The sequence below is a fragment of the Dorea sp. ICN-14282 genome (assembly GCF_037890115.1).
Classification (GTDB): Bacteria; Bacillota; Clostridia; order Lachnospirales; family Lachnospiraceae; genus Dorea_B; species Dorea_B phocaeensis.
On sequence record NZ_JBBKBH010000006.1, the window covers coordinates 1 to 55,541 of the forward strand.

The 55,541-nt window shown below is 44.6% G+C and carries 31 protein-coding genes, 7 tRNA genes and 1 pseudogene; 7 read left to right on the forward strand and 32 right to left on the reverse strand.

Annotation, left to right across the window (positions count from 1 at the left end):
- Positions 1-34: 34 nt before the first annotated feature.
- From WKT00_RS11350 to metG, 3 genes are all read right to left on the reverse strand, one after another.
- Complete coding sequence (locus tag WKT00_RS11350) at positions 35-799, reverse strand: TatD family hydrolase (protein ID WP_101696084.1); 765 nt, start codon at positions 797-799, stop codon at positions 35-37.
- 84 nt (positions 800-883) lie between these two features.
- The gene (locus tag WKT00_RS11355; RefSeq protein ID WP_101696085.1) at positions 884-1,870 is read right to left on the reverse strand and encodes a diaminopimelate dehydrogenase; all 987 of its coding nucleotides are present in this window, start codon (positions 1,868-1,870) and stop codon (positions 884-886) included.
- A 138-nt stretch (positions 1,871-2,008) separates the two neighbouring features.
- Positions 2,009-3,979: a methionine--tRNA ligase gene (gene metG, locus WKT00_RS11360; protein ID WP_101696113.1), complete on the reverse strand. Its 1,971-nt coding sequence runs from the start codon at positions 3,977-3,979 to the stop codon at positions 2,009-2,011.
- 478 nt (positions 3,980-4,457) lie between these two features.
- Between metG and WKT00_RS11365 the strand changes: the two genes are divergently transcribed.
- Entirely contained in the window at positions 4,458-6,338 is a 1,881-nt protein-coding gene (locus WKT00_RS11365) for a DUF885 domain-containing protein (protein ID WP_340263718.1), read from the forward strand.
- Here WKT00_RS11365 and WKT00_RS11370 read toward each other — a convergent pair.
- The gene (locus WKT00_RS11370) at positions 6,247-6,774 is read right to left on the reverse strand and encodes a spore maturation protein (protein WP_101696114.1); all 528 of its coding nucleotides are present in this window, start codon (positions 6,772-6,774) and stop codon (positions 6,247-6,249) included. The two genes, WKT00_RS11365 and WKT00_RS11370, sit on opposite strands and share 92 nt — an antisense overlap.
- A 192-nt stretch (positions 6,775-6,966) precedes the next feature.
- Between WKT00_RS11370 and WKT00_RS11375 the strand changes: the two genes are divergently transcribed.
- Both WKT00_RS11375 and WKT00_RS11380 read left to right on the forward strand, forming a co-directional pair.
- Entirely contained in the window at positions 6,967-8,328 is a 1,362-nt protein-coding gene (locus WKT00_RS11375) for an MATE family efflux transporter (RefSeq protein WP_340263721.1), read from the forward strand.
- A gap of 184 nt (positions 8,329-8,512) precedes the next feature.
- On the forward strand, positions 8,513-9,118 hold the full coding sequence (locus WKT00_RS11380) for a nucleoside recognition protein (protein ID WP_101696088.1): 606 nt from the start codon (positions 8,513-8,515) through the stop codon (positions 9,116-9,118).
- A gap of 27 nt (positions 9,119-9,145) precedes the next feature.
- On the opposite strand, the gene WKT00_RS11385 is transcribed toward WKT00_RS11380, so the two are convergent.
- The gene (locus tag WKT00_RS11385) at positions 9,146-9,457 is read right to left on the reverse strand and encodes a rhodanese-like domain-containing protein (protein WP_101696089.1); all 312 of its coding nucleotides are present in this window, start codon (positions 9,455-9,457) and stop codon (positions 9,146-9,148) included.
- A 297-nt stretch (positions 9,458-9,754) separates the two neighbouring features.
- On the opposite strand from WKT00_RS11385, the gene WKT00_RS11390 reads away from it, so the two are divergent.
- Together WKT00_RS11390 and WKT00_RS11395 are read left to right on the forward strand one after the other, a co-directional pair.
- Positions 9,755-10,996: a DUF819 family protein gene (locus tag WKT00_RS11390; protein WP_101696090.1), complete on the forward strand. Its 1,242-nt coding sequence runs from the start codon at positions 9,755-9,757 to the stop codon at positions 10,994-10,996.
- 138 nt (positions 10,997-11,134) lie between these two features.
- Positions 11,135-12,109, forward strand: coding sequence for a dipeptidase (locus WKT00_RS11395; protein ID WP_101696091.1), 975 nt, complete (start codon positions 11,135-11,137; stop codon positions 12,107-12,109).
- A 73-nt stretch (positions 12,110-12,182) separates the two neighbouring features.
- On the opposite strand, the gene WKT00_RS11400 is transcribed toward WKT00_RS11395, so the two are convergent.
- From WKT00_RS11400 to WKT00_RS11495, 20 genes are all read right to left on the reverse strand, one after another.
- Positions 12,183-13,967 (reverse strand): aminopeptidase P family protein, encoded by a 1,785-nt coding sequence (locus WKT00_RS11400; protein ID WP_340263726.1) that lies wholly within the window; start codon positions 13,965-13,967, stop codon positions 12,183-12,185.
- 15 nt (positions 13,968-13,982) lie between these two features.
- Positions 13,983-15,143: an AI-2E family transporter gene (locus WKT00_RS11405; protein ID WP_340263728.1), complete on the reverse strand. Its 1,161-nt coding sequence runs from the start codon at positions 15,141-15,143 to the stop codon at positions 13,983-13,985.
- Positions 15,144-15,158: 15 nt separating this feature from the next.
- Complete coding sequence (locus tag WKT00_RS11410; protein WP_101696094.1) at positions 15,159-17,705, reverse strand: cation-translocating P-type ATPase; 2,547 nt, start codon at positions 17,703-17,705, stop codon at positions 15,159-15,161.
- Between the two features lie 314 nt (positions 17,706-18,019).
- Positions 18,020-19,504 (reverse strand): L-fucose/L-arabinose isomerase family protein, encoded by a 1,485-nt coding sequence (locus tag WKT00_RS11415; protein WP_101696095.1) that lies wholly within the window; start codon positions 19,502-19,504, stop codon positions 18,020-18,022.
- 79 nt (positions 19,505-19,583) lie between these two features.
- Positions 19,584-20,285: an L-ribulose-5-phosphate 4-epimerase gene (locus WKT00_RS11420; RefSeq protein ID WP_101696096.1), complete on the reverse strand. Its 702-nt coding sequence runs from the start codon at positions 20,283-20,285 to the stop codon at positions 19,584-19,586.
- A gap of 93 nt (positions 20,286-20,378) precedes the next feature.
- Positions 20,379-21,983 (reverse strand): xylulokinase, encoded by a 1,605-nt coding sequence (locus tag WKT00_RS11425; protein ID WP_340263733.1) that lies wholly within the window; start codon positions 21,981-21,983, stop codon positions 20,379-20,381.
- 24 nt (positions 21,984-22,007) lie between these two features.
- Complete coding sequence (gene araA, locus WKT00_RS11430) at positions 22,008-23,507, reverse strand: L-arabinose isomerase (RefSeq protein ID WP_101696098.1); 1,500 nt, start codon at positions 23,505-23,507, stop codon at positions 22,008-22,010.
- 105 nt (positions 23,508-23,612) lie between these two features.
- Positions 23,613-24,656 (reverse strand): ABC transporter permease, encoded by a 1,044-nt coding sequence (locus WKT00_RS11435; protein ID WP_340263735.1) that lies wholly within the window; start codon positions 24,654-24,656, stop codon positions 23,613-23,615.
- 1 nt (position 24,657) lies between these two features.
- Positions 24,658-25,722 (reverse strand): ABC transporter permease, encoded by a 1,065-nt coding sequence (locus tag WKT00_RS11440; RefSeq protein ID WP_101696100.1) that lies wholly within the window; start codon positions 25,720-25,722, stop codon positions 24,658-24,660.
- 2 nt (positions 25,723-25,724) lie between these two features.
- Complete coding sequence (locus WKT00_RS11445) at positions 25,725-27,215, reverse strand: sugar ABC transporter ATP-binding protein (RefSeq protein ID WP_101696115.1); 1,491 nt, start codon at positions 27,213-27,215, stop codon at positions 25,725-25,727.
- A 137-nt stretch (positions 27,216-27,352) separates the two neighbouring features.
- Complete coding sequence (locus WKT00_RS11450; RefSeq protein WP_101696101.1) at positions 27,353-28,348, reverse strand: ABC transporter substrate-binding protein; 996 nt, start codon at positions 28,346-28,348, stop codon at positions 27,353-27,355.
- A gap of 163 nt (positions 28,349-28,511) precedes the next feature.
- On the reverse strand, positions 28,512-29,993 hold the full coding sequence (locus WKT00_RS11455; RefSeq protein WP_340263739.1) for a sensor histidine kinase: 1,482 nt from the start codon (positions 29,991-29,993) through the stop codon (positions 28,512-28,514).
- A gap of 36 nt (positions 29,994-30,029) precedes the next feature.
- Positions 30,030-31,649 carry a response regulator gene (locus tag WKT00_RS11460; protein WP_340263741.1) on the reverse strand — a complete coding sequence of 540 codons (1,620 nt, stop codon included), beginning with the start codon at positions 31,647-31,649 and terminating at the stop codon, positions 30,030-30,032.
- Between the two features lie 69 nt (positions 31,650-31,718).
- Positions 31,719-32,783, reverse strand: coding sequence for an ABC transporter substrate-binding protein (locus WKT00_RS11465; protein WP_242962701.1), 1,065 nt, complete (start codon positions 32,781-32,783; stop codon positions 31,719-31,721).
- Positions 32,784-32,986: 203 nt separating this feature from the next.
- The gene (locus tag WKT00_RS11470; RefSeq protein ID WP_340263743.1) at positions 32,987-37,129 is read right to left on the reverse strand and encodes a beta-L-arabinofuranosidase domain-containing protein; all 4,143 of its coding nucleotides are present in this window, start codon (positions 37,127-37,129) and stop codon (positions 32,987-32,989) included.
- Positions 37,130-37,254: 125 nt separating this feature from the next.
- The gene (locus WKT00_RS11475; RefSeq protein ID WP_340263745.1) at positions 37,255-41,499 is read right to left on the reverse strand and encodes a beta-L-arabinofuranosidase domain-containing protein; all 4,245 of its coding nucleotides are present in this window, start codon (positions 41,497-41,499) and stop codon (positions 37,255-37,257) included.
- A gap of 192 nt (positions 41,500-41,691) precedes the next feature.
- A complete protein-coding gene (locus WKT00_RS11480) occupies positions 41,692-44,625 on the reverse strand; it encodes a LamG-like jellyroll fold domain-containing protein (protein ID WP_340263747.1) in 2,934 nt (977 codons plus the stop codon).
- A gap of 28 nt (positions 44,626-44,653) precedes the next feature.
- Positions 44,654-46,576 (reverse strand): family 43 glycosylhydrolase, encoded by a 1,923-nt coding sequence (locus tag WKT00_RS11485; protein ID WP_101696106.1) that lies wholly within the window; start codon positions 46,574-46,576, stop codon positions 44,654-44,656.
- 3 nt (positions 46,577-46,579) lie between these two features.
- The gene (locus WKT00_RS11490; RefSeq protein ID WP_340263749.1) at positions 46,580-52,864 is read right to left on the reverse strand and encodes a family 43 glycosylhydrolase; all 6,285 of its coding nucleotides are present in this window, start codon (positions 52,862-52,864) and stop codon (positions 46,580-46,582) included.
- A gap of 251 nt (positions 52,865-53,115) precedes the next feature.
- Positions 53,116-53,589, reverse strand: a complete 474-nt coding sequence (locus WKT00_RS11495; protein WP_145995120.1) for a hypothetical protein — start codon at positions 53,587-53,589, stop codon at positions 53,116-53,118.
- Between the two features lie 122 nt (positions 53,590-53,711).
- Here WKT00_RS11495 and WKT00_RS11500 point away from each other — a divergent pair, with 122 nt between their 5' ends.
- On the forward strand, positions 53,712-54,239 hold the full coding sequence (locus WKT00_RS11500; protein ID WP_101696109.1) for a LytTR family DNA-binding domain-containing protein: 528 nt from the start codon (positions 53,712-53,714) through the stop codon (positions 54,237-54,239).
- Positions 54,240-54,362: 123 nt separating this feature from the next.
- Positions 54,363-54,587 (forward strand): annotated as a pseudogene (locus WKT00_RS11505) (transposase zinc-binding domain-containing protein); the annotation flags it as partial.
- A 296-nt stretch (positions 54,588-54,883) separates the two neighbouring features.
- On the opposite strand, the gene WKT00_RS11510 reads toward WKT00_RS11505, so the two are convergent.
- The 7 genes from WKT00_RS11510 to WKT00_RS11540 all read right to left on the reverse strand — a co-directional run bounded on the left by WKT00_RS11510 (position 54,884) and on the right by WKT00_RS11540 (position 55,522).
- Positions 54,884-54,956: transfer RNA gene (locus WKT00_RS11510), tRNA-Lys, on the reverse strand.
- 24 nt (positions 54,957-54,980) lie between these two features.
- Positions 54,981-55,053, reverse strand: a tRNA-Phe gene (locus WKT00_RS11515).
- Positions 55,054-55,056: 3 nt separating this feature from the next.
- Positions 55,057-55,130 (reverse strand) — tRNA-Met (locus WKT00_RS11520).
- Positions 55,131-55,160: 30 nt separating this feature from the next.
- Positions 55,161-55,233 (reverse strand) — tRNA-Thr (locus tag WKT00_RS11525).
- Between the two features lie 43 nt (positions 55,234-55,276).
- A tRNA-Tyr gene (locus tag WKT00_RS11530) sits at positions 55,277-55,358 on the reverse strand.
- Positions 55,359-55,368: 10 nt separating this feature from the next.
- A tRNA-Val gene (locus WKT00_RS11535) sits at positions 55,369-55,441 on the reverse strand.
- Between the two features lie 7 nt (positions 55,442-55,448).
- Positions 55,449-55,522: transfer RNA gene (locus tag WKT00_RS11540), tRNA-Asp, on the reverse strand.
- Between the last annotated feature and the right edge of the window lie 19 nt (positions 55,523-55,541).

Below are 55,541 nucleotides of genomic sequence, written 5' to 3' on the forward strand. Positions count from 1 at the left end.
TTTAAACAAAGATTAAGAAAACATGAATTTTTCTTTACCAAATACGATACATCTCCCTCGCATTTGCCTCTGTTTGACGAACAACCTCTTCTCTAGTAATCCCTTTTAATCTAGCAATTTCATCCGCCACATAAGATAAATAAAGAGAAGAATTGCGTTTCCCTCGATACGGCTCTGGAGCAAGATACGGACAATCTGTCTCCAATAAAATGGACTCCAATGGAATTGCTTCCACTACTTCCTTTAATTTTCTCGCATTTTTAAATGTTACGACACCACCAACACCGATATAAAAGCCCATCTTAATATATTCCAACGCCATTTCTTTTGAATAAGAATAGCAATGAATCACACCGTTAAGTCCACTTGCATAATTCTTCATAATTTCCATCGTATCTGCAGCCGCTTCCCGACTGTGAATCAATACTGGAAGATTCTTTTCCCTCGCCAAATTAAGCTGACGAATAAACCACTTCTTCTGCATTTCATGGTTCTCCTTATTCCAATAATAATCAAGCCCAATCTCTCCGACCGCAACCACTTTATCTCTTTGAAATAATGTTTTCATAGACTCAAAAGATTCCTCATTAAGACTGCCAACTTCGTCTGGGTGAATTCCTACCGCCGCATACATAAACGGATACTTCTGAACCATATCCACAACTCGCTCGCAAGAATCATAGGTTGCGCTGACATTTACAATATTGCCCACACCACCCTCAGCCATAGAATCAAGAAGCGTTTCTCTATCCTCCGCAAACTGTTCATCATCATAATGCGCATGCGTTTCAAAAATCATAATATCCTCCATTTTTAATTTGGGACGGGGTTTTTTTCAAAAAACCCCGTCCCAAATTAAACTCTTTCCCATTATTATATATATTTACAAAATTGATGCTCGAAGCTCTTCCGGCGTTTTCTGTGACAACAATGCAGGCGCAATGTCAAATACCGTTCTCGCGCCACACTCCCCAGCTCTTGACAATCTATACGCTGCTCTTGCATACGCTACCAACACGCTTGCTGTAAATTCCGGATTGGAATCTAACTTCAAAGAATATTCTATCACGTGTTTGTTGCCGTCGGTTCCCGTCTCTCCCGTACGAATCACAAAACCACCATGCGGCATTTTACTATGATTTGCTTTTAGTTCCTCTTCGGTAATAAATGTTACGGTTGTGTCGTATTCATCGAAGTAATTTGGCATTGTCTTTATTGCCTGTTCAATGACCTCTTTATCCGCGCCTTCCTCTGCTACCACATAGCAGTCACGAAGATGCTTTTCTCTGGTTGTAAGCTGTGGCTCACTTCCTGTTCTCACACGGTCTACTGCTTCTTCAATCGGAACTGTGTACTGGATTGCATTCTTAACGCCTTCAATCCTACGGATTGCATCAGAATGTCCCTGACTTACACCTTTTCCCCAAAATGTATACGTACTTCCCTGTACTAGAATGGACTCTGCATACAATCTATTTAGAGAAAACATCCCTGGGTCCCAGCCGACAGAAATAATCCCAATGTTCCCACCACTTTTTGCTGATTTATCCACATTTTCAAAATATGCCGGGATTTTTGCATGAGTATCAAAACTGTCGATAATATTGAAGTTTTCCACAACCTGTGGACCCATAACCGGTAAATCAGTTGCAGAACCTCCACAAAGCATCATAACGTCAATCTCATCCTTCATCGAGAGCATTTCATCAAAGCTTTTCACTACTGCATCTTCTGTTGCAATCTTTACGGAAGATGGATCTCTTCTTGTAAATACTGCTTTCAATTCCATATCATCATTACGGCAGATTGCCTTTTCTACGCCCCTGCCTATATTACCATAACCAACTATACCAATTCTGATTTTTTCCATTCTTTACTCCTGCCTTTCTGTACACAGTTTCACTTCCAAGTTGCCACGGATATTTTATCACGAATCATTTTTTCGGTCAATTTGGGACGGAGTTTTTTTCAAAAAACTCCGTCCCAAATTAAAATCACCCTGTCCCTTTTAACAAATTTCTGCGCCGGCCGGCATCGCTTTTTCCGGTGTCATCAACGCCAAATTTCCATCCGCATCTTCTGCACAAAGAAGCATTCCTTCAGACAATACGCCTGCCAGCTTCGCTGGCTTCAGATTAACAAGAACCATAACCTTCTTGCCCACCATCTCTTCTGCACTATAGTCTTTCTTGATTCCAGAAACGATCTGCTTTACCTGACTTCCAATTTTCACTTGAGAGCAGAGAAGTTTCTTGGATTTTTTTACTTCCTCGCAAGCAATAATCTCTCCAACCTGGAACTGCATTTTCCCGAAATCTTCAAATGTGATCTCTGGTTTTGCCTCAATATCTATCACATCTTTGTCCGTCTCTTCTACATTTTCCTCTTCCTGCTTTGGATGAAGTTCTTCTACCTTTTTCAGCACTTCTTCCAAATCCAGTCTTGCAAAGAGAATTTCTGGTTTCTCTGTCACTTTGCCATCACCAAGCTGTGCCAGAATCTTTTCAGATGTCTCTGGCATAAACGGTGCCAGCTGCTTTGCTCCGGACTTAATACTTTCAATCAGATTATAGAGTACCGTTTCGAGACGATCTTTTTTATCCTCTTCTTTCGCCAACACCCATGGCATTGTCTCATCAATATACTTGTTGCAACGTTTAAATAAATTGAATATTTCCGTAATCGCATCTGCCACACGCAGCTCTTCCATCTTCTTCTCAACTGCTAATGGTGTCTGTTCCACAACGGATTTCAAATCTGCATCAATAGCAGCATTTTCATCATCCAGTGTCACATCCTTATTTGTTACAGTACCAGCAAAGTATTTATTTGTCATAGAAACTGTTCTGTTTACCAGATTTCCCAGTGTATTCGCAAGATCCGAGTTAATACGCTCAACCAGGAGTTCCCAGGAAATAACACCATCATTTTCAAACGGCATTTCGTGAAGCACGAAGTAACGTACTGCGTCTACTCCAAAGAAATCAACCAGTTCATCTGCATACAGCACATTTCCTTTTGACTTACTCATCTTTCCATCGCCCTGCAGCAGCCACGGATGCCCGAAAATCTGCTTCGGAAGCGGCAAATCCAACGCCATCAGGAAGATTGGCCAGTAAAGTGTATGGAAACGAATAATATCTTTTCCGATCAAATGCAGATCTGCCGGCCAATTTTTATTGAATTGCTCCGTGCTGTCTCCATCTGCATCGTATCCAATACCGGTGATGTAGTTGGTCAACGCGTCCAACCAAACGTAAACTACATGCTTGTCATCAAAATCTACAGGAATTCCCCACTTGAACGAAGTTCTTGACACACATAAATCCTGCAGCCCCGGAAGAAGGAAATTGTTCATCATCTCATTTTTTCTGGATACCGGCTGAATAAATTCTGGATGTGTGTTGATATGCTCAATCAATCTGTCTGCATATTTACTCATTTTAAAGAAATATGCTTCCTCCTTAGCCGGCTTCACTTCCCGTCCACAGTCTGGACATTTTCCATCTACAAGCTGAGACTCTGTCCAGAAGGATTCACATGGAGTACAGTACAATCCTTCGTAAGAGCTTTTATAAATGTCTCCTTTATCATACAATTTTTTAAATATTTTCTGCACCTGTCTCTCGTGATCTTCATCCGTTGTCCGGATAAATTTATCATAAGAAGTGTTCATCAGATCCCAGATCTTTTTCACCTCACCGGCAACATTGTCCACATAAGCCTTCGGCGTAATTCCCGCCTCTTCTGCTTTCAGTTCAATCTTCTGTCCGTGCTCATCCGTTCCAGTCTGAAAGAACACATCATATCCCTGGCTTCTCTTATATCTTGCAATTGCATCAGCCAGTACAATCTCATAGGTGTTTCCAATATGCGGTTTCCCAGATGTATAAGCAATCGCTGTCGTCATATAAAATTTCTTATTATTCTCCATTTTTCCTCTCCTTATTTCCTTTGTATAAACAGCAAACCTTTCCATAAGCATAAAAAAACTCCAATTTTTCCAAAATCAGAAAAATCAGAGAAGGCGGAATTTCCCGCGTTACCACTTCCATTCACTCCCACTTCACAGTCAGAGCCTCTGCAGGTGCCAATCCGGCAAATGTATCTCTTTTGCCATAATTGTCGCATCTTTCGCTATAAAGGGCGATCCCTTTGCAGCCTAATATAAAGTCTTGAAATCTATTTATTCTCATACCTTATGCTCAGCCGCACCACTCAGAAGCCATCTTCCGTCAGTCTCCATCTATCCCTCTCAGCATCCCCGCAAGCGGTTCTTAGGAATTCTCTGTAAAATGTCAAAAAACGTACTCTCTTCGTCATTGCGTTTGCCTATTTACCATGTTAGAAATCGTAGCATAATCCGCCCCTAAATGTCAAGGTCAACCAACATTTCTTCCTCCACATATCATACCGCTTTCCTTCATATATATAAGTAAAAACTTTAAGGATTCATTATGACCAAAAAACGTTCTGTAATTCTCCTTCTCTTCGCAAGCCTTCTTCTCCTTCTGACCGCTGCTCTTTCTCAAACTTCTGCTAAATCTGAGAACCAGCAGTTTGAGGACTATACCAAACAGTTCTTCCGTCAGGAAGTCTCCGGGAATACAATCTCACTCCATTATATGCTGAAAAATCCCACCGACTACGGCATTCGTAAAATTCCAGTGACCTATGGACACTGCTCAACTGACACCAAAGCCGCCACCGCTTCGATTCAACAAAGCCTGGAGCAGCTTCGCTCCTATGACCGGGCAAATCTATCCAAAGAAAATCAATTAACTTACGATGTCATGGAAGATTCCCTTACCCTCTCCCTTGCACAAGCCCCCTATCTTCTCTACGATGAACCACTTACTCCACTGACCGGTACGCAGTCTCAACTCCCCGTTCTATTGTCTGAGTACCAGTTCCATACGGAAAATGATGTAAAGACCTACTTAAACTTGTTAACTAAGACACCTGATTATTTCTCTTCTATTATAAATTTTGAAAAAGCGAAGGCACAATCCGATCTTTTTATGCCTGCTTACTGTGCCGATGCCCTTATAGAAGAATGTAAGGCATTCATCGACATGGGTGCGGATAATTATTTAATTTCTTCTTTTCAAAATCGCCTTGCTCCACTGCCCATCTCCAAACAACAAGCAGATCATTATAGAGAAGAAAATTCTAACTGCATTTCCAACTATGTAATTCCTGCTTATCAAAATCTTCTGACTGCCTTGGAATCACTAAAGGACAGCGGGAAAAACTCCGACGGACTTGCTCATCTTCCAAACGGAAAAAACTTCTACGAAACACTGGTTGCCGCCGAAACCGGTTCTCACCGAAGTATTCCACAACTTCAGGAACTAACCAAGCGACAGATGGCTGACGATCTCTCCTGTCTTCAAACGGCTTTAACCACCTGTAGGAAAGATCCCTTAGCCAGTTCTTCCTCCTCTGCTCCCCTTTCAGATCAGACTTCACTTCCTGATTTTGATGAGCCCGCCGAAATTTTAAGCACACTGTCTCAGAAGATGAAAAACGCTTTTCCAAAACCACCAGACGTCACTACAAACATCAAGTACGTGCAAAAATCAATGGAAGAATATTTAAGCCCTGCCTTCTATATGATTCCTTCCATCGACAACACCAAAAACAATACCATTTACATCAACAAAGGGCACCTTCCTGATGGATTGTCTCTTTTCACAACACTTGCCCATGAAGGATATCCCGGTCACCTTTACCAGACCACCTACTATGCAAGTCAAAATCCATCTCCCGTACGCAGTCTCTTAAACTATGGAGGCTATACAGAAGGTTGGGCGACCTATACAGAAATGATCAGTTACTACTATACCCCGCTTCCCAAAAATCAAGCCACCATTCTGCAAAAAAACTCCTCCCTGATGCTGGGTCTGTACGCCCTGGCAGATATGGGAATCCACTATGATGGCTGGACATTTGCAGAAACCGTTGCATTCTTCCGCCAATATGGCATCCAGGATACGGATACAATTCAAGATATCCACACTCTCATCATCGGAGATCCTGGTAATTACCTAAAATACTACATCGGATACGTAGAATTCCTGGAATTAAAGAAAGACGCTGTGGAAAACTGGGGAGATAAATTCTCCCAGAAACGATTTCACAAGGCCGTTTTAGATATCGGACCGGCCTCATTTGACGTAATAAGGAAACATCTGGGACGGAGTTTTTTGCAAAAAACTCCGTCCCAGATGTTTCTCTCCTTTTTCAACATATTCCCCCAGCCAGCACCATACTGGCTGCAAGCCCAGCCAAAGACGCAAACAGTGCTCCGGCCAGCGTATATCTGGTCCTGGTAACCTTAGCTGCCATAAAGTACACGCTCATTGTATAGAAAATTGTCTCGGTGCACGACATACTGATTGAGGCAATCAGTCCAATGTAAGAATCGGTTCCAAATTCTTTGAACACATCCAGTAAAAGTCCGGTAGCCGCCGATGATGAGAACATCTTCACCAGCGTCAATGGCACCAGTTCCCCCGGAAACCCAATCTTCCCGGTGAACTGCTGCATCAGCCCCGCCAGAAAATCCAGGAATCCAGACGCCCTCAACACCCCCACCGCTACCATAAGACCAATCAGCGTCGGCATAATTTTTAACACCGTAGCAAATCCATCCTTAGCTCCTTTCACAAAGGTATCATATACCTCCACTTTTTTCAGCACTCCGAAGCAGACAATTCCAAAAATAACCATCGGGACAATAAAGTCGCTGACCGCTAATAGAAACTTCAAAAAATCACCTTTCTTCCGTCTCTTGTTTCTCTTCCTGAAAGTATATGTCACTTTTCCGGCTTCTCATTCTTGAAATCCCACCATCAGGGTACTAAAATAGAATCAAACCCTCGCAGAACCGTTTACCAAATCGGCTTCAAAGCGCAGAGTTCTACTATATGCTGCCGCTATGGCGGCGGAACGGAGATTATCATGTCACAGCACACAGCTTCCAAAAATGATTTCAGCATCGGCAGCATTTCCGGGAACATCCTTCGTCTCGCACTTCCCATGACTGCTGCCCAGCTCATCAATGTTTTATATAATGTCGTAGACCGCATCTACATCGGCCATATTCCGCATGCATCCTCCCAAGCGCTGACTGGAATCGGGCTTACACTTCCCATCATCACCATCATTACTGCATTCGCAAATCTGTTCGGCATGGGCGGCGCGCCATTATTTTGTATTGCCCGCGGCGCAGATGAACCAGATAAGGCCGGAGCGATTATGGGGAATTCCTTTTCCATGCTGGTTCTCTCCGGCTTTTTACTTTCCATCCTCTGCGGCCTGTTCAAGCGACCGCTTCTTTACCTATTTGGCGCCAGTGACACAACCTACCCATACGCCGCTTCCTACCTTAATATTTATCTCATCGGTACATTATTCGTGATGATCAGCCTTGGAATGAATAATTTTATCAATGCGCAGGGCTACGGGATCACCGGAATGCTGACCGTTTCTATTGGCGCTTTGCTGAATTTAATTTTGGATCCGTTATTTATTTTTGTATTCCAAATGGGCGTAAAGGGCGCTGCCCTTGCCACCATTATCGCTCAGTTGGTCTCTGCAATCTGGGTTCTTCATTTCCTAATTTATAAAAAAGAAATTATTCCGTTGTCAAGAAAACAGCTTAAGCTACAGTCTCCACTGATCCGAGAAATTTCCGCATTGGGAATGTCCGGATTCGTCATGTCTATTACCAACGGTTCCGTTCAGATTATCTGCAATGCGACCCTTCAGCATTATGGCGGAGATATCTACGTCGGAATTATGACTGTCATCAATTCCATCCGAGAGATTGTCACCATGCCGGTAACCGGTCTGACTTCCGGTGCGCAGCCGGTTATGAGCTTTAATTACGGTGCAAAAAAATATGATCGTGTCAGATCTGCGATCCGTTTCACGACCATATGCTGTATCCTTCTTTCCCTGACTGCATGGGCGTTGCTTTTTTGTTTCCCACATTTTTTCATTCAGCTGTTTACCGACGAACCGGAACTTTTAAGCCAGGGCGTTCCAGCCATGCATTTATATTTTTTCGGTATTTTTATGATGTCCCTTCAATTTGCCGGACAATCCACCTTCACAGCGCTTGGCAAATCCCGTCAGGCCATCTTCTTCTCCCTGCTTAGAAAGGTGATTATCGTTATTCCACTGACCTTACTCCTTCCGGAAATCGCAGGTCTTGGAACCACCGGAATCTTCCTTGCGGAACCAATCTCCAATTTCATCGGAGGCACCGCCTGCTTTGTTACCATGCTGTTCACCGTCTGGCCTTCCCTGAAATCCTGATCCATTTCACGCTCCGCACTGCCTGATTTTCACACTTCACACTGTCCGGTTCCCACCCTTCGCACTTCCCGGTTCCCAGACTCTTCCTTTCTTTGCCCGAAAAGATCATACATATTAGATATTTCTCTGCATATCTGATATTTCCCCGCATATCTTATAAAAACGGTTCAAAGAAAGCGATCCTATGCTCAACTATCTCTGGGCAGGCATGATCCTGACCGGTGTCATCTTTGCCGCCTTCTCAGGAACCATGCCTGATATCACAAACGCAGCCCTTGACTCTGCAAAAGAAGCCATTACTCTTTGTATTACCATGATGGGCGTTATGTCTCTTTGGATGGGGCTTATGGAAATCGCCGCCAAATCCGGAATCATCCGCAGCGCATCCAGGCGAATCCGCCCGCTGATCCATTTTTTGTTCCCCCGCCTTCCCCATGGACATCCGGCAGAAGAAGCCATCACTACCAATATAATTGCCAACATTCTGGGCCTTGGCTGGGCAGCCACTCCCGCCGGACTAAAAGCAATGGAAGAACTATCGAATTTAGAACAGGAGCGCCGTGACAGCAGACTGCCTGCGCAAAAACAAGGCGTTGCCAGCAATGAAATGTGCACCTTCCTGATTCTCAATATTTCTTCCCTGCAGCTGATTCCAGTCAACGTCATTGCCTACCGCAGCCAATATGGAAGCGTCAATCCTGCCGCAATCGTTGGCGCCGCAATCATCGCAACCACTATCAGCACCCTCGCCGGCATCCTTTACTGCAAATGCAGGGATCATCATTTCTAACCAAAAGTGACCGGTTCCCCGCCTGATCTATACAACCAGCTTTCCTTTATATCCGGCAAGCCCGCCAATATTCTCTGCCTGATATCCATTTTTTTGCAGAAATTTCTCCGCACGCTTAGATCTTGCTCCACTTAAACAGTACACAAAGATAGGGGTATCTTTGGAAATGTCTATCGTTGGGATCTGATTAATCGGAAGATTCACGCTTCCTTCCAAATGTCCCTGCTTGTACTCTTCCACAGATCTTACATCCAAGAGTACCGCGCCCGGTGTCGCCTGCACTTTTTTGATTCCTTCCTCCAGATTTGGCATATCCTGTAAACGATCAAATAAACCCATATGTTTCTCTCCTTTTCTACGATAATGTTTCTTGGTTTCAGCATACTGCACACCCGTCCAAATCTCCGTGATCACATCACAATTCTTAAGAAAACACTCCGGATTTTCTGCATAGAAATCTTCTTTTGAATTTACATTTCCTCAAAATACGACAAACTATTATTAATAGTTATAAATATACCGACTTTTATCTATAAATATTGACTTTTATCGCCAAAAGTTATACACTAGTTTTAATCCAAACGATGAATTCAAAAAGTTCATCACGATTTAGACATCTGAAAGGAGGAAGAGAGTATGTGGGGACATATTTTCGATCTGAACAATCCGCTGATCGGAGCGGATAACACCTGGGTATTGTGGGCTATTTGTGCACTGGGAGCTGCTACTGCTATTTATTTAGAGCAGAAGTACGACTGGGCCGCAAAAGTAACGGGAGCAATCATTGCTCTGGTGCTCGCAATTATTTTATCTAACTTTGGTATCATTCCAATGGCTGCACCTGTATGGGATGCAGTATGGGGATACGTAGTACCGCTTGCTATTCCACTTTTGTTATTACAGTGTGATATGCGTAAAATCGGAAAAGAAGCTGGACGTATCCTGATTATTTTCTTAATTGGTTCTGTTGGTACTGCCTGCGGCGCACTCCTTGGTTACGCGGTTTTAGGAAACTTTATTCCTGAGCTTGACGGACTGGCTGGCGTATTCACCGGTACTTACATCGGCGGTACTGTAAACTTTGCTGCACTTGGCGCTGCATTTGAAGTATCTGGAGATATGATTTCTGCAGCTACTGTTGCAGATAACTTACTGATGGCATTATACTTCTTTGTACTGATCGCAATGCCATCCATCGGTTTCTTCCGCAAACACTACAAACATCCTTACGTAGATGAGATTGAAGCAGCCAGCGCTTCCGGAAACAAAAAAGCCGGTGAAACCAACGCAGCAGCTTTCTGGGGAAGAAAAGAAATCTCCTTAAAGGACATTGCTCTCGCAGCCGCTACTGCATTTACAATTGTGGCAATCTCCAATATTATCGGCGGCGTATTTACAGCAATTATTCCAACAAGCAATCCTGTATTGCAGATGCTTAACACCTTATTTGGTAACATGTATCTGTGGATTACTACCATTTCCATGGCATGTGCAACATTTGCACCTGGATTCTTTGGAGAAATCAAAGGAACAAACGAACTTGGTACTTTCCTGATTTACCTGTTCTTCTTCGTAATCGGTGTACCTGCATCTGTTCCGATGATTATTAAGAACTCTCCATTACTGCTTGTATTCGCAGCAATCGTAGTTGCAGTAAATATGCTCTTCAGCCTTGTAGCTGGTAAATTACTGAAATTCAACCTGGAAGATATCATCCTTGCTTCTAATGCCAACATCGGTGGACCTACAACCGCTGCTGCTATGGCTGTATCAAAAGGATGGACCAAACTGGTCGGACCAATCGTACTGGTTGGTACATTGGGATATGTACTTGGTACCTACTTCGGATTAATCGTAGGAAGTATCCTTGGATTATAAAAGATTTTGTCAATAGGGGAATTACAACTGAACAAAGATAAAGTTTTCATTGAGAGGAAGAATACAGGGGCGGATTCCAATATCGCTCCTGTATTTTATTAATTAAATATTTCACAAATAACAGAAAGGGGTCTGCTTATGAACTTTGATGCACATTGCGACATATGGACTGACGTTACACACCATTACTTGAATCAGGAACACGATATTTTTCGCAAATATCACTATGAACGCCTGAAAAAAGGTCAAATCGAGGGTGGCATCTTTGTAATCTGGAACGACCCTCCATTCGATGCCGATCCACTGAAACGTACCCATCAAATGATGGCTGCCATCACTCAGGAAGAACCGGAATGCGCCGACATCCTAAAGGTTTCCCGTTCTTACGAAGATATGATGAAAGCGAAGGAAGAAGGCAAGATGTATGCCTTCATTGGACTGGAAGGTTTAAAAAGCATTGGCGAAGACGTGGACATGATTGATGAATTTTATAAATTCGGTGCAAGACACGCAAGTCTTACCTGGAACGAAGAAAATCCTCTGGCAACCGGAGCTCTTGGCACTCCGGAACGAGGACTTACGGATCTCGGAAAGAGAGCTGTCCATAAACTCGAAGACCTGGGAATGATCCTTGATGTATCCCATCTAAATGATACGTCTTTTTGGGATCTGCTCTCAACAGCTCATGGACCGGTCGTTGCCACTCACTCTAACAGCCGCGCTCTCTGCAACCAGCGCCGGAATCTGATGGATGACCAGCTAAAAGAACTGGCCAGAACCGGAGGCATCGCCGGATTAAATTCCTTCAATGAATTCGTCCATGCCGAAGAGGACAAGCAGACAGTAGAAAATCTGGTAAAACATCTGGTACATATGGTAGAGGTAATGGGAATTGATCATGTCGGATTTGGATTTGATTTCTCCGAATTCCTGTGCGGCGATACCTTAAGCTCTTTCAGCAGCCAGGCAAATCCTTATACGATCGGTTTGGAAGATGCCTCCCACGTGCCAAACGTCATCGCTGAAATGAAGCGAGTTGGCTTCCATGAAGATGAGATTGAAAAGATCGCCTACAAGAACTGGCATCGTATTATCAAAGAAGTGATTAAATAGTGATTCACAGAGAAACCGCCACAGAAAAGTAAATTTTCCGTGGCGGTTCCCCTATCTAAAGTTTCCTTATTCTCTATATTTCTCTTGTGTATTCCAGAAGCCATACCCGCTCCTCTTCACTCAGATATGGCGATATCTCTTCATATACTTTCTTATGGTAGGCATTTAACATGCGCTTCTCGTCCTCGCTCATCATTTCCGGCACAATCGCGTCCAAATCCATCGGCACAAGGGTAAGCGGTTCAAAATACAAAAACTGCCCATATTCGTTCTGCTCTGCCTTTCGCACTAACAGCTCATTTTCCAAACGGATCCCGTGAGATCCTTCGATATAAATTCCCGGCTCGTCCGTAATCACCATTCCCTCTTCAAAGGCCGGCATTCCCCCGGGAACGCCCCTCCAGCGAAACGCAATCGGCCCCTCGTGGATGTTCAGAAGATAGCCAACACCGTGTCCAGTTCCATGCTTAAAATCCCGTCCCCTGTCCCAAAACGGCTTTCTGGAAAGGATGTCCAGATTCACACCCGTACACCCTTCCAAAAACTTTGCATTCGCCAGCGAAAGATTACTGATCGCAACCAGCGTAAAGTCTTCCTTCATTTCCTGAGGAATCTCTCCCAAAGCATAAGTTCTCGTAATATCCGTAGATCCTTCATAAAATCCAGCTCCCGTATCCATCAAAAACAACATCCCCGGCTTAAGCTCTTTGTTCGTCTCTTCTGTCGCCGAATAATGCACAATCGCCCCATGCTCTCCTGCCGCTGCGATCGGATCAAAGCTTGGCCTGATAAAATGCTCCTGTCCTCTTCGGAATTCATCCAGCTTCTCAGAAGCGCTGATTTCCGTAATCCGCTCCGTTCCTACGTGTTCTTTCAGCCATTTCATAAATCGGATATGGCATACACTGTCCTTCATCTGAGCCTTTCTAATATTCGCAATCTCCACGGGATTCTTACGACACTTGAACATCACCTCTGGGTTAGCGGCTTCCACTACCGCCACACTACCTGGGATCTCCCGGTACAATGCATAGTTCATGCGCGCTCGATCCAGAAGGAATGTCGTATTCGTAAGCTTCCCTATCTCCCGGTAAATCTCTTCATATGCAAAAAATCGGACTCCCGCGCGGACAAGTCTCGCCTTTAAGTCTTCTCCAAGCTTATCCGAATCGATATAAAGCCTCACTTCCCTCATACTAATTAATGAATAAGCCAGCACCATCGGAAAAAATGAAATATCATTTCCTCGAAGATTCAAAAGCCATCCAATATCGTCAAGTGTCGTCAAAACATGCCAATCTGCACCGACCTTTTCCATCTCCTTACGAACTCGCGCAAGCTTCTCTTCCACCGATTCACCCGCGTAGCACACATCCAGCTCAAATGCCGGTTCCTTAGAAAGGGATGGCCGATTCGTCCAAATTCTGTCAATCAAATCACTTTCATATCGGATCGCACCACCCTTAGCGGTCACCATTTTCTCATATTCACAGCCATCCTCCATAGAGATCACACGCCCATCAAATCCAAGGACACCCTGATCCGGAAGCATCTTTCTTACATATTCCTTCAACGTAGGAACTCCCGGTTCTCCCATCTTCATCAATTGAATGGACGTCCCTTTTAGTTCCTTTTCTGCCTGAATAAAATATCTTCCATCTGTAAAAAGAACAGCTTCCTTTGCTGTGATCACCGCCGTTCCTGCCGACCCTGTAAATCCGGTCAGATACTCCCTCGCATGAAAATAGTCTCCCACATATTCACTTTGGTGAAAATCAGCGGAAGGGACGACATAACAGTCTATCCCTTCCCGTCTCATTTCCACTCTTAACTTCTCAATTCTCTCTGCTGCCATCATCTTCGTCTTCCTTCCTCACACAATCTCTTCCGGAGAAATCTTCCGCTGCTTCAATTTCAGATACACAATCTCTCTAAATAAAGCATACACGACAGAAACCAGCGGAATAAAGATCAACATTCCCACGATTCCCAGCAGATTTCCTCCAATCGTAACCGCAGCCAGTACCCAGATGGACGGCAGCCCCACCGAACTGCCCACCACATGAGGGTAAATAAGATTTCCTTCTATTTGCTGCAGTACCAAGAACATTACAATAAAGATCAGCGCCTTCACCGGATCTACCATAAAGATCAAAAATGCTCCAACCACACATCCAATAAACGCTCCGAAGATCGGAATCAATGCCGTAAACGCAATTAAGATTCCCACCAAAAGCGCATATGGCAGCTTCAAAATCGTCATCGTGACTACGAACATGCTTCCTAAGATCACCGCTTCCACACACTGTCCCGTCAGGAAACTAGAGAAAGTATTATAAGTCAGAGCCAATACTTCCAGCGTTGCCTCTGCACGCCCCTTTCTTGCAAATGCGAACAGCACCTTCTTAGCCTGTACAGACAGCTTCTCCTTCTGAAGCAGAATATATACTGCAAACACAAATGAAATAAAGAATGTTGTCAAACCGCTCACGATACTTCTCGCCGCCGTCAGCGTTGAATTCAACACGCTTCCAGCACCGTTTCGGAAGAAGCCTATAACTGCATTCATAATCTTATTCCAGTCAAATTCCAGGCTGTTCACCCAATTCATAATCTCATCATTATTGTGAAACAGCTGATCTGCCCATTCCTGCACCTGCGGAATGAACGCCTGAATACTTTTTCCCAATCCGGCAAATGTACTCGCAAGCTGCGGCAGCACTACGAACATGACAAGCCCAACCACTGCGATTACCGCAAACAGCACAATCAGCATACTGACCGGTCTGGCAAGTTTCTTCATCCCTTTGGATTTCTCTCTTCGTTCTTCAGGAAAGAGGTGCCGCTCAATAAACGACATCGGCACATTCAGGACGAAGGCAATTGCTCCGCCCAAAATAAATGGAAACAGGATACCAAATACGAATCCCAAAATATCAAATACCATCTCGTGTTTCCACAGGCATACGATCACCAGCGCTGTAAACACAATCAGTCCTCTTATTTTCCTTATGGTATCACGATTTAACTCCATGAAGTCCTCCAATCCTTATTTTTCTTTCCGTGTACGGATCCATTTCAGAATCTGGATGATTGGCAGATTCAAAAGTGCAAGACCATATACGGTAAAGAGCTGTCCCATACTCAGGGTAGCCACCTTAAAGATACCGTGAAGCGCCGGAATTGTCAGCACACCGGTAATCAATACCAGACCGATTAAGAATGCTCCGATCAGGTAAATATTATTGAAAAATTTCTTCGTAAAAATCACCGGCTTCTTTGCCTTACAGTTGAATCCATGTACCAAACGGCTTGTACACAGCGTACCAAATGCCATGGTACTTGCAAGCAGCGCACCGCCGCTGTTTAATCCAATCAGGAACGCAATCATCGTCATCACGCCGATGCTTAAACCTTCTGTTCCGATGCTCAGAAGATAATCCTTCGTCAGAATCGATTCATTCATCGGACGCGGTTTCTCATTCATTACATCTTTGCTGTGAGGCTCTAATCCCAACGCAATCGCCGGAAGACTGTCCGTCAGCAGGTTAATAAAGAGCAAATGCACCGGGGCAAATGGAACCGGAAGTCCTGCGATGGACGCATACAGTACCGCAAGAATCGCTCCAAAGTTACCAGATAACAGGAACTGAATAGAATTCTTGATATTCTGATAAATATTTCGTCCATTTTCCACTGCTTTAACAATAGTTGCAAAATTATCATCTGTCAATACCATTGCAGCGGCATCCTTGGAAACTTCACTTCCTGTAATTCCCATTGCCACACCGATGTCTGCCTGTTTCAAAGCCGGCGCGTCATTAACACCGTCTCCGGTCATCGCTACGATATTGCCTTTCTCCTGCCATGCACGCACGATACGGATCTTATGCTCCGGTGATACTCTGGCGTAGACGGAGATTCCTTCTACGAAGCTCTTTAACTCTTCATCGGACATGTCCTCAATCACAGCGCCCTCACAGGCCTCAGACTCATCCTTCAAGATCCCGATTCTCTTTGCAATAGCTGCCGCTGTAATCTTGTGATCGCCGGTAATCATAATCGGCTTAATGCCTGCGCGGATACATTCTGCTACGGCTGCCTTAGATTCCTCACGCGGCGGATCCATCATAGAAATCAGTCCTAAGAAGATCAGATCCTGCTCATCTTCCAGTCCCAATGTTTCCTGCCCTTTTAGCTCTTTATAGGCAAATGCCAGCACGCGAAGTCCGCCTCTGGAAAATTCCAAGTTCTGCGCCTCGATTTTCTCTTTGTCCTCTTTCGTCAGTTCTCTTACAGTATCGCCAATTCGGATGGAAGTCATACGAGTCAGAAGCACGTCTACCGCTCCTTTGACGATCATGGTCTGCTGTCCCTGAAGTGTATGCACCGTAGACATCAGCTTTCTGTCACTGTCAAACGGAATCTCCAGCTGTCTTGGATACTGTGCTCTAACATCCGCAGCTTCTCTTCCCAACTTACTTCCCAGATTAATAAGAGCCGTCTCTGTCGGATCTCCAATCTCCTGTCCGTCTGCATTAGTGGAATCATTGCAAAGGATACTGCTCGTAAGCAGACGCTCCTGATTGCCGTCTGCAAGATCAATATCTGCTGCAGCAATCCGTTTCTCATCTACATAGTAATCTTCTACCGTCATCTTATTCTGGGTCAGCGTACCCGTTTTATCAGAGCAGACGATAGACACACTTCCCAGTCCCTCTACAGCCTGCAGCTTTCGGATGATGGCGTGTTCTTTCGCCATTTTCTGAGTACCAAATGACAATACAATCGTTACAATCGAGCTTAACGCTTCCGGAATCGCAGCTACCGCAAGGGCTACTGCAAACAGGAACGCATCCACTGCGGAACCACCGCGGATCACATTGATTCCGAATAAGATTCCACAGAAAATCAAAATAATAATCGACAATTTCTTTCCAAACTCATCCAGGTTGATCTGAAGAGGCGTCCGCTTTTCAGAGGTTGTCTTAAGAAGCTTCGCAATCTTTCCGACCTCTGTCTCCATACCGATCGCCGTCACTTCACAGGTCGCACGCCCATAAGTTGCAAAGCTTCCTGAGAATACCCGGTTGGTCTGATCTCCAAGGGCTGCGCCTTCCGGAACTTCATCAAGAGACTTCTCAACAGATAAGCTTTCTCCCGTCAGCGCACTTTCGTCCACCTTCAGGCTTGCACACTCTAATAATTTTCCATCAGCCGGGATACAGTCTCCCGCCTCAATGATCACTTCATCCCCGATGGTTACCTCTCTAGATGGAATCTGCATCAGCACACCGTCACGGATGACCTTTGCCTCCGGTGCAGACAGCTTCTTCAAACTATTCAATGACTGCTCTGCTTTTACCGTCTGTACGGTTCCAAGGATCGCATTCACCGTAATTACCACAAAGATTACGATAGAACTCTCCGCATCTCCCAGAAATCCCGATACCACAGCTGCAATAATCAGAATGATTACCAGAAAGTCCTTGAACTGCTCCAGAAAAATCTGAAGAGTGCTTTTCTTCTTGCCTTCTACAAGCTCGTTAAATCCATACTTTTCTTGGTTTTTCTTTGCCTGTTCACTTGTTAACATTTGTTTTCCTCACTTTCCTGCAATAGAAAAAGAGACTCCTATTGCATATATTTTCTATGCAATAAAAGTCTCACTATTTCATTACGATACGGATGATCTCTCATCGTATTGACGACATCGCAAACGCTGATTACTCATTTCCTATCAGCGCAAGTTACTCCCTTTTATTATTCCATAATATACAGGAAAATATACACGCTGTCAATATTTTATCTATATACAATTGTAAAACTATTATTAAAAGAAGCAGGCTCCCCCCTCATTGGAAACCTGCTTCTTCCTCTCTATATATTATCTTTGGTATTGGCTAAATCTTATCCCCATGGATTCTCAGTTGGGTACTTCACGCCTGCTGGCTGGTTGTATCCGATCTCTTCTACTGGAACTCCGATGTACTTAAATACTTCGTAAAGAGCTTTTCCATGGTGTCCGAATGCAACGGCTCCGTGATGTGGATATCCACCCTCGATCAGTACGTGACGGTAGAATCTTCCCATCTCCGGAATTGCGAAAATACCGATAGAACCGAAGGAACGTGTTGCTACTGGAAGGATCTCTCCATTTGCAATGTATCCGCGCAGAATGTTATCTGCTGTGCTCTGCAGACGGAAGAATGTGATATCTCCAGGCATGATATCTCCTTCTAAGGTTCCCTGTGTTACCTCTTCTGGAAGTGTTCTTGCCATGATCACCTGATACTTCATCTCTCCGCAGCAGATCTTGCTTGATGCTGTATTTCCGCAGTGGAATGCCATAAAGGTATCTTTGTGTGTATAATCGAATTTTCCTTCAATCTCAGATTTGTACATATCTGCAGGAACAGAGTTGTTGATATCAAGGAGTGTTACTGCATCCTGGCTGACAACAGTTCCGATGAACTCGCTGAGAGCTCCGTAGATATCTACCTCACAGGATACTGGGATTCCCTGAGATGCCAAACGGCTGTTTACATAACATGGAACGAATCCAAACTGTGTCTGGAATGCAGGCCAGCATTTTCCTGCGATTGTTACATATTTGCGGTATCCTCTGTGCTCCTCTACCCAGTCTTTCAGTGTCAGTTCGTACTGAGCCAGCTTGGTCAGGATCTCTGGTTTCTTGTTTCCAGTTCCTAATTCTTCTTCCATCTCTTTCACAACAGCCGGGATTCTCTCGTCTCCTGCATGCTTGTTGAATGCTTCAAAGAGGTCAAGCTCAGAGTTCTCTTCGATCTCTACGCCTAAGTTGTAAAGCTGTTTGATTGGCGCGTTACATGCTAAGAAGTTTAACGGTCTTGGTCCAAAGCTGATGATCTTTAAGTTCTGAAGACCTTCTACAGCACGTGCGATTGGAAGGAAGTCGTGAATCATGTCTGCACACTCTTCAGCTGTTCCAACCGGATACTCTGGGATATATGCTTTTACGTTACGAAGCTTTAAGTTGTAGCTTGCGTTCAGCATTCCACAGTATGCATCTCCACGTCCCTGAATCAGGTTGTCTCCAGATTCCTCAGCTGCTGCAACGAACATCTTTGGTCCATCGAAATGTTTTGCAAGCAGTGTCTCGGAAATCTCTGGTCCGAAGTTTCCAAGGTATACACAAAGTGCGTTACATCCTGCATTCTTGATATCCTCTAATGCCTGAACCATATGAATCTCGCTCTCTACGATACATACTGGACACTCATAAATGTCTGCCTCATCGTATTTTGCCTTGTATGCGTCTACTAATGCTTTTCTTCTGTTTACGGAAAGACTCTCCGGGAAACAGTCACGGCTTACTGCCACGATACCTACTTTAATTTTTGGAATGTTAATCATTGTTGTTATCTCCTTTTTCCTTATTTTTATATACAGGGAATGATTCCCTGTCTCCTATCCCTCTTGTCTGAACAGCCTTTTACTTTCCCGGCTGTCCATAATAAGCATTTGCTCCATGTTTTCTGTAGTAATGCTTATCCTGTAACTCCTGTGGAGCCGGCTCATTCTGTGGATTGATCATCTCACAGCGAGCTGCCATCTTAGCAACTTCTTCCAGTACAACTGCGTTATGTACCGCTTCGTGTGCATCTTTTCCCCATGTAAATGGTCCGTGGTTCTTGCACAGAACGGCTGGTGTCGCCTCGTAATCCCGTCCCTGACGCTCGAATTCATCTGCGATCAGTACGCCGGTATTCTTCTCATATGCCTCGTCAATCTCTTCTTTGGTCAGATTTCTGACGCATGGCACTTCACCGTACAGATAGTCTGCGTGAGTCGTTCCGTAACACGGAATTCCTCTGCCTGCCTGAGCCCAGCTTGTTGCCCATGGAGAGTGTGTATGTACGACTCCGCCAATGTTCGGGAAGCGGTTGTAGAGTTCTACATGAGTTGCAGTATCAGAAGATGGATTATATTCTCCTTCTACTTTATTCCCATCTAAGTCTACGACTACCATGTCTTCCGGTTTTAACTCGTCATATTCCACGCCACTTGGCTTGATTACGAACAATCCCTTTTCACGATCAATTCCGCTGACATTTCCCCAGGTAAATGTTACCAGACCGTATTTTGGAAGAAGCATGTTCGCTTCATAGACTTCTTTCTTTAATTCTTCCAGCATGTTTGTCACCTTCTCTTTTCTTTTTTCGGCTGCGCTGTTTCCTGCGCAGCCCTGCTCTTTTATAAGCGTTTTTAAAATAAGAATTTTCGATTCCTAGTTGAGATGTACTCCAGCTGCCTTCTCGATTTCGATTCCTGCTTTGTATCTCTCGATAAAGGTCTCGAATCCCTTCACATCCTCTGCGTCTGGGCTCATGCTTTCCCCTGTATCTCCGTGGAATACACGGTTTCCAAGGAAGTCGCCAAGACTTTCACCTTCTGCTTTATGAAGCATGTAGGATGCCAGAAGAGCCATTCCCCAAGGACCACCCTCTCCGGCTGTCTTCATAACAGATACCGGTGTGTCGATGGCTGCCGCGAGAAGCTTCTGTCCCACACCTTTGGTCTTGAACAGACCGCCGTGTCCCATAATGGTATCGATCGCAACATTTTCCTCTTTCAGAAGAATATCCATTCCCACTTTCAGAGCTCCAAGCGCTGTGGAAAGGTTTGCTCTCATAAAGTTTGCAAGATTGAAATTGCTCTTTGGTGTACGGACGAACATTGGTCTTCCTTCTTCTACACCGGTAATATTCTCTCCAGAGAGATATCCGTAAGAAAGAAGTCCGCCGCAGTCAACGTCTCCTTCCAATGCCTTGTTGTACAGAGTTCCGAACAGCTTGTTCATATCTACGTCGATTCCGAAGCTCTCTGCGAACTCGCGGAAAATTCCTACCCATGCATTTAAGTCGGATGTACAGTTATTTGCATGAACCATACCTACCAGACTTCCATCTGGTGTCGTTACCATATCAATCTCTTTGTGTACTTTCTGAAGTGCATGCTCCAGTACGATCATTGCAAAGATTGAGGTTCCTGCAGATACGTTTCCTGTTCTTCTTGCCACACTGTTAGTCGCTGCCATTCCTGTTCCTGCATCACCTTCCGGTGGACAAAGAGGAACGCCTGCTTCTAATGCACCGCTCTCATCTAAAAGTTTTGCACCTTCTGCTGTCAAAGTACCAGCCTCTTCTCCTGCCGTCTTTACAACCGGAAGAATCTCGGTCAGTGTCCATGGGAACTTCTTGTCTGCAATCAGTTCGTCGAACTTCTGAACCATAGCTGCATCGTAGTTGCCTGTCTCCATATCGATTGGGAACATACCGGAAGCGTCTCCTACTCCCAGCACCTTCTCCCCTGTCAGCTGCCAGTGAATGTATCCGGCAAGGGTCGTAATATAATCAATGTCTCTTACATGCTCTTCGCCATTTAAAATTGCCTGGTAAAGATGTGCAATACTCCATCTCTCAGGAATATTGTACTGGAAGAGTTCTGTCAGCGCCTCGGCTGCAGGACCTGTGGTGTTATTTCTCCAGGTACGGAATGGAACCAGTAAGTTTCCTTCCTTATCAAATGCCATGTATCCATGCATCATAGCGCTGAATCCGATAGCTCCGATCTTCGTCAGCTTCACGCCGTATTTTGCGTTCACGTCCTCGGTCATTTTGCGGTAGCTGTCCCGAAGTCCGGTCCAGATATCGTCTAATGTATATGTCCAGATTCCATTATCCAGACGGTTCTCCCACTCGTGATCGCCGGAAGCGATTGGGTTATGATCTTCATCGATCAGAACCGCTTTGATTCTGGTGGAACCAAATTCCAGTCCGAGAACTGCTTTACCGCTCTCGATGACTGCTTTGATCTGCTCATTACTACTCATCTTTATATCTCCCTTTCTTATCTATTATCTACGGTATACCGCATCGTTCCAACGCAGTTCATTCTTGAACTGGCGGATATTTGTATTCTTATCAATGTATACAGCTTCGATTCCCATAGCTTCTGCCCAGTCACCCATCTGCTCTGCCGTTAAGTCATAAGAGAATGCTGTGTGATGTGCGCCGCCTGCCAGGATCCATGCTTCTGCGCCTGTCTGAAGGTTCGGCTGCGGTGTCCAGAATGCAGTTGCAACCGGAAGCTTCGGCATCGGTTTCTCGGTCTTCTTGCAGTCTACATCATTGATGATCAGGCGGAAACGATCTCCCAGGTCAATGAGGGATGTCGCAATCGCCGGACCTGTCTTAGAAGTAAATACCAGTCTTGCCGGATCCTCTCTGTCACCCATGGACAATGGCTGGCATTTGATGCTGATCGGTCCGTCTGCAATCGTCGGACACACCTCTAGCATGTGCGCCTGCAGAATTCCTTCTTTACCCGGAACCAGATTGTAGGTGTAGTCTTCCATAAAGGAAGTTCCCTTGGCATCCTTTACGCCCTGTGCCATAACCTTCATTACACGAACCATGGCTGCCGTCTTCCAGTCTCCTTCTCCACCAAATCCGTAACCTTTCTCCATCAGTCTCTGGATTGCAAGTCCCGGAAGCTGCTGAAGCGCTCCCAGATCTCCGAAGTGGGTTACGATTGCCTGATAATTCTTCTCTTCTAAGAAACGCTCGAATCCGATCTCAATTCCAGCCTGAACAGCTACGTGTCTGCGGAATTCTTTCTCATCTCTTCCTTCCAGAAGGATGTCATATTTATCGTAATATTCTTCTACCAGCGTATCAATATCTGCCTGAGAAACGCAAGCCACAGCTTCTGCAATCTCGTTCACCGGATAAGCGTCTACTTCCCATCCGAACTTGATCTGTGCCTCTACTTTGTCGCCTTCGGTAACGGCTACATTTCTCATATTGTCTGCAATACGCATTACACGCACGTGACGGCTCTCAACTACGCCGACTGCTGTGCGCATCCAGTCGCCGATCCGCTTCTGAACGTCTGCATCTTCCCAGTAGCCCATCACGATCTTTCTGACCTTTCCAAGACGGGTAAAGATATGTCCGAATTCCCGGTCTCCGTGAGCTGCCTGGTTCTCATTCATAAAGTCCATATCAATGGTATCGTATGGAATCTCTCGGTTGAACTGGGTATGGAAGTGAAGAAGTGGCTTTCTGTACTCCTGAAGTCCCATAATCCATGATTTTGCAGGAGAAAATGTGTGACACCAGGTAATTACACCTGCACAATTCTCGTCATTGTTTGCTTCATTGAAAGTCTTTCTGATCATCTCGTTCGTCAGAAGCGTTGGCTTCCACACTAATTCAAAAGGAAGATTTCCAGATGCATTTAAGCGCTCCACCATAATTTGGGAATGCTCTGCTACATGCTCTAAGCATTCATCTCCATACAGATCCTGAGATCCTGTACAGAACCAAAACTGATATTTTTTCGTTGTTAACATAGAACCTGTCCCTTTCTATTCCATTGATATTTTGATATTTTCATTTTTTATAACACATAAAACGATGTACAGACCTTTTCTCCCGACCTGCACATCGTTCTTTACTTAGTTAGACTTACTCTTACGTGCCATTATCACACTCTGGATTACGAGGAACAGACACAGCATTGCTGCAACTGTAATTCCTGTCCACCATGCCTGATCAAGTCCGGCAGAAGATACAATATTCTGAATTGTACTCAGTGACATAACACCGAAGAAGGTTCCGATAATGTTACCTACACCTCCGGTCAGAAGTGTTCCACCGATAATGGATGACGCAATTGCGTTCATTTCCATACCTGTTGCATGGGATGGAGCTCCTGAACCTACGTGAAGGAAGTATACATATCCTCCGATTCCTGCCAAAAGTCCACAAAGCAGGTGCGCGATAAAGCGTGTTTTCTTTACATTGATACCAAGCATCAATGCGCTCTGTCCATTTCCACCTACTGCGTAGAAGCTTCTTCCAAGCTTAGTGTAACGCAGTGCGAAGAATAATGCGATTACTAAAACTACGGCTACGATTACACCGATCTCTACATAAGCGTCTACATATTTGCCAACTCTGTTGACTGTTCCCATTCCCGGAACAATCACACGAGTATCTTTTAATGCCACAAATGCTTCATTCTCTACGTTGAATGGGTTTGTATGTACAATCGTTGTCATACCACGGGCAAAGAACATTCCTGCCAATGATACGATGAACGGCTGGATGTCAAGGTATGCTACCAGATATCCTTGAACCAGACCAAATGCAAGACCGATACCAACTGCAATCAGAAGGGAAACGAATACATTTCCGCCCATCTTGTCAAGGTATACTGCACAACACATACTTACAAGAGCTGCTACACCACCGACAGAAATATCAATACTTCCCGTGATCATAACCAAACTCATTCCACAAGACGCGATCAAAAGCGCTGCATTGGCATTTAAGATATTAAAGAATGTCTGTGGTTTTAAGAAACCACCGCCCTGGAATACAATTGCTCCGATATACATCAGGAAGAATACAATCACGGTAATCATCAGAAGCAGATTTGTATCTGACATGTTTTTCAATCTATTCTTACCGGTTGCTGTCTTATTCATTTTAGCCATTTTAAGCAACCTCCTTTGCCTGTGGTTTTAACTTCTTTGCCAAACCGGCAAATTTCTTTCTTACGACCGGAGCACTGCTGACAACAAGTGCAATAACAACGACTGCCTTATATGCAGAAAGTGCTGCAGAATCTACGTTGAACTTGTAAAGTGTTGTTGTCAGGAACTGAATTACGTATGCACCTAAGATAGAAGCAGCCATGTTGAACTTACCACCACTTAATGCGTTACCACCAAGCGCTACTGCAAGGATTGCATCCATCTCGATATCTTTTGCGATAACAGAGTAGTTGATGGAAGACAGACGGCTTACCTTGATCAGACCTACAACAGCTACACACAATCCTAAGATTACGAAAGCCAGGAATTTGATGAATGCAGGGTTCAAACCATTTAATCTGGAAGAACTTGCATTGATACCTACTGCCTGTGTATATAATCCAAGGTTCGTGTATTTCAGAGCTAATCCTGTGACTAATACACAAATCAGCATAATAAATACCGGTGTTGGAATCGGAATTCCAGGGATAAATCCACCGTATACTCCAAAGGACTCTTCACTGATTACCGGCAGCTCATTGTTGTTTATCCAAGCTGCGATAGAACGACCTGCTGTAAATAAAATCAGCGTTGCGATCATTGGCTGAATATTAAACTTTGCAACCAAAAGTCCGTTAAATGCACCACATGCCATTGCTGCCAGACATGCTACTAAAAATGCTACGATTACTGGCGCCTGTAATGTCTCTGGACGAGAGTTTGTTCCGCAAAGTACACGAAGAATAACGGAACCTGCGATAGCTACTGTCGCACCCACACTGATATCCTGTCCACCGGAAGCCGCTGTAACAAGCGTCATACCGATTGCAAGAATTGCAAGCTCTGAACCGTAGTCCAGAATTGTGATCAGATAACCAGACAGAACTGGATTTCCAGCGCTGTTAACATCCATTGTAACTTTATAGAAAGACGGATCTACGATCAGGTTAAATAACGCAAGAAGCACCAATGCCACGATCGGAATGAAGATCTGTTTTCCTCTCATTTTATTTGTAATGTTCTTCATAATTAATTGTCACCTCCGGCAATTGTTGCCATAATACCGCTCTGCGTCAACTCATCACCGGTCAGTTCTCCAACGACCTTGCGGTCGCGCATAACAACCAGACGAGAACAGGTACGGAGCATCTCATCCGTCTCAGAAGAGATAAATGTAACACTCATACCTTCTGAAGCAAGCTTCAATACTAATTTCTGAATTTCTACTTTTGTACCTACGTCGATACCTCTTGTAGGCTCATCCAAGATCAAGTACTCCGGATGGGTCAGAAGCCAGCGTGCAAGAATTACTTTCTGCTGGTTACCACCGGACAATGCTTTGATCGGAGTATCTGCAGATGCAGTTTTGATTTCCAGAAGTTTGATATATTCTTCTGCGAATTTATTCTTCTCAGCTTTAGAGAATGGACGGAAGAATCCACGCAGTACCTGTGCTGCAAGGATAATGTTGTCTCTTACAGACATATCTCCAACGATACCATCCAGCTTCCGGTCTTCCGGCAGGTATGCAATTCCCTGTTTCATTGCATCTAATGGTTTGGAAATCTTTACTTCTTTTCCATTCTTCTTTAACTTACCATGAATAACTCTGTCAGCTCCAAAGATTGCACGAACACATTCACTACGTCCGGAACCGAGAAGTCCGGTAAAGCCGTTAACCTCTCCCTTCTTAATATAGAAGTCAAACGGTTTGATTCCTGCGTTACTCTGCAGTCCTTCTGCTTCAAAGAGTGACTCTCCACTGTCTTTTCCTTCATATACTTTCTGTTCGCCCTTGATATCGGACATATCATCTAATTCCTTACCAAGCATCGTTGCAACAAGCTTCACTCTTGGCAGGTCCTTGATTTCATATTCACCGACAAGCTTACCATCTCTTAAGACTGTAATCTTATCACATACCTCGTATACCTGATCCAGGAAGTGGGTTACGAAGATAATACCAACTCCTTTTGCTTTCAGGTCACGCATCAATACGAAGAGCTTCTCTACTTCCTGTTCGTCCAGAGAAGAGGTTGGCTCATCTAAAATTAAAACTTTACAATCCATATCAACAGCACGGGCAATTGCTACCATCTGCTGAATTGCGATTGAACAGCTTGATAACTGCTGTGTTGCTTTCGCTGGAATATCGAGGGATTTGAGGATCTTATCTGCATCCTCATTCATCTTCTTCCAGTTCGCGCAGACTCCTTTTCCACGTCCGATATACATGTTCTCTGCTACAGAGAGGTTCGGACATAATGTAATCTCCTGATATACAGTACTGATACCAAGATTCTGAGCATCCTGAGGGGAGCGGATTACTGCCGCCTTATCAAGACCTTTCAGATAAATTTCTCCTTCGTCTTTCTCATACACTCCGGTTAACACCTTAATCAGAGTCGATTTTCCGGCTCCATTTTCGCCCATCAACGCGTGGATCTCACCCTCACACAATGTAAAATCTACTGCCTGCAGCGCACGGACACCGGGAAAGCTCTTGTGTATATTTCTCATTTCCAATACAGATTTCTCTTTCACCAGCGTATTCACCTCTTTACCTTTATTTGCTGTGTCACCTTTCACAGTAACACAGGCGCGGTAACCCCGCGCCTGTTAACAGTCACTTAGACACCATTTACTTCATATCCAAATTAGATTCCGTATGTATCAACATCTTCCTGTGTGATTGTTGTAGCATCAAATCCTTTTTCTTCCATGACGATTGTCTTCTCTTCGATTTCTTCACCCTTTTCGATCTTCTGGATTACTTCATCGATATATTTAGCCTGGAATGGGTTACACTGTCCATCGTAGTTCCAGTTCTGAGCAAGCAGTTCTTCTAATGCCCACTTGTTGCAGTCGAATCCCATGATAACAACGTCCTTGCCAACTCCGTGAGACATGTTTGCTTTGTCAAGAGCTGCTACAGCACCTTTTGCCATATCGTCGTTCTCAGCGTAGATTACGTTGAACTTCTGTCCTGCATCGATAGCGGACTGAACGATCTGCTGTGCTTTCTCTGCGTTCCACTCTGCTGTCTGCTGTGTAACGATGTTCCATCCTTCTTCTTTTGCCATAACATCTAATGCTTCAGAACGTCCCTTCTGTGCAGCAGATCCCATAACTCCCTGAAGGTGAATGATGTTGTACTCGCTAAGCTCCTGATCTTTCAACCATGTAGCTGCTGTCTCACCTTCTTTTTTCATATCAGATACGATAGATGCTTCGTAAAGCTCTTCGTCTGCATCGATTGTACGGTCGAACAGGACAACTCTCGTTCCAGCATCCTGAGCATCTTTCAGTACAGAATCCCATCCAGATGTATCAGCTGCGGATAACAGTAAGTAGTCAACACCGTCCTGAATGAATTTCTGAGCTGCTGTGATCTGCTCATCGTTCTTAAGGCTGTATGCGAAAGAAGCATCATATCCATTCTCTTTTGTGAACATTTCTTTTAAGTCTTTGTCGTTTGCTGTACGGAATCCAGACTCGTTAGGGTCGTTGTTGATGATACCAACTTTGATCAGACCGCCATCTTTTCCGCCGTCTTTTGCTTCTTCAGCTGGCTCTTCTTTTCCGCCACATCCCATTGCCATTGTTGCAACCATTGCTGAGCATAACAATACGCTTACGATTTTTCTTTTCATTGTGAAAATCCTCCCTTTATATAGTTTCTCTTTTTTTGCCCGGTACTTTTGTTTTCCGTTCCGGTTGTTGAGATTAATATACGGAATTTTTCACATTTTTGAAACCAGCTATCTTCTGTAAAAGGTTTATATTTTTTTTATTTTTTTATTTTTTTGTGTTTTTTTACGAAAATTTTGTGTTTTTTTTAGATGGAATCATAATAGTTGCTTCCGTCCCTACATTTTCCTCGCTTTCAATCTCTAAGCCGTACTCTTCTCCGTAATAATACTTGATCCTCTGATTTACATTTGCCAGCCCAAAGCTGTCGCTGCCTCTCTGCTCAATCGGTGTTTCAATATTCTCTCTTAACACCTTAAGCGTCTCTGGCGGCATTCCTTTTCCATTATCTTCCACCTTGAATACCAGACAGCTTCCTTCCTGATATCCCCAGACACGAATCCGGCTCTTCCCTCTTTTCTTCTTCACACCATGATAGAGGGCATTTTCCACTAACGGCTGTAAGAGAAGCTTCGGAATCATACATTCTGAGATTTCTTTTTCCATTTCAATCTCATACTCCATGATATCCTGATAGCGAAAGCCCTGAATCTTCAGGTAGCTTTCTATATGGGAACGCTCTTCCCTTACCGTCATAAAATCCTTTCCTGCTGCCAGCGTCGTCCGAAAGAAATCGGACAAATCTGTTACCATAGAGATAACATCTTCACTTCGGTCGTCCTCTGCCAGCCACACAATGGAGTCCAACGTATTGTAAAGAAAATGAGGATTGATCTGCTCCTGCAAAAGCCTGGTTTCAACCAAATGCAGATTCTTCTCTTTCTCCTTAATATTTTCCACCAGCGTTCCGATCTCTTCCGTCATATTATTAAAGCTGTCTGACAGTACCTGAACTTCCCGGATATTAGCATTGCCCGCCCGCGCGGTAAAATCTCCTTCTCCTACTTTTTCTGTCTGATCGCACAGATTCTGAATCGGCTCTGTAATGCTTTCAAACGCCCGCATCGTCAATACAACCGCCAGATAAACGGCTTCTGCCGCAACCAGCAGGCACAGAAGCAGAACCCTTATATTTCGCTTCTCCTGCAGGATGGAGATCTGCTGAAGCTGCGCCGTCTCCACACGGATATATTCTCGAATGCCTTCATCGATAATCGTTGTCAGCATATAGATATTATCTTCCAGATACTGCATATTTTCTTCATAGACTCCGCTTCCCTGAATCATATCTTCCAGCGTCTCCAAATTAAGTTCCAGCACATTCAGTGTGTTAGAAAGTCTTCGGATCTGATTCTGATTCATATCCACGGCCGTCATATCCGACAGTTCCCTGCATCCGCTTCGCAAATCCTCTATGGCTTCATAAGGATTGACCGTCACTACACCGTTGACCATGATCTCTCCGTCTCCGAGATCCTGGAACTCTTCTTTCTGTACAACGGCAAGATAGGTGCTGTAATCCATCGATTCTTTAAAATTCAAACGGGCGTTTGCATAGGTAATACTCTTGGTAATCTCTGAATAAGTAGCGGTCGCGCTGATCATTGAATGGATACTGTACACCAGCGCAAAAAACATCGGAAGAAACACCGCCAGCGCGATGATAACCAGCTTTGTATTCAGCGATATTTTCTTCTTTTCCTTCATATGTCTATCCCTTCCCGGCAATTTTCTTCCTTTCTATTACTGACTTTTTCGCCTTGCCCGATACTCTTTCGGAGAACAGCCCTGGGTTTTCTTGAAAATGTAACTGAAATAATGCGGATCTCGATATCCCACTTCATAGCCAACCTCTGACGTCTTCATCGCAGAACACATCAACAGTTCCTTCGCTTTGTTCATTCTTACCTCCGTCAGATACTCCACAAAGGTCTGTCCTACTTCTTTACTGAAGATAGAACTGAAATAACTCGGACTCATGCCTACACGCACCGCCACTGTATTTAAGGAAATTTCTTCCGACATATACTTCTTCTCAATCTCTTCCTTCGCCGTGGCAATCAGGTCTGAATAGCGTCTTCCGCTTGCCCGATCACGAATTTCAATCGCTTTTAGCAGAAGCTGTTCAATAACTCCTCTCATCTCGCCAAATGCATCCGCCCTGGCAGCCGATGCCTGCAGATCCTGAACTTCCTTCTCCACTTCTTCACCTGCCGACAACTTCTCGCAAAACGACATGATTACGATACCGATATCCATCACCACATACTGCCTTACCATAGCAGAGCGCATATGATCTTTCTCCAACTGCGCCATATAAGCCTCGCAGAAGGTCCCCACTTCTTCTCTCGTACCTCTGTTCAAGAATTTCTCTAAGATTGCCCGGGACTGTCCTACCTGTACGAATCCCTTCACCGGAACCTCTTCTTCATCCTGACTTCCCAGATCTTCCATCGAAAGAATCTGTTTTGGCTTCTCTGTAAATCTTGCCGCAAAAACTTTGTCCGCCTCCCGGAAAGAATCCTTAAGATTCCGGAGACGATCGACGCACATTCCGATTCCACCGAAGTATTCCATATCCTTCCAGGAATCCATCACGCAGTGGAGGCGGTTACTAAAGCTTCGGATTCGTTCTTTCATCTGTTCTTCATCTTCTGCCAGAAGGAGAAATGTCCATCCGGAAATTCCCCGCCGGAACAGATACAACGCATCCGTTCTGTTTGCCTCTTCTTCTATCTTCTCACTTGCCCGAACAATCTGTTCCAATACCGTCTTATCATCCGCGCTCATCAAAATCTTGAACAGGCAGATCGCGTAGCATGGGGCGCTTAGATTCATGCCATACTTTTTCCCTTCTTCCACCGCTTCTGCCATAGACATCTCATTTAGAATCAGCCGATCAAAGAACTTTGCCTTCTCATTTTCCGTATTCTCCTGCATGTCTTTCGAGTACCGAATCAGAAGTTCCTTCTCTTCACGATCATGCCAGATGCTTTCCTTCACCTGATTTAGAACTTCCAAAAGATTCGCTGAGGAAATCGGCTTCAGAAGATAATCCGTCACTCCGATCCGAATCGCTTCCTTCGCATATTGAAATTCATCGTAGCCGCTTAAGATCAGAATCTTAATATCTGGAAGCTCTTCTTTCACCAGACGGCTTAACTCCAGACCGTCCATGAACGGCATACGGATATCCGTAATCAGAATATCCGGCTTCTCTTTTAAAATCAGCGGATAAGCAAGTTCCCCGTCACTTGCCTCGCCCACAAAATCATAGCCTTCTTCTTCCCATTTGATTCCTTTCTTCACTCCGTTTCGGATAATCATCTCATCTTCTACCAGAAACACCTTAATTCCACTCATCTTTTTGCTCTCTCCCTATTCTCTTCCCAGTCATTTCACTTTTTCTGCTTCAGATTCTCTGCTTCGGATCTAATATCCTCGTTTTTGCACGATGGATTCCGTTACTGTCTGCACGGTGTACTCCTTCCCGCCCAGCATGATCTGCATATCCTCTGGCATACTATAGAAAGTCTCTTCCGGGACGTACATCTCTTTCTGCCATAACTCATTTGTTTCCAACAGGTGAATCACTTTCTCCACATATTCCCCATGCCAGGGATTACATTCTCCGTTGATCAAGATCTCCTTGTGAAGTGTTCTGCGAAGGCCTTCCCTTGTCGCATCAAAAGAAATGATCTGGATATCGCCTCCTGGTCCTACCGTTTTCCCCGCATCCCGGATTGCATCGATTGCTCCAAACGCTTCATTATCATTTTCACAATATACAAAATTAATATTATCGTGCTCCAAAAGCATCTTCGACATCACTTCATAGGCCTTCGCTTCCGTATACTCTCCAGATTCCTGCTCCAGAAGATTCCACCCGTACTTCTGCGCTGCATCTTCCAATGCATTCGTTCTTCCGATCTGGGCGGTAGCCCCTAAAGTTCCCTGAATATTTACAATATTCACCTCAGGAATCTGCTGTTCGTCCACATACGCCTTCATCACTTTACACGCCTTCTGCCCTTCCAAATAAAAATTAGAGCCAATCCAGGCTGCATACAGGCTGGAATCCTTAACCGCCACTTTTCGGTCAATGATAATCACAGGAATCTCTGCTCGCTTCGCTTCTTCCAGCACCGTGTCCCATCCGCTCTCTACCACCGGAGAGAACACAATGTAATCCACCTCCTGCTGGATAAATTTACGAATTGCCTTAATCTGGTCTGACTGCTTCTGTTTTGCGTCTTCAAAAATCAAATCATATCCCCGCTCCGGTGTAAACGTCCGCTTCATTGAAATCGAATTCGCACTTCTCCAGTCGGACTCTGCTCCCACCTGAGAAAATCCAATCGTAGTCAAAGAGTCTTTCTCGCCGTTTTTCCATATTTCCGTCTGTTTACCAGATACCTCTACCATTGAAACCGCTACAATCAGAATCGCTGCTGCCAAAACCACTCCGATTGCCGTCGTTAATATCTTCCGTCTCATTCCTATTCCTCCGTATCACTCCAGGGAATCTGCATCTCCCCAGGTGTCTGTTCCTACGGTTCTATTTTAGAGGGAAAAGCTGAAATATTCAACTATAGAAAATCGGTTTTCATAAGAAAAAGACCGGGGCGCTCTACGCGTCCCGGCCTTTCCCTTTTGTATAAAGCCTGATTATTCTGATCGAAATGTCAAATCCAAAGCTTCTAGCTGTGTTTCTTACGGTAAACAACTACGCCTGCAGCTGCCACTGCTACTACCATACATCCAACTAAGATACCAAACGGAGCGGTATCGCCTGTCTTCACAGAACCAGTTCCTTTTCCATTTGTTGTACCTGGTTTGCCAGTTGTGCTTCCCGGCTTTCCGTCGGTACCGGTTCCTGGTTTGCCTGGCTCAGTAGAAACAGGTTTCAGCGCATCTTTTGCTTTGTTCAGCTCTGTCAGCGCATTTGCAATGTCTTCTTCTGTTGCATTCTCATCCTTCAGAACGTCTTTCGCATGATTCAATGCATTCTGATAAGCTTCCCAGCTATCCTTGGTGTACTTATCTTTCTCAGAATCTGGAATTGCATTGTCTACTGCATTCTGCAGATCTTCCTTGCTTGGTTTTTCCGGCTCTGGATTCACTGCTGTGTCTTCTAATGCAGCCTGAAGCGCTTTGTATGCATTGTAAACTTCTGTCTGTGTTGCAGCTTCATTTGCAAGAACTGCCTGTGCATCTGCAATTGCCTGCTGAAGTGCTGCCCACTGCTCTTCGGTATAGTCATCCTGACTTGGTACTTGATCGCCGGTTGTTACAGCGTCTACCAGAGCCTGAAGAGCATCCTTATTTACAACAGATGCATTATCTTCTACTTTTACATAAGCATGATATCTGTAGTTGTATGCATCGTACATTGGGTAGAACTGTAATCCGTTGGTTGTCAGGTGCGGTACCTGCTCAGAGTCAGCTCCTGTTACTACGCTGATAGAGTCTTCCAGGTTGTCGCTTAATGCAACGGTATACCAGTTCATTGGTGTGTAAGAATCTCTCTCATCTTTTGCTACCATAACCAGTGGTCCATACATAACGGATGCAACGGTACTTCCGTCTACTTTGTCCGGAGTCTTGTCAAGGTGAAGTGTATATGGCATATGAATGGTTACCACGTCTCCATCTTTCCATGTACGGTTGATCTCTACGTATGTGCTTACTTCTGGATTGGTGCAGATGGTCTCACCATTTACCTGAACCTCGAATCCCTTGGTTGCCCAGTAAGGAACTCGAAGCTTCATAGCGAATTCGCCAGAACCCTTCACTGTTAATTTAGAGTGCTCGGATGGGAATTTGGTCTCCTGTTTTACGGAGATTCCCTTCTCTGCCCAGTTTACAGTTGTTGGCATATACTGGTTTACATACAGGGTGTTGGCAGATTTTGCATAAGCTGCTGCCTGATATTTTACATGGTTTTCCATACCGGTTCCGTTACAGCAGGTAAATCCGCCGTAGTCAGAATCATAGCCTCTTCTCTGGCCCGGATCGATTGGAAGCATGTATGTTGTTCCGTTGTGCATGTAGTCTGTTGTATCATGGCTCTGAGATGCTGCGATCTGGTTGATCATAGTTCTCTCATAGTAATCCATGTACTCTGCCGCGTCTGGTTCATAGTTATATAAGTCTTTGGTAAGCTTCAGCATGTTGTATGCTGCACAGGTCTCGCAGTTCTCACCACGACCTCTGTTACCAAGAATAAAGTTACCCTGCTGATATGGTTTCTGGAATTTCTCTCCGGTTCCCACACCACCGATGGAGTAAGCATAACGCTGTGTTACGATGTTCCAGAAGTTCCGTGCTGTATTATAGTAAGCTACGTCTCCTGTTGCTGCATACTCGTGAACCGCACCTACGATTCTTGGAATATGCTGGTTGGCATGTTTGTCCTGAACCACGTCAACATTTGCCGCCAGATCTGCGAACCATGTCTTATGGTCAAATAATGCTGCTGCTTCCTGGTAGCGGTCTTCATGTGTGATCTCATACAGTCTTGCAAGAGATTCATTCATACCACCGTACTCACCGGCGATGTACATTGCCCACATGTTCTCACGCTGTTCCTCTGTAGTACAGCCTTCCAGTCTTAAGTAAATCCAGTCGCCGATTCCCTTTGCTACTTCCAGAGCTTCTTCATTTCCGCCATATTCGTAACAGTCGATCATACCAGCTTCAATTTTGTGAAGTGTATAGTATGGAGCCCAGATGGTTGCATATGGTGTATACTGCTCTAAGAGTGCGAACTGGTCTGGAGAATAAGCGCTTAAGAAGCCTTCTCCCCATGTAGATGGATCTTTGCTCCACTTGCTCTGTGCTGCATCGGATGGTGTACACTGAGTTACGAACTTTGCCGGATCACCCTTAGACATATCCTGTAACTTCTTCAGCTCAGATACCATATAGTCCATCTTCTCTTTGTAAGCTGCCTCTCCTGTTGATGCATAAGCCTGTGCCAGTGCAGACAGGAAGTGTCCGGTAGAGTGTCCTCTTAAAAGTCCGGTTGGCTCTTCCCATCCGGTCAGAGGCTGTGCGCCCTTGGTATCAGCGCCAAAGGTTTTTCTGAAGTTATAAAGCATTCTGTCTGCATCCATAACCTTCAGATATTCTAAGTCACGTGCCATATTCTGTCCGAAGATGGTGTCCGTTCCATCCAGATGGATATCGCTTAAGCTAAACTCTGTTGTTACCGTTGCCGGCGCCTCAGATGTCGTATCTGTTACAGTTACGGTTGCCTTTACTTCTACATCGTAATCAACAATTGTTCCGGTTACTTCTACCTTGTCACCTGCTGTTGCAAACTGATCTGCTGCCAGATCGATTGGCCATGTAACCTTCTCTTTTCCGGTTGTGCCATCTTCATAAGTAACGTCTACGGTAGCCGGAAGATAAGGAAGCGTATTCTTAACTGTCTCAACTTCCACTGCCTTTACATCTACAATGTCTGTCTTCTCATAAATCGGCATTACGGTTGCAACGAATTCTTTAGTCACAGATTTGTCGCCATAGGAAATCGTTGCAGTTAAGGTTACTTCTGCTTTATCTCCGATTGGTCTTGTCACCGTACCGTCTGTTGCGATCACTTCCGGATTGGAGCTTTCCCATGCGATTGTAGAACCTAATTCTCCTTCTGTTGGAAGGGTAAGATTGTCTCTAACAGAAGAAAGTCCGCTAAGAACCAGAGCCTCTGCATCACCGTTTACAATCTCTTCTGCGGTCAGGTTCTGTTTTACCGTTACTTTGAATACCTTTGTATCCGTTACGTCACCAGATGTGAGAGTTGCGGTCAGTGTTACTACTGCATCGCCTTCTCCTGCTTCCGGTCTTGTTACCTTACCGTCTTTTCCAATGACTGCTTCGTTATCACTTGTCCAGCTGATATTAGATCCTGCCGCTCCCTTTACCGGAAGAGTCAGATCAGAAGTCACTTCGCTGACATCTCCAAGATCCAGCCATGCTTTGTCACGTTTTACCTTCTCTTCGTCAGGAACCGCGAACTTATCTGCAACCTGTTCCTGTGTCATAGCATAGTCGTAGATCTTAAAGTCTGCAACCATACCTTTCATAATGTCATTCTTGAACTGACCATAACCAATTAATGCATTGTTGGCATCTTTCAGTACAGACAGATCTACCTGTGTCTTCTCTGTTCCGATCAGGACGCCGTCCTCATAGAGAGACATCTCTTTCTCAGAACCATCAAAGGTAACGGTCGTAAAGATCCACTCATCGGTAGCTAACGCTTCTCCTTTCTCCGGTCCCTTCTCATTGCTCCAGCCGCTATTGGTTAAGGCTGCTGTGTATCCTCTGTGTCCCTCATTGGAACCATCTGCCAGAAGATACATATAGGTTGTAGTATTGAACTGTCCCTTATTATTCTGGAAACCAAAGTCCCAGATTCTCTGATAAGAGCCCCATGCTTCCTTCATATTTACCCAGCAGCTGACCGTCATATCTTCCAGACCATTGAAGACACCACTTGGAAGTTCTACATAAGAATTCTCATTGCTTGGCTGTCCTCCCAGGAATTTGTATGCAGTCTGCTTCGCCCCGTAAATGTTAGCGTCCTCTGTCGTTACCTGAGACCCTGTCGGACGGACTACTCCCGCTCTTCCGTTGCCGCTTAAGTCTTCTACGATGGTTCCTGTCTTCAAACTTTTAAAGTCATAGTGAAGAATCAGTCCATCTTCTGCCGCTTTGGCATCCTTCTCTCCGGCTGCCAGCGCCTGGATGCTGGTCATCGGAAGGGATGTCGCTGTGATGGCGCATACCGCGCCCAGGGCAAGTCCTTTCTTTGCCCATCTCTTAAAACCTTTCATTTCATCTACCCTTTCCCTTTCTATAGATTTCGGTTTTGATTTCTTTCACACTTCCTCGATCGCCCCCTTTGTTTTTAAGGCTGCGCAAGGAAACTTCCTTACGCAGCTTTCGTTTCGTTATTACATTAAGCTCTCCGTTTGCGAATCACCAGCGCTAATGCGCCTGCGCTTCCCAGTAAGAAGAGCATGATGCCCGGATCTGCTTCATCGCCTGTCTTCACTTTGCCAGCCTGATTTGCACTGTTTTTATCAGCGCTTCCAGTATTTCCGGCTCCCGGCTTTCCGGTGTTTCCTGTATTTCCACTGTCTCCACCCGGTTTGTTGCCGTCACCGCCTGGCTTATTGCCATCATCTCCGCCTGGCTTGTTACCGTCATCTCCGCCGCCTGGATTCTCCGGCTCTTTCTCCAGTCCGTCGACGGCTTTCTGAAGTGCTTTTACTGCATCTTCTACATCCTGCTTCGTCTCCACAGTATTCATAGCATCCTGGGCTGCCTTGATGGCATCCTGAAGAGCCTGATAGCTCTCTTGTGTGTAGCCTTCCGCCTGAATTGCCATGGCTTCTTCGATCTTATTCATCAGAGGCGTTTTGTCCACCTCTGGCACAGCCTCTTCTACCTTTCTAATCGTTACCTGATAGTCTTTGGCTGTCACATGATCCTGTGCTTTTGTCGTAATGGAAACGACCGTCTCATCACCTGTCAGACCGATCTTTCTTGGATGCTTATCATCAATCAAAATATCGCCTACATAGACCAGACCGCTTTCCATCTTCGGTGTCGCAAGCATGTTCACGCTTTCTGTATCCATTGGTACTTCCAGCACATACTCTGTCTTCTCCGGTGCAAAGCCTTCCGTTAACTTACCGGTGTCGAAAGACAAAGCCTTCAAACTTGCATCGGTGTCATACTCTGCGGAAGTGGAAGTTCTGATTCCAAACAGTCCTCCTACGAAACTATTGTATTCCGGACGGGACTGGAATCTTACAGTTACCTTGCCACCTTTGGCATTGTCGATAATTTCCTTTGGTATCTCTACCGTATGGGTATAGAATTCATTTGCGGATGGAGCGTCGCTGTAATCATAAGGACAATCCAGTACGGTTCCGTCTACCATGATGTCAAATTTTCTTCCGCGGTCTCCGGAGAAGAATACGCAGTTCAGATAGTTGTGTTCTGCATTCGGATCAATCTTCATATCATAGCTGAACCATCCGTTTGTCTTACCGTCACGATAAGTTTTTCCAAGATGAGAACCTACCTGTGTATTTTCACCCTGCTGGTTCTTTACCGCCTCTGAGTTATTGGCGTCAAAGCTGTCCAGATAGTCGATACTCATTTCCTGATCCCGGATCACCTGCTTATTTGCCAGGATACGATCCTGAGATGCCTGAGAGTCCGGCTCTTCCATATACATGTAGATACCGTAACGCTCTTTATATCTCATATAATGTGGAGAGTAAACCAGTGTCTCAGACTCGGAGTCCACATTCTTAAGCGCGAACTGGATTTCTCCATTCTCTCCATCTTCCATCCGAACCATATTTTCATTCAGGTTCGTAAGCCATTCATCTGGGCTCATATTCTGCGTGGTGATAACCGTCTGTGCTTTTGGATCAAAGGTTCCAACTCTTACCAGGATTCCGTTTGGATTGGAAGCTTCGATATTATTTGTCGTCAGTTTTGCACTCAGTACGATTGGGCCGTACTTGAATGCAATCAGATTCGGTTTATCCGGCATCGGATATGCCACCATCTGCATTGGCATCTGATAGGTCACCTTATCGCCGCTCTTTACTGTAACCTTGAAGTATCCATTTTCTTCCTGAAGGTCTGCCTTTTTATCGTTCACCTTGATCACAGCTTCTCCTGCTAACCAGTCTGGTTTCCGAAGCCGTAATACGGTTCCTGCCTTTGCTTCTTTTACTTCAAAGGTCACCGTGTCTTCATTTGGCATATTGGCGATCTGCTTGATATGGATTCCGTCCCGATTTAATTCGGAAGCCCAGAACATATGCACAGACACGCCGTCTTCATTCAACTGGTAAATATTGTCACCCAGCTTAGAGAAGTTCTCCATACCCGTTCCGGTACAGCACCAGAACTCGTCAAATGGACGGTTGAATACCTTATTGTATCCCGGCGCCATTGGCTGGAAATACATGGTGGTTCCTGTCTCCGGGTTCTGGGATGGCAGGATCGCATTCGTATAAGTTCTCTCGAAGTAATCCATATACTTCTTATCACCGGTCACATGATACAAAGCCTTGGACAGCTTCAGCATATTGTATGTATTACAGGTCTCACAGGTGGTACTTGCATCGTACTCACTCTTGGTTGCATCGTAACCGATCTTGTCTGCCTCATGGAAGTGCTCGGACTGGCTGTTGCCGCCTGTTACATAAGTGTGATGATCGATGGTAATATCCCAGAAGTTCTTCGCTGCTTCCAGATACATATTCAAGCTGTCTTTTTCTCCCTGAGACAGTGCATTGTAATATTCTTCATTCTCTGTCAGAACGGTGTAGCGCTTCACTGCACCGGTAAGCTTCGGAACGGTCGTGTTGGCATGCTTGCCGTTTAACACGTCCTGATTTGCCGCCAGCTGTTCAAACAGAGCAGTTTCATCAAAATATTCTGCTGCCGTCTTAAAGTGATCATTTCCAGTCAGATTGTAAAGCTCATAGAGGGCTTCATTCATTCCGCCGTACTCTGTTCTTAACATCTGATTCTTATCTGTCAGCATACTGAAACGGTTGTAGAGATATTCTCCAAATCCTTCTGCTACGCTAAGAGCTGTGCTCTTAAGTTCCGGATCATCTACATTCTTCGTTACATCCAGAAGTCCTGCCACCATCTTATGAAGGTTATAATATGGAACAAGCAGGTAATCTCCGCTCTGAATCTTAGTTCCTGCAAGTGGAACACCGTCCACTCTCTGCAGCCATTCTTCTGGGAATGGAGACACGTATCCTGCACTTTCGGGATGTGCTGCCCCATATGCACTCTGACAGGCTGCCAGTCCGTTCACCGCTTCGGAAATCTCGGTTTCTAATTGTTTCTTTGTCTCCCCGCTGCTGCTTAAGTAAGCCTGAGACAGCGCTGACATATAGTGTCCGAAGGAATGTCCACGGAAGTTATTATCCTTACCTCTCTCCCAGCCGCCATAGCCGGATTCTGTCGTCGGCTCTAAGCCTGCAAGCTTATACCATTCGTACAGGAATTTCTCAGAATCCAGACTTAATAAATATTCATTCTCTTTTTCTGCCGCATTGGAAAGCCATTCATCCTGAAGGCTTACGCTTCCCATAATGCTGTCCGGCTCTGCTTTCACTTCTTTCTTAGCAAGAACCGTAACCTCGAAGGTCTTCGTAACCTCCTTGCCACCTGCATAAGAGGCGGATGCTGTCAGCGTCACTTTTACGTTTTCTTCGCCAATCTCCGGACGTGTGACCTTGCCCTCTGCGCTGATCACATCTGGATTACTGGATTTCCAAGTGATATCAGAACCACTGGATCCCTTTGATGGAAGCATCATGTTGTTCTGAACCTCTGATGGAATGTTCAGCGCATTAAGATCTGCCTGTGCCACTCCTTCTTTATCAAAAGTCTGTCCGGATTCTTCATAGAGTCCGATAACTTCCTCCTGTGTTGCCACATCATTGAACAGCTGATATTCATCAATCACTGCGTTCAGATATCCTGCATTATACTTCGGACCATTGTAACCAATGGATTTCTCCATAGATGGATCTGAGCCAAGTACTCCGGTAGCCGTCTCACTCATTCCGTAGGTAATCGACGTCTTACATTTCGTTCCATTTCTATAGAAACAAATTTCTTTCGTCTCCTTATCGTAAGTAACTACTACATGAGTCCATTCTCCCGTTGGGAAGAATGCTGCACGATTTCCGTCTACACTTACCCGATACGGCTGTCCGTTCGTTGCTGCCGGTCCTACAGATAAGGTCAGTGGACGATTTCCATTCTCCATAGAAAGGTACCAGCCATCTGTATACCATTCATTCTTGTTCCAGGAGATCAATTGCTCCCCGTTTCCCATATCCTGATTAGGTTTCAGCCAAAATGACAGTGTCAAATTCTCTGGCTGAAGATCAGCTTCCGTTCCCAGCTTGACATAGCTTTTCCCATCCAGAGAAAGCCCTTGCCCTTTGACTCCTTCTGCATAGTTCTCCGCACCTCTTCCCATCACGACTGCATGAGAGCCGGCCGGATCACTTAAGCTGCCGTCAAAACTTAAGTCCAGCACCTGACCTGTCAATCCCCCTTCCGCTTCTACAGTCAGCGGAGAAAGGGGAGTCACCAGCATTGCCGCAGACAGCAGCATTGCCATGCTTTTTCCTCTTTTCATAACTTCTCCTTACCGGTATTATTGGTAACGTCTAGTAGACCAATTTATACCATTCTATACTTTTCTATTACACAGGATATTCTTTTTTTATCCACTCATAAATACAATAATTCTAGAAAAAGGTGAGAAAATTTTCACTTTTTCCTCACCTTCTTCAAAAAATACATTTTTTTATGATATTTGTTAGATTTTTTATCTGTTAGATTTCCGTTTTCTAACAGTCACGGTACATCCAGCTAAAGATGCGCCGATTAAGACTGTCCACAGCATCCAGTTTGCACTGTCTCCGGTCTTCACAGTTCCTGCCTGTGTTCCAGGTTTGCCTGCTGTACTTCCTGGCTTATTGCTGCCTGCGTTACCAGTATTTCCGGTATTTCCAGTGTTGCCATCACCAGTTCCTGGTTTGTTGTCTCCGCTTCCTGGTTTGCCAGTTGCCGGAATTACCTGAACATCTTTCTTCGCAGTACAGTTCTTACAGTGGATGGACTTGCTTCCATCTTCCGTCTCGGTTGCTTCTTTGTCGATGGTGTAATCATCTTCCCACTCATGCTCTGCCATTGGAAGTACGGTCTCTTCTTCACTGATTTCAAGGGTTCCTTCTGCATCACTGAAGTATTTTCCACAGTCTGCACAGTACCAGTATTCAATATTTCCTTCAGAAGTACAGGTTGGCTCTACGCCGTCTGTCTTCTTCAAGTCATGCACATGTGCCGGAGGTGCGTCTTTTGTTACTTCCACTGCAGTAGAATATTCCATTGCGAATCCGCCGTATACCGGTACGTCTTCATTTGCAGTTACGGTTGCAGTTACCACTGCTTTTCCTTCTCCTACTGCCGTAAGGCTACCGTCTGCGTAAGTCACAACCTTGTCATCTTCGCTTTCGTAGGTTACGGTTACCAGAGCCTGAACTGCTTCTGGAAGAACGAAGAGTTCCTGTGTCTCTCCTTCTTTTAAGCTTACCTTCGCTGCCGGTTCTGCAATCAGATCAAACGGATTGTCAACATGATCGTAAGACATCTCTTCCATCGCACGTTTCAGATTCTCATATGCTGCTGCGATTCCTTCATAAGTCGGATTCTTCACTGCTTCTTCTGCTGCCGCAATGGATTCATTTAATCTCTGCTTTGATACTTCGGAAAGTCCGGTCTGATCCATTTCTTTTGCTTTTTTGATCAGATCATTAAGCTCTGTTACATCAAGCGCTTTTACCGTTACCGTGAAGGATGCTTCTCCGGTAAGAACTCCGCCTGCAACTTTTGCAGTTACAGCTACTTCTGTATCCTTTGCCGGAACGGAAATGGTTCCGTCTGCCGCAACCACATCTTCGTTGCTGCTGCTCCAGTCAAGCTTGATGCCTTCCACAGCTGTTGGAAGCGCCAGGTTGTAGTAGATCTCATCTGCGCTCTTGTTCTGTCCCAGAATATCCTTAACCGTCAATTCACGCTTCAAAGTTTCCTGTGCCTTCTTGCTGAATTCTTCTGCTGCCTGATTCTGTACTTCCTCTTCTGTCATTGCAACGCTGTAGATCTTCACGTCATCCATCAGACCTTCATACTCTGCGTCCCAGTTGTTAACACCCAGGTAGATATCCTGATTTACTCCGGATAATGGATTATTGCTGTCTGCGGTTCCCAGACAAATTCCATCCAGGTATACACTGACCTTTCCGCTCGTTCCTGTCATGGTGATCTGGTGCCACTCTTTTCTTCCAATCTCTGGATTGAAGAGAGTCGTATGTGTACCATAGATGCCGCCCTTTGCCCAGACCTTGCACTTATCAGACTCATAAGCGCGTCCGGAGATGGATATCCAATTTTCTGGATTATGGTGTCCAAGGAACATTACGACTTGATTTTCTACCAAGCCTGCATCTGCTTTTACCCATGCGGAAACGGTATAATCATTTCCAAGGTTTTCCTGGTTAAGCTTCAATCCATACTTTCCAAGCTGAACAGCTTTCCCTGTACGGCCTTCTTTATAGACAACTTCTCCAGTATAGTTTTTCAGTCCAGTTACGATTGCAGAAGCTTCTTTTGCGCCTGCCACACCGTTTGTCAGATTTTCTTCAAAATCAAAGGATGCTTTCAGCTGACTGTTTAAGTTATCTTCTACATGAACCTTCGTCTCTGCTGTCTTTTTCACCTTACCAAGGGTTACTGTCGTTGTGATCGTCGTATCTCCTGCTTTTTTCGCGGTTACGACGCCATTTTCATCGACCTCAGCTACTTCTTTATCTTTACTTTCGTAGGTGGCTTTCGCTCCTGCTTCCACTGCTACCGCCGGGATATTCACCGTAATCTGCTCGATTCTTCCCTTCAGGGTATTGATGGACTCTGTTGCGGTGATGCCTTCCTGATCGAAAATGTCTTCTGCTGTGATCTCCGGGTTATAAAGCTGCAGTACTTCTGAGTCTGTCAGCTTCCGATTGTAGACCTTAACATCGTCTACCAAGCCTTTAAATTCCGTATCCCAGTTATTAACACCAAGGTAAATGTCCTGATTATCTCCGGTCAGCGGTGCGATACTTCCGCCAGATCCAACTGCCTTTCCATCCAAATAAGCAGTTACTCCGGCGTTAGATCCTGTCACTGTCAGACAGTGCCAGTTCGCATCAATATCAAAGTTACCGAATCCTGCCCATCCAAAGCTCTGGTTGTTGCCGCTTCCATTGGTCCAGAACTTGCAGGTTGCACTTCCTGCCGTCTCCGGTCCTGCCACTGCAAGCCACTTCTCCGGGCTGTGATATCCCAAGAACAGAACTGCTTCATTCTTATCGAATACACCGTCTGGCTTCAGCCACATGGATACGGTAAAGTTATCGCCAAGATTTTTCTGGTTTAATTGTAATCCATACTCGCCCAGACGAACCGCCTGCCCTTTGTCCTTGTCTCCAGCTTCAAATACCGGCTGACCGCTGTAATCTTTCAATCCTGTTACAACAGCCTTAGCCTGTCCCTGTCCATCGACGCCGTTTGCAAGCTGACCGTCGTTAAAGTCATAAGATGCAACCAGCCCTTCTGTAAGGGATTTCCCTTCCGCCTTTACGGACGCCTGACCAGGAACGATAACAGAGGACATAACCAGCGCGCCTGCAAGACAGGCTGCCATGAGTTTCTTTTTCTTCATCTCTTCCTTCTCCTTTCCCTTTGTCCGCTTAACGGTAGTTTTCTTCTACAACGGTGATCTTCACATTCTTGGTATACTCCGTGCCGTCATAATGATAAGTAACCTCTAATGTCTTCTCACCAGGTTTCTTCATATCAAGATCCGCTGCATTGGTCTCGTAATCTTTCACTGCTTCCGTCTTTCCATTTGGAAGAGTTACAATGACACGCATATCGTCAGTATTCAGTTTCTCTCCGACCGTATAGAATCTTGTGGTCTTTAATACTTCTGCATTCTGAGCTGCCTGTGCCTCATCGTTCTTCGCCTCTGTTGATACGAAGAAGGTTGCCTCTTCTTTTTCTGTATCTTTAGAAACGAAAAGTTTTCCTTCTCTGCTTACCAGATAATATCCCGGATAAACTACACTTTCAAAGGTCACGCCGTATCCTGCCAGTCCTTCTACTGTCTTAAATGTCATGCGGTTTGCTTCATCCTCCGTTCCGCCTGCATCCTGTGCAAGTACAACCGGAGCTGTTCCGTTATCATCAAGCGCTACTTTCAGATACATACCCGGCTTGTAGTTAGACTCGATCGACACATACTCTGCCTTATTCTTGTCTGCTTTACCTGGAACGATCTCCCATTCTCTCTCTTCGCTTCCTGCATAGAAGTCAGCAATGACTTCCTTGCTTCCGCCAATGGAGCCAAAGCTTCCCGGATTCCAGTCGGTCATCGGATACTGCTTGTCATCTGTCGTATTCTCAAATGTCTCGCTTGCGATATAGTTTCCATTCCAGTCTGTGATCTTGCTGATAGTTCCAGTAAGTCCTATTGCCGTCTTCTTGATCGGATCAATGCTTCCGTCTGCATTGATATCGAACTTCTCCACACAAGCAACTCTTCGGAAACCGCTTCCGTGCGGCATACTTCCGTCATGGTAAACGAAATATGGCTGACCCTTAAAGTTAAATACTGCCATATGGTTCGTGTTTGCCGTTGCGGAGGGTTCCATGATGACGCCGCCAAAGTCCCAATCATTACTCATAATGTCATCGGTGGTAGCATATGCCATCTGCTCTCTCCAGTCACAGGCAAAGAACATGTAATATGGTCCAAAATAATTGCCGTTCTCATCCTGCTGACGATAGTAATAAGGAGCCTCTGTAAAAGAATGTCCCTCGAATTTATCTTTATCGCTGAAGATCTCTTTGCCGTTCATCTTTCCGACAACAATGTCATGGCCTTTTCCATAACCAACGGAAAGATTATCTTTATTACCATCCTGATCCTTGATGGAAATCATATCTTCATTTAACTCACATACGAAGAAACGGTTGTTTCCCCATCCAAGGTAACGATGTTCTTCACCGTTCTCATCTGTCTCAATCCATACCGTTGGATCAATGTCTTCCCATGAATGCGGTCCGTTTGGTGTCTGGGTATCGCTGACAAGCGGTTTTCCAATGTCTTTAAATGGACCCGTTGCCTTGTCAGAAACTGCTACACCAATGGATTTTCCAGGTCTTCCTGCCTCTTCACAGCAATAATAGAAATAATATTTTCCGTTGCTTCCTTTGGTAACCTGTGCTGCCCATGCAGATACATCATCCTGTGCCCAGGTGATGTTGGATCTATCTGCTTTTAAAATCATACTCTCATACTTCCAGGTCTTCATATCCTTGGAAGAATAACATCTCCAATCCGGCATATTGTAATATTCTCCCGTGGAAGTATCATGGCCTACATAGCAGTATACGGTGTCCCCGTCCACCAAAATGGACGGGTCACCACCGTATAAAATGTTTCCATCTGCATCAAAGCCAAGCATCGGGTTACCAGAATTACTCTTATTCAATTCCTTCACCACAGGCGCGGCAGCTTCCGCTGCCTGTGCCTTCATCAGTGCAGGTTCTGCTAACAAAGCCACGCCTGTAAGCATAGCCAGTGCTCCTGCAATTGCTTTTCTTTTCATGCACTAACTCCTTTTTCTTTTCATAACCAGTACGATTGCTGCACCTGCTGCTACCAGTAATACGACTGCAACTCCGATTGGTGCAACATCTCCGGTCTTCACTCCAGCTGGGTTCTTCGAAACGACGCCCTGACTTGCATTTCCCTGGTTTCCGTTCGGATTCTCGCCGCCTGGGTTACCGCTTGTTCCTTTTTCTTTTACAGTTACAGTGAAGGATGCTGTCTTTCCTGCATAGGTTACGGTAATCACCTGAGCTCCAGCCTGATCCTTATTGTATCCTTCTACTGTTACTTCACTAAGGTCAACCGTTACTTCACGTCCGTCTCCGTAAACAGCTGTTACCACCATTCCAGTAAGATCAAGTTCTTCACCCTTCTGGTATTCTACCTTCGTTGGTGCTGTCACTTTGATGAAATCAAGAACGTCTGGATTGCCGCTTTCTTCTTTTACAGTAACATCGAATGTTGCTGTCTTTCCTTCGTATGTTACGGTGATCGTCTGCGGTCCAACCTGATCTTTGTTGTATCCTTCGATTGTTACATCATTAAGATCAACTACTGCCTCTTTTCCATCGCTATAAATGGCTGTTACAACCATTCCTGTCAGATCAAGCTCTTCACCCTTCTGGTATTCTACCTTCGTTGGTGCTGTTACGTTGATAGACTCTAACTTACCTTCTTCTGCTTTCTCTTTCACAGTTACGGTAAATGTTGCTGTCTTTCCTTCGTATGTTACGGTAATTGTCTGGGTTCCAACCTGATTCTTGTCGTAGCCTTCTACCTTCACATCCTTCAGATCAACCTCAACTTCACGGTTATCGCTGTAAACTGCCTTTACAACCATTCCAGTAAGATCAAGCTCTTCGCCTTCCTGATATTCCGTCTTAGCCGGTGGTGTTACCTTGATAGAAGCTAAGGTAATCTCCTCCTTTGGAACCAGTGCGTTCATTGCGTCGCGAAGTGCCTGTGCTGCTGCATCTGCTTCTGCTGTTGTTGTCACAGTGTCAAGAGCTGCTTTTGCTGTATTCAGGGCTTCTTCAAATGCTGCGTAGCTTTCTTCTGTATAATCTTCTGGATTCAATGCTTCTCCGTCTGCAATTGCTTTCTCAAGCTGATACTTATCTACGTAGTCAGCATTGCCCCATTTTCTCTGAAGTGCGCTGTACTCAGATGCTGTTACCGGCATTACATAACCATGACGGAACTTGCTTCCGCTTGGGAAGGAGTATTCGCCCTCATCCAGCATTCTGAATTCACCAGACTCCAGATCTGTTGTAATCAGTGGATAGTATCCCTGTCCTCTTGCGAAGCGGTCTACCATCAGACACCACTGATCTTTTCCATCTGCTGATTTCTCATTCATCTTGAAGATGATTGGTCCTTCTACAGCGCCCTGTGCTGCCATCAGATCTGTAGACAGAGTCTGGGATGGAATTTCTGTAAATTTACCAAGAACTGCATCAGACTTATCGATCACGGTAGTTCCCTTGCTCTCATTCTTGGTATAACGGTAATATGTTCCGTTATGCTCGATCATGGTAGAGTCGATTACCTTCACGATCTTTCCGTTTGCATCTGTTCCGCCGTCACGATAAAGTTTCGGCTCTGTAAATGTACGGAAATCTCTTGTCTTACAGTAGTAAATTGCATGGTTCTCGAATTCCTGTGTTACATTTTCATTTTCATCTACTTCCAGTTTTGTTGCAGACCAGTATACTACGTACTCTCCGGTCTTCTCGTCGTAAATGAATTCTGGTGCCCATGTACATCCTGCTCCTTCCGGTGCAATCTCAGATAACCATGGCTCGCTCCAGTTTACAAGGTCGTCAGACTCCCACACAACGATGCTGTGACTTCCGCTTCCGCCAGCGCCCCCCCAGTCAACAGCGCCTTCATTGTGGTTGTCTCCTCCTTTGTTGGTTGCAATACTTAAGTCTGTTGCGATCATATAGAACTTGTCGCCTTCCGGTGAACGTGCAATGTAGTGATCACGAAGTCCGCTCTCACCGATGTTGCTTGTCAGTACCGGATTATTCTTATTTAAGTTCTCCCAGTTCAGTCCGTCTTTACTCAGTGAGAAATAGGTCTGTTCCTGATTGATATTCTCTTCTGTTCCGTTGAAACGAACGAACAGATATCCTACATAATCGTCTTCTTTTACTTCCTTCGGAGCAGCTTTTACCGTCACCTCGTATGTCTTGGTGATGGATTCGCTTCCCTTCTTGGAAAATTCTGCAGTCAGAGTTACTTTTGTATCCTCTTTCTGTCTTGTTACCACTCCTGCCGGAGTCGCATCGTATCCGTTGTTATCCTTCGCTTTTGTACTAATTACTTTTTCATTGGAAGAAGTCCACTTAATAGATACACCGTTCTTCTCTGCCGGAAGGGTAATATTTCCTTTGATGCTGTCTGCATTCGGAATCACAACACTATCGGCTACCATAGCAACCGCACCCATCATTTCCTTACGTGCTGTCTCATCCTTCTCTGTGAAGTTCTTAACTTCCTCATCTGTCATTGCCCAGTCATATACTTTTACATTATCGTAATAAGCACGGAAGTATTTGTCTGGATTTGTTGGCATAGTCTCTTCGTTATAAAGAGATTTTCCAAGGTATGCAATCAGGTTCTCACCAAGATCTGTCATGGAAATACCCGTACTATTGTTGGATGCAATCTTCTTTCCGTTGCGATAAACTTCTAAAGAATTCTGGGTTACAACAATCTTGATATTCTGCCATACCCGGCTGTTGTTCGGATATGCGCCTGACTGAATCGCCTGGCTTTCATTCTGATAAGAAGTTGTAGAGATCGCGGTCTTAACCTTATTTGGCTCTACCTTCAAGAACAAATATTTATTATTGTCCTGTCCTACGCCAAAGGTAAAGTAGTTACCAGATCTTGTTACTTCTTTTACATCCATGGAAATGGTCATACGATCTTTTCCATCGAAGAATCCCTGTGGGAATGTAAGGAACGCATTATGTCCGTTTACTTTCTTGTCTCCGTCAAGGTATAATACCTGTCCGTATTCTTTATCCCATACGTAGGATGCTCCTTCGCTTAAGGATGCATTCTTGTCTTTGTCTTTTCCGGTGTCTGCTACACCTGTCTCAGCATTATATTCCTCATCAAACTTGTATTCCAAAGAAGGAGTGGTATCTGCTGCTTCACCTTTCACAGTAACCTTGATACTTGTCTTGCCTTCTTTTGCGAATTCCTTCTCTGACATGTTGAGGATCGGCATACCGTCTTTATCGTAGAATACCGGTTTGATATATGCATGACGACATGGGTCATACAATGGATCTCCGCTGTGTCCCTTATGTGCTGCTGTCGGTCTTGCGTGGTATACGATAATCTGGTTTCCATGCTCATCAACGGTAAAGGAGTTGTGTCCCGGTCCGGATACCTCATCATTGAAATCGGTACTCGTCATGATTGGGTATGGGTTCTTGGTCCAGTTGTCAGGATTTGTTAAATCGTCTCCTGCCTTACCGCTAAGAAGTCCGATACAGTATTCAGAACCTGTTCCGGAAGCAGAGTAAGCAAGGTATACATTGTCATCTCTCTGAATGACTGCTGCACCTTCATTTACCCGGAAACGTACATTCTCCCAGAAGTACTCTGGTACCGTGATTACAGATGCTTTACTTGTCAGCTGTGTCGGATTGCTTGGATCAATCGTCGCAATGTAGAGACTGGAAATTCCTTCCGGGTTCGCTTCATTTCTTGTAAAGTCTGCCCAGCAAAGATAATGTCTTCCACCTGCTTCAAAATAAGTCATATCAAGAGACATCGCATTCAGACAGTTCTTTTCATCGCCTGGCATTGCTTTTACGTCTCCTGCCATCTCCCAGCTAGCCGGATTCATCATATCATCGGAATTATTACATTTCACCATAAATGGACGAATGTTGAAGGTAGTTCCTGTTCCGCTGTTGATTCCTGCTGTACTTAAGTAGTACCAGCTGTCGCCAATCTTATGAAGCTCTGGCGCCCAGATAAATCTTCCTCTTGCCGGATCATCCTTCTCATCCCAGATTGTTACTTCCTCAGCCGTTGCCAGTCCTGCAACTGTCTTGGCTCTTCTAAGAACCAGTCTGTCGTAACCGTCTGGATCATTGCCTCCATTCATTGGATAAGAAGCTGTGAAGTAATAATAACCATCATCTTCATTGTATACAATATGCGGATCCGCTCTCTCTGGAATCAGCGGAGCATCTGCATCCGTATACTTGGTTCCAACGATTCCGTCTACGGTATAGGTTCCCGGACGATTGGTATCGATCTTCGCAATATCGTTCTCATCCCAGGTAATACCATAGGTCTTCTGTGTTCCGTCAGAGTAGGTTGCGGATGCTTCTGCGCCAGATTCTTTTGAGAGAAGCTCAGCGGAGAGTTCAGCGCCCTGATCCACTGTCACATCTTTTGCAGTAACCTTAAGTTCTGTATTGTATGGATTCTTGAATTTCTCAGCAACTTTTGTATACTCTGCTTTTGTAAGAGCCTCTTCTTCTGCCCATACAGCATCCTTTGGTGCATTCTCAACCTGCTTGATTTCATAGGAAGAAACTCCCTTATTCTCAAAGGTCTCGAAATCTGCTGTTGTTACAAGTGTTACGGTGTCTGCAGCCTGTACAAATACTTTGTATACCTGATCTGCACTGTCGTATACACAAGTCATTTTCTCAATCTTGTTTACCTCTGGAAGAGCTACACTTCTCTGATTCTCATAGGTAATAAGATCTTTGGAGTCATATAAGAGAACAGTGCCGCTTCCGCCGTCAGAAGCAATCATTCCGAAGCTTCCATCTGCTTTACGGAAAATAGAAGGCGCTGTGTATTTCTTTGCTCCGATAGAAGAATAAAGAATCGGCTGATCCTTATGAAGAACTTTATAGCCTTCTTCACCTTCTTCTGCAAGTTTCATACCGCCCTGGAAGCCATAGCCTTCAGATTCGATATTAGATGGAGCTTTGCTGCTTACATAAGCTGCAACGTCAGTTCCTTTACCGATTACGGTAAGTGGGAACTCTTTTGTTCCATCCTGTTTTGCACCATCTACCTTAATGGTAGCAACGAGTGTCACTACGACCGTTTCTTCGCCGCGTGTTACCACTGCTTTGCCATCTTTGATCTCAATGGCATCTCCGTCTTGGACTTTCCATGTAACTGTGGCATCTCCTACTTTTTCAGGAAGAGTGAAATCCTCGGAAACAAATCCTGCATTCAGGGTAAGCTCATTCGTGTAAGTAACCACATCCTCATCTGGATTCTTTGCCTTTACTACAATAGTAAATTCCTTGGTTACTATCACTTCTCCGCTCTTAAGCGTCGCAGTCATTACCACTTCTTCGTCCTTGTCACCTCTCGTTACTGTTCCGTCGTCTGCCATAACCTTTGGCTTGTTGGAAGACCATGTGATCTCCGTCAGACCGCTTCCTCCTGTTGTTGGAAGTACAATAGAACGATCCGTCTCTTCCGGAAGAGATAATGCTTCTTTGTCAAATGCCAGAACGTACTGTGCATACTGCTGGGTAATCTGATCTTTGTCAAGTGCAGTATCATAGATTCGGAAGTTATCAATTAATCCTTTTCCATATTCTCCATTCTTTCCCCAGGTAGCTTTACCAAAATACAGTACACTGTTTGCTCCAAGAATATCAGGAAGCTTAAATGCACTTACCTCTTTTCCAGCCTGCTGACCGTCAATGTAAAGCGTTACATCTTTCTCTGTATGAACGACGTCCACATGTACCCATTTGTTGTCATAGGCACTGACATTTGCCCATGCACTTAACGGTCTCTGTCCTCCATTGAAACGCTCTGCCACCAGATGATCTTTATCGGCACCAGGATTATGTAATGTTCCAATATAGTGCTCATTCTGATATGTCGTCTCGGATGCATCTCTTGCTGCGAAGAATCCCCAGTTAACATGATTCTTAGGCATTTTCGCATCGTAAGAAATTGTGAGCTCATTCAGTCCAGTCAGAAGACTTTCTCCTGCAGGAGTTTTGATATCCAGCCATTGGTTCTTTCCATTTAAGGACAAGGCCTTTCCTCCTCCTGCATGGCTGTCTGAGAGCCCGTAGGTTCCGGTAGCTTTCGCTGAATCTGTGACAATCTCCTGATTCGCATTCAGATTTTCAAAATCAAAATCAACCAATGCTTTCGGGAGATCTGCTGCCTGAACTTCCTGAAGACCGCCAACTCCTGAAGGCAGCAATCCAGCAAGCATAGCAGATACAGTCAGCAAAGCTACGCCTCTTTTTGTCTTTTTCATAAATTCCCCTTTCTTCGGCGATAATAAAATTTTTGTGCATATTGCTGGAAATACGCCGATTATCTCATGAAACAGTATGCCATTTTCATCACGAAAGGGAAATTTACTTTCTTATCAGGTTTTATAATATTTTTGTGATCTTTTTGTGAAGTTTTAAGAAGGTTAGATTTCTTTTGATTTTTGTTAGATTTTTTAATCGGGGACGGAGTTTTTTGCATTTGTACACGTCCCCGATTAAATTTACCCTGTCCCTATTTGGACATTTTTCGACTCTTATACTCTACGATTCCTGTAATAGCAGCGATACTTCCTAACATAATCCACATTGCCGGAAAAGCTTTATCCCCAGTCTGTGGATTTGTCGAAGTCTTTCTTTTCTTCGATACTTCCGCTTTAGAATCATCGTCTCCTTCATTTGATGTTTGTCCACTAAGCTTTGGAATTACTTCATCGCGATATCCTCCGCAAACATTACAATAATACCGTATTACTCCTTCTGTTTCATTTGTTGCCGACTTAATAATCTCTCCTTCTGTAGAATATTCATGCTCATGGCTATCTGTAATCTCTACGCTAAGTGGAACATTCTTGTATTCATAATGAATGTAAGAATCATCCATCTCTTTTGTCTGTACGCTGCTCTCTGAAGTTCCAAGGAATTCGAAGTATCTGCTGATCGTACTCGTTTCATCTTTTTCTTCAATCGTTCTTCCTTGAATTGACATTCCTTTTGCTCCGTTGACACATGTCATTCCATCGACAACAGGATGTGCCCAGATTCCTGTTTCTCTTCTTCCGTTGTATCATCAAACCATAGTACATACGGCAGTTTTTCAGCCTCGCATGGATGGATGAAAAAACTTTTCTTTATACCAAACAGCGTGCAACCTATATTTGGAAATGGATAAACAATGAATTTAAACTTCTTCATCTTCATTGTACCATGACTAGAGATATTCCTCTCGTCGGAGATTTTAAGATCGAAGATATCCACACCTGTGAAAAGCCTGATCTTCGTTGGTATGATTATATGCTTCGAGTTGAAAATGAGCGTAATACTCAACGAAAACATATGACCTTGAAGGATAATAATGGAGATATTCATTACCTTCTTCCTGCTGAAATCCTTGGTGTATCTATTTCATACCGAGTAGCCACTGTTTATACTGCATCTGGAAACTTTTTTGTCCATCAGACACTTAATACAATTATGGATATTTTCCCAAATCTTATGAAGGTACACAAAAGTTGGCTTGTAAATCCAATCTATGTTAGACAGGTCAAACGTTATCAGATACTCTTAAGTAATGGCCTGGAAGTTCCTATCGGAAAAAGTAGATATAATGAAATCCGTGAACAATTGAAAATCAAATAGCAGAATTCTATTACAGATAATTTAGAAATAAAAAAATGTGCTGAGCACACTCTCAGCTCTCCTGCCCCTCATTCTTGAGGGGTGGGGGTTTTTCTTTGTGTTTCTTTATTGTAAAATAATTACATGAGTAATATATTACAAACTATTTTTATTGATTATTATGAGCATATCCTTTACGAACTTCATCCCAGACAAACTGAAGTTGAAAACATCTTCAAGATGACCCATTGTGGCGATCCATCCTATGGCGGTGCCTTTTTTGTCTGTCCAGATTGTGGTGAAATGAAATTTACTCCTTTTCGTTGTAAATCCCGTTTCTGTCCTACTTGTGGAAACATGTACAATGTTGGTGTTGGAAGTTTACCACAAAAAAACTGCACTATTTGAACGATACCGAAAAGTCATGGGATATGGATAAGTCCATAAGTACATGTACATTCGCAATCGTCAAACAGTGCAGCCACACCAAAAAACAAAAAGTTTCATAATCAAAGTCATCGCGAAATCGCCAACTTTCGCTCTTTTGTTATGCCCTTTTTTATTTCTCATACATTATACACTATTTTTTACGATTTGGGAAATTTCTTATAAAGAAAAAAATGAGTGAATCCAGTATTTACCGGATTCACTCTACTCATTCCTCGTGAGCGTGCGGGGATTCGAACCCCGGACAACTTGATTAAAAGTCAAGTGCTCTACCACCTGAGCTACACGCCCTTATTCAATTATCAGCAAATAAAATGCCCAGAGCCGGAATCGAACCAGCGACACGAGGATTTTCAGTCCTCTGCTCTACCGACTGAGCTATCTGGGCGGATTGCGGGGGCAGGATTTGAACCTACGACCTTCGGGTTATGAGCCCGACGAGCTTCCAGACTGCTCCACCCCGCGATATTGAATTTGTAGTCTTTTGAAAGACTAAGCCGATGATCGGACTCGAACCGATAACCTGCTGATTACAAATCAGCTGCTCTGCCAATTGAGCCACATCGGCACAAACCAGATTAATTGGCTTTAAATTGGAGATTATCTCCTAATGGATGGAGAAGGATTCGAACCTTCGAAGGCGTTGCCAACAGATTTACAGTCTGCCCCCTTTGGCCACTCGGGAATCCATCCTTAATTTAAGTGGGACCAATAGGGCTCGAACCTATGACCCTCTGCTTGTAAGGCAGATGCTCTCCCAGCTGAGCTATGATCCCATTTAAACGACCCAGAAGAGACTCGAACTCTCGACCTCCGCCGTGACAGGGCGGCGCTCTAACCAACTGAGCCACTGGGCCTTATTTAGAAGGTATGTAC

What these genes read in the sequence shown, in the direction of transcription:
- WKT00_RS11375 (WP_340263721.1), top strand. Translation starts at nt 6,967, where the DNA reads ATGTCACAGCACACAGCTTCCAAAAATGATTTCAGCATCGGCAGCATT.
- metG (WP_101696113.1), bottom strand. Translation starts at nt 3,979, where the DNA reads ATGGAAAGGTTTGCTGTTTATACAAAGGAAATAAGGAGAGGAAAAATG.
- WKT00_RS11435 (WP_340263735.1), bottom strand. Translation starts at nt 24,656, where the DNA reads ATGGCTAAAATGAATAAGACAGCAACCGGTAAGAATAGATTGAAAAAC.
- WKT00_RS11395 (WP_101696091.1), top strand. Translation starts at nt 11,135, where the DNA reads ATGAACTTTGATGCACATTGCGACATATGGACTGACGTTACACACCAT.
- WKT00_RS11385 (WP_101696089.1), bottom strand. Translation starts at nt 9,457, where the DNA reads ATGGGTTTATTTGATCGTTTACAGGATATGCCAAATCTGGAGGAAGGA.
- WKT00_RS11495 (WP_145995120.1), bottom strand. Translation starts at nt 53,589, where the DNA reads ATGTCAATTCAAGGAAGAACGATTGAAGAAAAAGATGAAACGAGTACG.
- WKT00_RS11475 (WP_340263745.1), bottom strand. Translation starts at nt 41,499, where the DNA reads ATGAAAAGAGGAAAAAGCATGGCAATGCTGCTGTCTGCGGCAATGCTG.
- WKT00_RS11500 (WP_101696109.1), top strand. Translation starts at nt 53,712, where the DNA reads ATGGATGAAAAAACTTTTCTTTATACCAAACAGCGTGCAACCTATATT.
- WKT00_RS11355 (WP_101696085.1), bottom strand. Translation starts at nt 1,870, where the DNA reads ATGGAAAAAATCAGAATTGGTATAGTTGGTTATGGTAATATAGGCAGG.
- WKT00_RS11410 (WP_101696094.1), bottom strand. Translation starts at nt 17,705, where the DNA reads ATGTTAACAAGTGAACAGGCAAAGAAAAACCAAGAAAAGTATGGATTT.
- WKT00_RS11460 (WP_340263741.1), bottom strand. Translation starts at nt 31,649, where the DNA reads ATGAGTGGAATTAAGGTGTTTCTGGTAGAAGATGAGATGATTATCCGA.
- WKT00_RS11470 (WP_340263743.1), bottom strand. Translation starts at nt 37,129, where the DNA reads ATGAAAGGTTTTAAGAGATGGGCAAAGAAAGGACTTGCCCTGGGCGCG.
- WKT00_RS11465 (WP_242962701.1), bottom strand. Translation starts at nt 32,783, where the DNA reads ATGAGACGGAAGATATTAACGACGGCAATCGGAGTGGTTTTGGCAGCA.
- WKT00_RS11490 (WP_340263749.1), bottom strand. Translation starts at nt 52,864, where the DNA reads ATGAAAAAGACAAAAAGAGGCGTAGCTTTGCTGACTGTATCTGCTATG.
- WKT00_RS11425 (WP_340263733.1), bottom strand. Translation starts at nt 21,983, where the DNA reads ATGAGTAGTAATGAGCAGATCAAAGCAGTCATCGAGAGCGGTAAAGCA.
- WKT00_RS11405 (WP_340263728.1), bottom strand. Translation starts at nt 15,143, where the DNA reads ATGGAGTTAAATCGTGATACCATAAGGAAAATAAGAGGACTGATTGTG.
- WKT00_RS11450 (WP_101696101.1), bottom strand. Translation starts at nt 28,348, where the DNA reads ATGAAAAGAAAAATCGTAAGCGTATTGTTATGCTCAGCAATGGTTGCA.
- WKT00_RS11415 (WP_101696095.1), bottom strand. Translation starts at nt 19,504, where the DNA reads ATGATTAACATTCCAAAAATTAAAGTAGGTATCGTGGCAGTAAGCCGT.
- WKT00_RS11455 (WP_340263739.1), bottom strand. Translation starts at nt 29,993, where the DNA reads ATGAAGGAAAAGAAGAAAATATCGCTGAATACAAAGCTGGTTATCATC.
- WKT00_RS11350 (WP_101696084.1), bottom strand. Translation starts at nt 799, where the DNA reads ATGATTTTTGAAACGCATGCGCATTATGATGATGAACAGTTTGCGGAG.
- WKT00_RS11420 (WP_101696096.1), bottom strand. Translation starts at nt 20,285, where the DNA reads ATGCTGGAAGAATTAAAGAAAGAAGTCTATGAAGCGAACATGCTTCTT.
- WKT00_RS11445 (WP_101696115.1), bottom strand. Translation starts at nt 27,215, where the DNA reads ATGAGAAATATACACAAGAGCTTTCCCGGTGTCCGTGCGCTGCAGGCA.
- WKT00_RS11480 (WP_340263747.1), bottom strand. Translation starts at nt 44,625, where the DNA reads ATGAAGAAAAAGAAACTCATGGCAGCCTGTCTTGCAGGCGCGCTGGTT.
- WKT00_RS11440 (WP_101696100.1), bottom strand. Translation starts at nt 25,722, where the DNA reads ATGAAGAACATTACAAATAAAATGAGAGGAAAACAGATCTTCATTCCG.
- WKT00_RS11365 (WP_340263718.1), top strand. Translation starts at nt 4,458, where the DNA reads ATGACCAAAAAACGTTCTGTAATTCTCCTTCTCTTCGCAAGCCTTCTT.
- WKT00_RS11390 (WP_101696090.1), top strand. Translation starts at nt 9,755, where the DNA reads ATGTGGGGACATATTTTCGATCTGAACAATCCGCTGATCGGAGCGGAT.
- WKT00_RS11400 (WP_340263726.1), bottom strand. Translation starts at nt 13,967, where the DNA reads ATGATGGCAGCAGAGAGAATTGAGAAGTTAAGAGTGGAAATGAGACGG.
- WKT00_RS11380 (WP_101696088.1), top strand. Translation starts at nt 8,513, where the DNA reads ATGCTCAACTATCTCTGGGCAGGCATGATCCTGACCGGTGTCATCTTT.
- araA (WP_101696098.1), bottom strand. Translation starts at nt 23,507, where the DNA reads ATGTTAACAACGAAAAAATATCAGTTTTGGTTCTGTACAGGATCTCAG.
- WKT00_RS11485 (WP_101696106.1), bottom strand. Translation starts at nt 46,576, where the DNA reads ATGAAAAGAAAAGCAATTGCAGGAGCACTGGCTATGCTTACAGGCGTG.